We start from the raw sequence: 57,671 nt of genomic DNA, 5'->3' as shown, positions 1-57,671 counted from the left end.
TAACGTGAATTACATGACCCAGACATTAAGCTTTGATCTTGTGGCAGAAAATGACGCTAAAACTCTTTCTTCGGTTAAAACTAAAATAAAAAAACTAGAACCTGATATCATCCCTCTTATAAAAGCTACAGGTCAGGAAGTTGGAGAAGACAGGAGTCTCCAGTCAGAAAAATCGGGTCAGAAACAGAATCACAAAAGACCAGAAAATTGGGGAATTAATTTAACCATCGGTCGCTTAATCCTTGCCGTTTCAGTGCTTTTACTGGCAAGTTTTGCCCCCATTACCCCTTCCCTTTCCTTTGGTTTGTTTGTCGTCGCTTACCTTGTGGCCGGTTATGATGTGATTTGGCGAGCAGTTCGAAATATCTTTAATGGCCAAGTCTTTGATGAAAACTTTTTGATGACGATTGCGACACTTGCTGCCTTCTATGTGCAAGAATATCCCGAAGCAGTAGCCGTTATGCTTTTCTATCAAGTGGGCGAAGTTTTTCAAGATGTGGCCGTAAACAAATCACGTCGCTCTATCGCAGACTTGATGGATATTCGTCCGGATTACGCCAATATAAAGTTAGCCGATGGCAGTACACGCCAAGTTTCACCAGAATCGATTAAAGTCGGCGATACCATTCTCGTACGTCCAGGCGAAAAAGTGCCCTTAGACGGGAAAGTGGTCGTCGGTTCTTCCGCTATGGATACGTCTGCTTTAACCGGTGAGTCAATGCCCCGAAGTGTTAAAGAAGGTGACGACGTTTTAAGTGGTTTTATCAACAAAATCGGCTTGCTAGAAGTCGTGGTTGAAAAGCCCTTCTCAGAGTCAACCGTGACAAAAATTCTCGAGCTGGTTGAGAATGCAAGCAGTCGTAAAGCACCAACCGAACAATTCATTACAAAGTTTGCTCGTTATTATACGCCGATTGTGGTCATTTTAGCGGTCTTATTAGCTGTTCTTTTACCCTTGACTATTCCTGGAATGACGTTTAACGATGGTGTTTACCGGGCAGCTATTTTCCTTGTTATTTCATGTCCTTGTGCCTTAGTTGTTTCAATTCCTGTCAGTTTCTTTGGTGGAATTGGTGCTTCTTCACGTAAAGGTATCTTAGTGAAAGGCGGCAACTTCTTAGAAGGCTTAAACGATGTTAAATATGTCATTATGGATAAGACGGGAACCTTAACCAAAGGGGAATTTGAAATAACCGATATTCAATCGACACCAGAATTCAATAATGAAGAACTCTTAGAACTAGCCGCTTATGCGGAAACCCATTCTTCACACCCGATTGCGGTTTCTATCAAAGAACATTACGGGAAAGAGATTGATGAACGACGAATTGATGAATACAATGATCTCTCAGGCCATGGTGTTCAAGCGGTTGTTGATGGCAAAGAGATATTAGCCGGAAATGCTAAATTAATGGCTAAATATGGTATTCCTTTTAAAGAAGTAGAAGAAGTCGGAACGGTTGTCTATTTAGCGATTGAGGGAGCCTATGCTGGTTACCTTCTAATTGCCGATACGATTAAAGAGGACGCTGCAGAAGGTATAGCCTTAATGAAAGAAAAAGGCGTCGAACATATCATTATGCTTACGGGCGATTCAAAAGCGGTCGCTGAGGCTGTTGGAAGTAAATTAGGCATCGATGAAATCCACTCGGAACTTCTTCCACAAGACAAAGTGGAGAAAATGGAAGAAATTATGGTGCGCAAAAACAAAAAAGAAAAAGTTGCTTTTGTGGGCGACGGGATCAACGATACGCCTGTATTGGCCCGTTCAGATATCGGGATTGCGATGGGTGGCTTAGGCTCAGACGCAGCCATTGAAGCGGCGGATATCGTGATTATGGACGACAAGCCGTCTAAAATTGGAACGGCCATGCAAGTGGCCAAAGATACTCGCCAAATTGTCTGGCAAAATATCATTCTCGCACTAGCCATCAAAGGGGGATTTTTGGTTTTAGGTGCCCTCGGTGTGGCTTCGATGTGGGAAGCTGTTTTTGCAGATGTTGGCGTAACAGTTGTTGCTGTATTGAACGCCATGCGTGTTTTAAAGAAATAACTTATAATACTGTCAAGTGTTAAGTAATAGATAAAACAGTAAATATCAAAGGACGAGAATGTAACTTTCATTACTCTCGTCTTTTTTTGCTTAAAAATAATTAACTAGTGAATCACTAATTCGAACTTTTTTCAAAGTTAAATTATTGTACTAAGCATTTGCTAACAAAGTATTAAATGCAAAAGAGCTTTCGTAAAAGTGTTGGAAAACTCTTCGCTATGCTTAGTAAAACTTAGTTTTAAGCATAAAAAAGCCTCACTCAGGAATAAGTTGTTCCCTAGTGAGGCTTTCATCTTGCTATGGAGTTGAGGGGAGTCGAACCCCTGTCCAGGCACATTGGCACTCAAGTATCTACGTTCATAGTTTTACTACTTGGATTTCGCTAAGCATTAGCCGTAAAACAGGCATCATGCGCCGCTAGTCTGTTAATCTCTTTCTATTCTTACAGACGGAAAGAATAGACGTATCCCACTTATTATAGGACCCGGTGCCGAGCACATGGGCGATGCCGGTCGGATCACGCTAAGCTGTTTTTACGCAGCTAAAGCGTAAGAATTGTTGTTATTGTTTGCAGTTAATTTAACTGTGACGTTGGTACGCAGCCGTCACCTGCGAAACGCAACTCAAGCTCAATCTGTGCCTGTCGAATCCGTAACAACCCCGTTACAGTATAGAGCTGTCTCTCATGCTCTGCAAATAGTATACCATAATCCGGTGTAAAAAGAAAGTCCGTTCGCTTTCTTTTCGTAAGTTGCTACGTGATCAGACCGACTGAACTGCACACTTTATCTGCCTGTTTTAATCTCCAAAACAGCTTCTTTTGCATGAATCAGATCTGTCATTCGGCGGCAATGGGGAGCTTCTATTCCGTACTTTTCGGCTGCCTCCACTACTGCACCGTTCAGATAATCAATTTCTGTCGGACGTCGGTTGAAGAGATCCTGATGCATCGACGGGTAGTGCGATCCCAGACGAGATGCCACTTCTTTAAGGTAGTGAATCATTTCATCTCTGTCGATTTCGATATCATCTTGAGCTTTCGCCACAGCTGCGAATTCGTCAACGATTCCGTTGAGCAGGGAATCGATAGACGGCGATGCAAACAGCTGATCGATCGATGCATCCAGCAGTGCACACAGGGCATTCATCGTGCCGTTGATGCACGCTTTTCTCCAAGTCGTGTACTTGACATTCTTGCTGTATTCTCCGAAAAGGCCGCTGTCCTTGAGTATATTGACTATGACACGTGCCGCTTCTTCCTCTTCAGGATGGCTGTTCTGCAGCTCAACTGGACCATTCCCGTTCAGCTGTGTTTCACCTGGGGCAATAATCCCAGCCGTCCAGACAGTTGTTCCCATTATTATATTTCGTCTGTCGACAAATGCTTCAAGAGTTTTAAGGTGTCCTAATCCATTCAACAGACAGACAATTTTAGTTTTTGTACCGATGAGATGATTGATTTGAGTCATCATCTTCTCCAATCCCATCGCCTTCGTGAATACAAAGATAACATCCATTTCACCTGATACTTCTTCCGGCCTGGCAATAGTCATTGGAAGTGTCCCTTTTACCCCATTTACTGAAACAGTCAGTCCATTATTTCTGATTGCTTCAATGTGGTCTTCCCAATAATCTAGAAGCGTCACGTTTTGTCCATTTTTCTGAAGCATATATCCGAATCCGCATCCAAGCGCCCCCGATCCTGCAATTGCTATATTCATCAATCTTATCCCCTTCTACTAGTTAGCTGCTGTTGACACTCCCACAGCTAAAGCAGTGGGATTCTTAAGTGCTTTGTCGAACGCAGGCCATTTCTGTTTTGTTCAAGCCTTAAGTTTAAGGGTGTGCCATCACCCCTCCCATGGCAGAGCCTATAGCTCCATGGGCACTCATACTGTGACCATATGAGTTAGGTTGTTTGGGCGATATTCAGAGCTCCTACTCTATCCCGATGCCCCCGGTAGCCGCACCCGCACTGATACATTCGGTCGGTTACTTTATTTCTGGCCTTACATGTCGGGCAAGTCTGAGAGGTATACTCTGGATTGACCTTTTTAACAACGATACCGATTTCTCTTGCTTTATATTCAATGAAGTCTGTTAGTTGAGCGAATGTCCAGTTATGCAGAATCGCTGTGTGTTTTCCTCTTTGTCTTGAGGTCCGGCGAATGCCGGAAAGATTCTCCAGATGGATGGTGCCACAGTTCGTGTCTCTCGCAAACCGTACTATGTGTCTGGCAATCTTATGATTAATATCCTGCATGATTCTCGCTTCTTTATCATTGAGTGTCCGAATAGCGTTCAGTTTCTTTTTCTGCCCTAACTCCCGTCTGAGCTTCTTATACTTTCGGCGAATAACTTTGTTTGCTCGTCCGTTTCCGAAGAAAGCTGTTTGACCGCTGGAAGCCACGACACCGACAGCTGGACACAGAATACCTAGATCGATGCCTAAGATGTCTGTTCCTGTCGTCTCAGACGGCAAAACGTGATAAGCAATCTGAGCTATCCAATGGTAGCCTTTTTTGGTGATACGCATCGCTCCCCGTTTTGACTGAGATAACAGGTCAAACTGATCACTTGTTAGCACAGCTTTAATAGCCGTTTTCATTGATTTGCCCTTTTGCATAATAGGAAAAGCGAGATGATTTGGAGTGACCGTATAGTTCTGATTGTTCCATGAGACTGTTCGTTTTTTGAACACACAGTTTCCGTGTTCAGCATATTTGGACTTAGCATACCGGATAAGTTCATTTTTGACTACCGAAGGAATAGACGTCTCAATGTGTCTGGAAGTGACTGTTGGAAAGCGGCCATCTGATACAGCCTTCTGGACAAGCTGGTTGGCGTGATAAATATACTCTTTGGATAGCCGGGTCAATTCAGCTGCTTGTTCTTTAGTCGGCTTTAATTTCACTTTGAGCACTTTAACACAGGACTGCGTCTGTTCTTTTTTCACTCGCTTCACCTCTATCACGAATACAAACGTGTGTTCTTTTTTTGTTAACTTTAGTATATCACTCCGTCAACGGAAAGGCTATAGAAAGGTACACCTATTTTTAAAAGAAAAAGAAGACAAAACAATCAGACATTTATCTCAATTTACGCTCTCATCCCACGATTAAAACCGTGGGCTTTCACGCTTGATAGTTCTGTAATGAAAACCGGGAGCAGTCCTGTACCAGTTTCCAGTGCCTGAATCGGCCCAACTAGCCCTGCAATACCGAAGCCCGCTGTCTGCGGAGCCCCTTGGATGTTAAATACATACACACTCATACTGGACAATATTGCATTTAATATAACCGGAATCAGTAGCTTCGGATGTCTGACAAGATTCGGCATCATCATTTTCATGGCACCGAGCAAGATAGCCAGTGTCGTTCCTTTCTGGTTGACTTCTTTAGATCCGATGACCAGAACAGCTGTACAAGCGGTCACTCCTATAGCTGCAGCTCCTGCTCCTAGGCCGCTGATCCCGATGGCTATGGCTATGGCAACCGTTGAGACAGGTGAAATAATCAGGATGGAAAAGGCTATGGCAATCAATATAGTCATCAGGAGTGGTTGAAGAATCGTAAAGCTGTTAAGTATATGTCCAATCATTGAGGTAGCTGATGATACATAAGGGAGCATCAGCAGTCCAACAGTACCCGCTCCGACTCCTACTATGATCGGCAGGAGAATAAGAGTCATTGATCCTAAACGGTCATTCAGTTTCCTAGTCAGGTAAACAGCAAAGCCCGCAGTCAGCATAATATTTACCAGATCTCCTATCCCTATAAGCGTGATGCCGGCTTCAGATACACTGTAAGCCCCCGATCCGAGAAAAGTGGCGGCTCCCACAATGACGCTTTGAATCGCATTCAGTTTAAACTGGTTGGCTACCAGAACGCCAATCATTGCTGCTGTAAGGAACTGCATCGTGCCTACTACAGCAGAAAGGGAGCTGAAAATAGATCTGTATGGTGTAAGAGCTTCAAAGATACCGTTTAGTATGGCATCAGGAATCAGTCCAATGACAATTCCGCTCGCTGTCCCCGTCAGTACTTTGTTGCTGAAAGTCTTGAATGTTTCCTTTTCCATTGTATCCATCAAATCTCCCCTTTTTCTTGAGTTGATGAACAGTATAGCATCTTTCATTAGATTTTCAATTGTTTTTCATGAAAATTTGATGATAAACTCGTAACGGATGTATCTACAAAAAATCCTCTTTGTCACAAGCCTGTTATAGCAGGTCTGCAACAAAGAGGAAAATGGCCTCACTTTGATCTTTGATTATTCGGCTTCGTCCCTGAAATGAGAGACATCGTTGTATTTTTCAAGATGATACAGTCCGTCTTCATATCTGGCGACAGACACACTAGCATTAAGTAATGATTTTGGTCGTTTGAGATCCGGAATGAGATTCTGCAGGATATACCGGATCGTTCCACCGTGTGCAACTAAAAGAATGGTTTCTCCTGAATCACGGTGCTTGTCGATCAGTTTGATCAGTCCCTGCTCAACACGTGACCAGAACATCATGAAGTCTTCCGCATGCTTTTCCGGATCAACCGCCCGGAAGGCATTCATCCGTTCAGGTACGTCTGTATTTCTGAACATTTCTTTTGATGTGTCGTATCCCAGATAATCTCTAACTTTATCATAAGCATCTGATCCGTACATGCCTTCCATCGACCCGAAGAAGACTTCTCGGAATTCCGGCATCTGAACCATATCCATTTTATCTACCTGCCCATTCTCTTCCAGAATGATGGAAGCTGTTTCCTGGGTCCGGGACAGATCACTTGTGTAGACTGCATCAAACGTGACATCTTTCAGACCACGTCCACATCGTCTGACATCCTCTTTTCCGTGGTCGGTCAACGGTGTGTTGCTCCATCCCTGCATGCGTCCATAATAATTGAAGTACGTTTCGCCATGTCGGACAAAATAAATTGTTACCCCTTTTTCAGCCATACTAGCTCCTCGCTTTCTTTTTCTCTCTCTATCTATTCTAACAGAGGTCTTTAGGATAATCGACAGCTAGCCCTGCTTTTCCACGTAGACGCCACGGTTTATCTAAATCAAGAAAAGCATCAGAGCAACCGGGTTTCCGATCTGTTCCGATGCTTTAATCTTAAATCAGTAGTTATCTTTAATTGCCCGTCTCATCTGACGGTCCTGTTCACGTCGCTTGATGGTCTCACGTTTATCATACTGTTTCTTCCCTTTGGCCAGGCCGATCAGTACTTTGGCAAAACCGTTCTTGATGTAGACTTTAAGCGGAACCAGTGTGTTCCCGCCCTGTTTGACTTCTCCATACAGACTGTCGATCTGCTTTTTCTTCATCAGCAGTTTACGTGGACGGACCGGATCGTGATTAAACTGATTCCCCTGTTCAAATGGTGCAATGTGGACATTATACAGCCAGATTTCACCATCTCTAATACTGGCATAGCCGTCTTTCAAGTTGATCCGGCCGGCACGGATGGACTTGATTTCCGTCCCTTTAAGCACAATGCCAGCTTCGATCGTTTCGAGAATCGTATACTCGTAACGGGCTTTTCTATTCTGGGCAATTAACTTGCCTTCTCCTTTGGGCATGTAAATCCCCCTCTATCATTTCCGTTTTTTTCCAGGCTTCTTGGTCTTTCTTCTTCCTTTGAAACGACCTTTGCCTTTATCTTTATCGTTCTTGCCTCTGTCTTCTTTTGAGCCACGACGAGGACCTTTTCCTTTTTTAGAACTGTCCTTTTTCTTGCGCCGTCTCGTTCTTCGAGGTTCATCAGGTTTCTTCGATTCATCTTCTTCAAGCTGAAAATCGATCTGATAATTATCTGTGTCGGCTCCGATGACTTTCACCTTGACAGCTTCCCCGATTCGGTACACTTTTCCGGTACGGGTACCAATCATGAGCATATCCCGTTCGTTGAATTCATAGTAGTCATCGTTCATGTTCGAGATGTGAACCAGTCCTTCGACCGAATTGGCCAGCTGGACAAACATCCCGAAATTAGTCACAGAAGTAACGACGCCTTCAAAGGTTTCGCCCATCTTGCTCTGCATGTATTCCGCTTTTTTCAGTTCATCTGTTTCACGTTCTGCATCTACTGCCCGTCTTTCAGTAACAGAACTGTGCTCAGCGATTTCCGGCAGCATTTCCTGCCAGCGTTTCTTCGCCTTTCCTGATTTATCCACTTCCGTATAGTAATGAATCAGACGGTGCAGGATCAGGTCAGGGTAACGTCTGATCGGTGAGGTAAAGTGCGAATAGTAGTCCGCAGCCAGACCATAGTGGCCAATCGGCTCCACATCATACTTAGCCTGCTGCATGGATCTCAGGAGCAGCATGCTGATGACGCCTTCTTCCGGCTTGCCTTTTACCTTGTCCAGAACATCCTGAAGCAGTTTTGGACTGATGTTTTCTTTCGTTGCTTTGACGTTGATTCCAAAGCTGGAAACGAATTCGATGAAACGCTGCATTTTTCCTTCGTCAGGGCGATCATGAACACGGTACAGGATAGGCAGATGCTGTTTGGCATAATGTTCAGATACCGTTTCATTTGCAGACAGCATGAACGATTCGATTAGGCGTTCACCGACACCACGTTCTCTAAGCAGGATATCGACTGGCATCCCCTGAGGGTCGACTTCGATTTTTGCTTCGCGTGTATCAAAGTCGATAGATCCTCTCTGTTCTCTTCTTTTTTCAAGAATGTTATGCAAGTCTTCCATCTGTTCAAGCATATCGACAATTTCAGAGTACTCTTCTCTACGCTGAGCATCCTTGTCCATAAGGATTTCATTTACCGCAGTGTAAGTCATGCGGTAATGAGAGTTGATGATACTTGGTGAGATCGTATAATCTACTACAGCTCCGTTTCTGTCGATTTCCATCTCACAGCTCAAGGTCAGACGATCGACATTCGGGTGCAGCGAGCAGATTCCATTTGAAAGACGCTGTGGCAGCATAGGAATGACACGATCGGTCAGATACACACTGGTACCTCGTTCAAAGGCTTCCCTGTCCATCGGGCTGCCTTCTGTGACGTAATGGCTGACATCTGCAATATGGACGCCCAGATAGTAATTGCCATTGTCCAGTTTCTTCACTTGGATCGCATCATCCAAGTCTTTCGCATCTGCTCCATCAATCGTAATGATCATTTCATCACGGAGGTCTTTTCTTCCTTCGGTGTCTTCTTCAGAAATCGTATCGGGTACGGATTCTGCTTCTTCAAGCACATCTTCTGGGAATTCTGATGGGATATTATACTTATGCACAATTGTCAGGATTTCAATACCCGGCTCATCTTTATGTCCGATAGTATTGGTGACAATCCCCTTCAGATCAGATCCTCCGGCAGTATCGGCATACTCGGTCAGTTCAACTTGAACAATGCTTCCCTCGACCGGGCGAATCCCTTTTGCTTCAATCTTGACTAGAACACTCGGCAGTTTCTGATTGTGAGGGGTAATGAAGCCATACAGGCCTAATTCTTTCACTTCGTCATCCGTATAAGGCTGGAATTCACCAAAGACGACGGTGGTCCCCCGTTCAATAATTTCAACGACTTTACCAGCTGGCCCTTTATCTTTCCACGGCATCGCTTCCTGAGTCACTTCTACTTTGACCAGATCGCCATTCAATGCAGAATTCGTTTCGGTTGGTGGAATAAAGATATCTGACTCGTATTCTTCAATCGTGACGAATCCGAATCCTCTATCGTTTCCACTGAAGCGTCCCTGCATAGCAGAAGAAGCCTGTTTCAGTTTGAATTTTCCGCTTGCAAGCAGGACGATTTTTTCTTCTCTTTCCAGTTCAGCAATAGCTTGGACCAGTTCCTTGAATGCATTGGATCCTGAACGACCCAGCCCTTCACTGATTTCATTGACTTCAACTGACTGGCCGTCCTGGTCATTCATAAATGTCAGGATCTGTTTCTTCAGTTCTTTTCTTGCTAATTCCTTGTCTTTTTCAGAACTCATTTAATCACTCCATTCTAAGGAAGACAGATAAGTCAGTACATCGATCTGTACTTCTTTTCCGATCTTTCCTGTTGTCAGTACATGCGGCGCGTCTTCATAAAAATGAAAATCGACATCCGCATTGACCAGGGCATCTTTAAATTTGACTGCAGACTGATCATTGATCATTTCGTCTTGTCCACCCTGTGCTATAAATAGTTTTTTGTTGAGCTGGTCATACTCTTTTTCCATATCAGCCACATGTGCATGGACCCCATCAAGTATGGCCTGCACTTTAACTTCAGCTGAAGTTTTCAATCCCGCAATTTCTTCTTTCGAATAGCCCGCCTGTTCTTTCATATTTTTATACCAGACCATGAAGTGCTCAGGCACGTTTGTATCATATTCAGATACAACCGGAGAAGCAAACGTCCCACCGCCTATGACGTCCTCGTTAAGCAGGAGATCAGTCGCTACGATTCCACCCAGAGACAAGCCCATGACTGCCACCTCGTCGTAGCCTTTGTCCTTAAGAAAGGCCAGCGCATCCTTCCCGTCCTGAACCCAGTCCTTGATCGAATAGTCAAACAAGTCGTCGGGATCATTAGTCCCGTGACCTGAAAATACTGGAGCATAGACGGTGTAGTCTGCCCGCTCCAGCGCACGTCCCAGACTCAGCATGTCTTTCGGGTTACTAGTGAACGCATGAAAGAGCAGAACTGCTCGTTTTCCACTTTCGTAAAATAATGATTTATCTTTCATAATATCCTCCTTAAGTCTCTTCTTCATTCTACCCTAATTTGGCACATTTTTGTACCAAAACACAATAAGATAAGCTTTAGAGGCAATAAAAAAGCACTCCTTCTAACCCGTATCCAATAAGCAGAGTGCTTACTGAGAAAACAGTTAACAGGAGTACTTAAGATTCACATTCATTTCAACTTAAAAGAATCGTGTCAATAAGAAGGACAGCACGAAGAATAAAATCAGACTGACGACTGTTGTCTTAATCAGTACTGCTTCGAATCCTCTGGCTTTTTGTTTACCGAATAATTGACTTGCTCCGCCCATGAAGGCATTGGATGCACTTTGAGTTTTTGTCGGTTGCATGGCAATAACAATGATAATGAATACAGATAAGATAAGCATAGCCGTTAACAGAATTTCATACATGAGTATAGACCTCCTTCTTACAAATCTCCTATTTTATAATATAACACACCCCGCTCACGTTTTCCAGTCCCTATTATGTCAGATCAGCATGCTTCAGCTGACTCATGGCCGTGAATTAGTGACGTTCGTTCTATAGATGCAGTGTCTATCACATGTATAAGACGCTGAAGGGCTAAGCCCTCCAGCGTCTTTTTTTGATCTGATTATTTGTCAGCTAAGTTGTAGAAAGCGTCAATACCTTCGTAAACAGCCAGGTCGCCTAACTGATCTTCGATTCTTAGTAGCTGGTTGTATTTTGCAATACGGTCAGTACGTGAAAGTGAACCAGTTTTGATTTGTCCAGCATTAAGTGCTACTGAGATGTCAGAAATTGTTGCATCTTCAGTTTCACCAGAACGGTGAGAGATAACAGCAGTGTATCCAGCTTTTTTAGCCATTTCGATCGCATTGAATGTTTCAGTCAATGTACCGATTTGGTTAACTTTGATCAGGATAGAGTTTCCAACACCGTTGTCGATTCCACGTTTAAGAATTTCAGTGTTAGTTACGAACAGGTCGTCTCCAACTAGTTGAACTTTGTCGCCTAGACGCTCAGTCAATAGTTTGAATCCGTCCCAGTCATTTTCATCCATACCATCTTCGATTGAGATGATTGGGTATTTGTTTACTAATTCTTCAAGGTAGTCTACTTGTTCTTCAGCGTTACGTTTCGCACCGTTTTCGCCTTCGAATTTAGCATAGTTGTAAACACCGTCTTCGTAGAATTCAGAAGCTGCACAGTCGAATCCTAGGAATACGTCTTTACCAGGCTCAAGTCCAACTTTCTTGATCGCTTCAAGAATTGTTTCTACTCCGTCTTCAGTTCCTTCGAACTTAGGAGCGAATCCACCTTCGTCACCAACAGATGTTTCAAGACCACGGTCTTTAAGGATCGCTTTAAGTGCGTGGAAGATTTCTGCTCCCCAACGTAAAGCTTCTTTGAATGTTGGTGCGCCAACTGGTAGGACCATGAACTCCTGGAATGCGATAGGTGCGTCAGAGTGAGATCCACCGTTAACGATGTTCATCATTGGAGTTGGCAATACTTTAGTGTTTGTTCCTCCAAGGTAACGATATAGTGGAAGGTCAAGGTAGTCTGCAGCAGCACGTGCAACAGCGATAGATACGCCTAAGATTGCGTTAGCTCCCAGTTTACCTTTGTTTGGAGTACCGTCAAGTTCGATCAACGCTTTGTCGATTCCCATCTGGTCACGTACGTCCATACCTATGATTGCGTCAGCGATCGTTTCGTTTACGTTGTCAACTGCTTTAGTCACACCTTTACCAAGGTAACGGTCTTTGTCTCCGTCACGTAGTTCAACGGCTTCGTGCTCACCAGTTGAAGCTCCTGAAGGAACCATACCGCGGCCGAATGCGCCTGATTCTGTAATGACTTCTACTTCGATTGTTGGGTTACCACGTGAATCAAGAACTTCGCGTGCAATAACGTCTGTAATAAATGGCATTTATTTTCTCTCCTTTAATTTTCCTCTTCCATTTCCTGGAAAAGGGTTGGTTAATTTATTTTAAATGTCCTAATAAAAGAACAGGTTAAAATCAGCAAGTTATTTCTGGATCAGGCTTTCGCCAGTCATTTCTTCCGGTTTATCAATACCTAAAAGATCAAGCATCGTTGGAGCCACGTCAGCTAGTTTACCGTCGCCTCTTAAAGTGACACCTTTTTTCGTCACGATGACTGGAACAGGGACTGTCGTGTGCGCTGTGTGCGGATTACCTTCAGGAGTCAGTTCAGTATCTGCATTCCCGTGGTCCGCAAAGATGATTGCTGTTCCGCCTTTTTCAAGGATAAGATCAACTACTCGGCCGAGGTTCTCATCTACAGCTTCGATTGCTTCAATCGTTTTATCCAGCATACCTGAGTGTCCAACCATATCCGGGTTGGCATAGTTCAGGATGATGGCATCATGCTTGTCGTTCTTGATATCTTCAACCAGTGCATCAGTGACTTCATAAGCACTCATTTCAGGTTTTAAGTCATACGTTTCCACCTGAGGTGATGGAATCAGGATACGTTTTTCTCCTGGGAACTCATCATTTGTTCCGCCATTCATGAAGAATGTCACGTGTGGGTATTTTTCCGTTTCAGCAATACGCAGCTGATTCAATCCATTATCAGACAATACTTGTCCGATCACGTTTTTCAGGAATACAGGCGGGAACATGATGTCCGCTGCCATATCAGAAGTATACTGAGTAAAGGTCACGAATTTGATGTTTGACGGCACGTTTCCACGATCGAATTCATCAAAGTCCGGTTCTGTAATCGCACGGGACAATTGTATCGCACGGTCAGGTCGGAAATTGAAGAATAGAATCGCATCATTATCGTTTACTGTCGCAACAGGTTTGCCATCCTTTTCAATCACGATCGGTTCAATGAATTCGTCCATTGTGTCGTTCGCATAACTGGCTTTTACGGCTTCTACCGGATCAGTCGCTTTCACACCTTCTCCGTGGAAGATCGCGTCATACGCACGTTTTACGCGTGGCCAGCGGGTATCTCTGTCCATCGCATAGAAACGACCAGAAATTGTTGCGATTTCACCGACACCTAGATCGTTAACGATAGTCTGAAGCTCGTCGATGAAGCGGGCAGCAGAATCTGGAGCGACGTCACGTCCATCCGTAAATGCATGAATGTAAACCTTGTCGACACCTTTCTTCTTAGCTGCTTCAACCAGAGCAGTCAGGTGCCGCTGGTGACTGTGAACGCCTCCGTCCGATACTAGACCGAACAGATGCAGCGCAGAATCGTTATCTTTTACATGATTGATCGCACCGTTGAAGGCTTCATTCGTTTCGAATTCACCGTCTTCAATCGCCTTGTCGATACGTGTGATGCTTTGGTAGACCACACGTCCGGCTCCGATATTGGTATGCCCAACTTCTGAGTTCCCCATCTGACCTTCCGGCAGCCCGACAGCAAGCCCTGAAGCCTGCATCGTGTTGTGCGGATACTCATTCCAGTAACGGTCGAAGTTTGGTTTCTCAGCTTGTGCTACGGCATTACCGTACTCTTCTTCTCTCCATCCGAATCCATCAAGGATAATGATGGCTACAGGTGCTTTGCTCATTTTATTCAGCCGCCTCCAGTAATTGCAGGAACGAATCTGCTTCCAGGCTTGCTCCGCCGACTAATGCACCATCGATATCCGGTTGTGCCATCAGTTCTTTGATGTTGGCAGGTTTAACTGATCCACCATATTGGATACGGACAGCATCTGCAACATCTTGTGAATACAAGTCAGCTACTGTACGACGAACAACTGAAATCGTATCGTTAGCATCTTCGGCTGTTGCCGTTTTACCCGTTCCGATAGCCCAGATTGGCTCATAAGCAATAACTAGATTGCTTACCTGATCAGCGCTTAATCCTTTAAGAGCAGCTTCTACTTGACCGGAAACCAGGTCGTTAGTCTGTCCTGCTTCTTTTTGCTCAAGTGTTTCACCCACACAGATGATTGGAACCATGTTGTGGTTGATCACTGCATGTGCTTTCTTGTTGATGTCTTCATCTGTTTCATGGAACAGTTCACGACGTTCAGAGTGACCGATGATCACATAAGCCGCTCCGATATCTTCAAGCGCTTTAGGGCTGATTTCACCAGTAAATGCGCCTTCGTCTTCAAAGTGACAGTTCTGTGCAGCAATTTTAAGATCAGTATCCACTGTTAGATCGATCAGGCTTTGAAGAAATAGACTCGGCGCGCCTATTACAGCGTCCACTTTGTCAGTTGAAGGGATGTTTCCTTTAACAGCATCGATGAACGTTGCCGCTTCAGTCGATGTCTTGTTCATTTTCCAGTTACCAGCGATAATTGGTTTACGCATTCTATCGTCCTTCTTTCCTATTGTGTAGTCCAGGGAAGTGTTCCTTACCTTTTGAATTACTCACCGTGAATGACCAGATCAGTTACTATACTCATCTGGTCAAACCGGCTTGTCTTGCTTTTATTAGATTATTTGTCTGAAATAGCTGCAATTCCTGGAAGTTCTTTACCTTCAAGATATTCCAGTGATGCTCCGCCACCTGTTGAGATGTGACTGAAGTCTTCTTCAAACCCAAGCTGCTGAGCAGCAGTCGCAGAGTCTCCGCCACCGATGATTGTTGTAGCATCTTCAAGTTTTGCCAGTGCTTCACAGACCTTGATTGTTCCTTGAGCGAAGTTGCTCATTTCGAATACACCCATTGGTCCGTTCCATACAACTGTTTTCGCATCTTTTAATTCATTTTCAAACAGTTCAACTGTTTTCGGTCCGATATCCAGACCCATCTTGCCTTCAGGAATGTTTTCTCCAACTGTTTCAGTTTCAACATCATTAGAGAATTCTGCAGCTACGATAGAATCAACAGGGAGGACAAGTTTATCTCCAGCTTTGTCGATCAGTTCTTTAGCTAAAGATACTTTATCTTCCTCAACTAATGAATTACCGATGTCATGACCTAAAGCTTTATAGAATGTATAAGTCATTCCCCCACCGACAAGAACTTTGTCAGCTTTAGCGATAAGGTTTTCGATAACGCCGATTTTATCTGAAACTTTAGCTCCACCTAAAATAGCAACGAATGGGCGCTTAGGCTCATCAACTGCTCCACCGATGAAGTTAATTTCTTTTTCGACCAGGAATCCGGCAGCTGATTCAAGGTTTGAAGCGATACCTACGTTTGATGCGTGAGCACGGTGAGCCGTACCAAATGCATCGTTTACGTAAACATCGCCGAGACCTGCCCAGTATTTACCTAATTCAGGATCGTTTTTGCTTTCTTTCTTACCGTCAACATCTTCAAAACGTGTGTTTTCAAACATCAGTACGTCACCGTCAGTTAGTTCAGCTACTGCGTTTTCAAGCTCTTCTCCACGAGTCTGAGCCACAAACTTCACATCTTTTCCGAGTAACTCACCTAGACGCTCTGCTACAGGTTTCATTGATAGACCCGCTTTGTCTTCTTCGGTCTTCACGCGCCCCAAGTGAGAAAAGACGATTACTTTTCCGCCTTGTTCAAGAATGTACTCCAGGGTTGGCAGTGCTGCCTGGATACGGTTGTCGTTTGAAATTTTTCCGTCCTTCATCGGTACGTTAAAATCAGCACGGACCAGTACTTTCTTGCCACTTAATTCTAAATCTTTAACTGTCTTCTTTGCCATGTGTAAAGTCCTACCTTTCTGTATGGAAAACTAACCCCGTTGACTCTGTTCCCTTTATTTCACAAAAAAAGGGGGAAGCGCGATCCCCTTTATTCGGTTTGAACAGTCCAATTTTTTGCTTGCGCATCAATCGTTGTGTCCTCCTAAATAATAGAGTATTAGCTCCCCCGCTTATTTATTACTTTACAATAGAGTTGTTTCTTTATTTAGATATTCGCTGAATATTAAAGGCTAGCGAAGTATTCTAAAGTAGCAACCATGTTTCCAGTGAATCCGTACTCGTTGTCATACCAAGCTACAGTCTTAACAAGTTGTCCGTCTTCGCTTTCCATGATTTTAGTTTGAGTTGCATCGAAGATTGATCCAGCAGGAACACCGATCACGTCAGAAGAAACGATTTCGTCTTCAGTGTAGATGTAAGCACTTGATGATGCTTTTTCCATTGCTGAGTTGATGTCTTCAACTGTAACGTCTTTTTTCAGTACAGAATAAAGTTCAACCATTGAACCAGTTACTGTTGGTACACGTACAGCAGTTCCGTCAATTAATCCGTTAACTTCTGGAATTACTTTACCAACTGCTTTAGCAGCTCCTGTTGAAGCTGGGATAGCATTTTGTGCACCTGCACGGTTTTTACGTCCGCCTGGTGAATCTTGTAGTTTTTGAGTTGAAGTGTAAGCGTGGATTGTGCTCATTAGTCCACGGCTGATTCCAAATTCACTGTTCAGTACGTTAACCATTGGTGCTAAGCAGTTTGTTGTACATGAAGCAGCAGATACGATTTGATCGTCAGAATTCAGTGTTTCGTGGTTTACACCGTAAACGATAGTTTTCAGATCACCTTTAGCTGGTGCAGAAATTAATACACGTTTAGCTCCAGCATCAACGTGTGCTTGAGAAGCTTCTTTAGATACGTAGAAACCAGTACATTCAAGTACAATATCGATTCCAAGGTCTGCCCATGGTAATTTAGCAGCATCTTTTTCTGCTAAAACTTTGATGTCTCTTCCGCCTACTACTAAAGAATCACCTTTAGCTTCAACGTCATGCGGGAAACGGCCTTGAGCTGTATCGTATTTTAGTAGATAAGCCAGGTCTTCGTTATCTGTCAAGTCGTTGATTGCGACTACTTCTAAATCTGTATCCATTTCTAACATACGACGAAGAGCTAAACGACCAATACGACCAAAACCATTAATTGCAACTTTTACTGACATAACTTGATTTCCTCCTTAGGAAATAAATATATTTTTATTTTAAAGGGTCTCCCCCATTTAAAATCTCATTAGCGGCTGCCTCATCCGTCACTAACCATGTGTGAGGAGGGACAGTTTTCATGTGAGCCTTAATTGCCTTCGCTTTTTCACGACCTCCGGCAACTGCGACCACATGAGGAATACTTGGTAATTTCGAGGACTGGAGTCCAATGCGGGACAACTTATAGACAATGTCACCTTCTTGATCGATGAATTCTCCAAACGCTTCAGCTACTGCTCCTTTATCGATGAGCTCTCTGAGCGTGTCTTCATCCATTCCTCTTCTCTGAGCCATTTCAAGAGCATTGCCGATGCTGTAGATAACCAGCGAGGCATTTTCCAGAATTTCCAGAGTTTCTTTGATTTCAGGTTCTTTCATCAGCAGCGAATAAGTTTCCATACGCACGTGTTCCGGTGCATATAAAGCTCTGCTCCTGCCACCGGTCTTTCTTGCCATATTTTCAGCAATGGCATTTGCCTGAATATCAACGGATTCACCCAGACCTCCGCGAGCCGGTACAAATAACAGATCCCTGTGCAGTCCGATTTGCTGACTCATGACTTCCGCCACTTCTAGCATCGTCGTGCCGCCCATAACTGCCACTGTACTCTGCCCTTCTGGTAAAAGAAAGTCGAGCACTTCAATTGAAGCTCTTGCCATGTCAATCAGACTGGATTCATCCTTGTCTGAATTGCCTATGACGATCGTGCAATGTTGGATGCCTAATGCATTAGCCAACCGTGTTTCCTTTTCTTGTGACTGAACGTGCTGCCCCATCAGTTCATCCAGCTGATAAAACACTGTGATGCCTGTCGGTGTGCATTCCATGCCCTGAGTAGATGTCTTGATCAGTCCCTGATTTCTCAGGACCTCGACTTCTTTACGCAGAACTCTCTCAGTAAAACCGAGCCGATCTGCCAAGGCACGTCTTCCGATGGGTGCTGATTTCTGAATATGGCTCAAAATATAGTAACGCCTCTTCAATACATGAAGCGTTCCGGGTGCTACTTTTTCAATAACTGACAGCATATTAAAACGGCACCTTCCCCGACACTATATTCGACCTGTTTACAGCAAGACAGCTAGTCTATCTTTCTTCGCCACGTACAAATACAGTGTAACAAGAAGCGGGGCAGATTTCAACCCATTAAATGAAATCGACGGGACAATTTACGTCCTATCAATATTCATTCGGTTCCCTGTCTTCATCTCTTTTCAGTTTAGATTCTATAATGCTTTTCAGTTCTTCTTCCGTAATATGCTCATCAAAAATATAATCTTCAATGAATACAGTTGGTACCAGCGTTACATTAGCCTTTTCTGCTTCTTCTACGACTGCCTTGGAGTGTGCCGAATTGTTTCGCTTCTCTGCTCCACGTTTAGACTTGGCATACTCCGCCACCTCTTCTTCGCCTAATCCGCCCCAGTCCTGCAGGTTTTCAAAATAATATTCAATATCTTTTCTAGCAGTCTCTTCATCTTCATAATTTATATGTGCATGAAGAACGTTGCCTTTCCTCAATCCGGGTTTTTCCTTGTCAAAAAGCTTGATGACTCGTTCGACTTTCCCGTCTTCCACATACTCATCAAGGACTGGTGTACCTTTTTCCCACCACTCTTTACAGTACGGACACTTGAGATTGAGAAACTCCACAACTTTAATGGGAGCTTCTCTGCTTCCTAAATGGAGCCCGCCATCGGTCGTTACAGAATCAGCATTTATTTTGCTTGTATCCATTCACTCACTCCCTTCAGATTTTCCCTACTCTCTACAGTATACTCTTGTGAAAAAGTCTTGGCTAGTCATAAGCATTGCACGAAAACCCTTGTTAAATCACTGTAAAACAGCTACCGGATTAGTGTTAGTTTAACTCTCTGTTTGTGTATGAATCAAAAAAAGACTCCGAACGATCTGTTCAGAGTCTTCTAATCGTTATTTGTTTGTAAGGTCAGCAGAGCTGTCCATGATCTCGTCTACTAGTCCGTATTCTTTAGCCTCATCGGCTGTCATGAAGAAATCACGGTCAGTGTCACGTTCAATAACTTCCATATCCTGACCAGTACGCTCAACCAGGATTTTGTTCAAGCGGTCACGCGTTCTCAAGATGTGTTTAGCAGCAATTTCAATTTCAGTTGCCTGACCTTGAGCTCCACCTAATGGCTGGTGAATCATGACTTCAGCATTTGGTAAAGCAAATCGTTTCCCTTTTTCACCGGCAGCCAGCAGGAAGCTTCCCATTGATGCAGCCAGTCCGATAGCGATCGTCTGAACGTCTGCTTTAATGAAGTTCATTGTATCGTAGATGGCAAGTCCCGCAGTTACACTTCCACCTGGAGAGTTAATGTACAGGTAGATATCTTTTTCAGGATCCTGAGCATCCAAAAACAAAAGCTGAGCAATAACAGAGTTTGCCACCTGATCGTCAATGCCTCCACCAAGCATGATGATGCGGTCTTTCAACAGACGTGAATAAATGTCATACGCACGTTCACCACGTGGTGACTGTTCAATAACTGTAGGTACTAAATTCATGTAACTTCCTCCTATAATTCAATTCTCAATTAGTGTAGCATACTTCATTACTATAATGAATCTAAAAAGATTATACACCAAAGGTCAGGGAAGGTCAAACGATGAGTTTGTGTGAACTATTTAATTTAAATATAAAAAGTACCCACTCTCTTTAGAACGGGTACTTGATCATACTTTTATAGACTTTCTTTATTCCGCACTGATCAGTTCAAGTGGTGCGCCGATTTCTTCATCGATCGTACCGCCTGAGAAGTAGTCGTAGACCGTGTCTACAGCAATCGTTCCCATTTCATAAGGTTGCTGTGCAATAGTTGCGTCCAGTCGACCGGCTTCGATTTCTGCCAGCGCATCATCGTTTCCATCGAATCCGACGACAATGACATCAGTCATACCGGCTGCTTCCAGTGCTTCTAACGCACCTAGAGCCATTTCATCGTTTTGAGCAAAAACGGCTTCGATATCTGAATAGGACTGGATAATATTTTCCATTACAGTCAGACCTTCAGATCTGTTGAAGTTTGCTGACTGGCTTTCCACAACATTTAGTCTATCATTTGCTACATTCATGAATCCTTCTCCACGCTCGTTTGTTGCAGATGCGCCAGGGACACCTTCCAGCTGAACAACATCAGCATCTTCTCCAACGAGATCTATAATGAATTCAGCTGCCATTTCGCCACCTTCAACGTTATCTGAAGCGATGAAGGTCAGGACATCTCCGCCTTCACTGGAACGGTCGATTGTGATCACTGGAATCCCAGCGGAGTTAGCTGACTCAATGGCTGGTGTAATCGCATCAGAGTCTACCGGGTTGATCAGTAAAATATCTACGCCTTGCTGAATGAGGTCGTCTATGCCATTGATCTGAGTTGCTGTATCATCTTGTGCGTCTACAGAACGGACAGTTGATCCGTTCTCTTCAGCTGCTTCAACCACGCCCCGCTGCAGATCTCCGAAGAAAGGATTGTTCAAGGTTGAGATAGACAGACCGATCGTAATGTCTTCAGCCGCCAGTTCTTCCACTTCCCCGTCGTCTCCTGACTGATCTCCTTCAAGCGTTGCTGCTCCGCATGCACTTAGTGCCAGAACTGCTGATAGTGAGAGTAATCCGATATATTTTTTCATTGTAATTCCTCCATTTTGTGTTTTCTTATTTTTTTCTATCCAATAATACCGCAATGATGATGACGACTCCTCGAACCACTTGCTGGTAGAAACTTGAAACCCCAAGCAAGTTCAGTCCGTTGTTCAATGTTCCGATAATCAGTGCACCAATCAGTGTACCGACGATCCGTCCTTTACCGCCTGCGAGACTTGTTCCGCCAATAACGACTGCCGCAATAGCATCCAGTTCATAGGCCGTTCCTGCCGTTGGTTGTGCTGAATTCAGACGTGAAGTCAGAATCAGTCCAGCCAAGGCTGACATCATACCTGAAATCGCATAGACCATAGTTTTCACACGATCTGATTTGATCCCGGCAATGTAAGCCGCCTGCTCGTTTCCTCCGATAGCAAATGTCTTACGTCCGAATGTCATCTTGTGAAGGATGACAAACAGAATAATGAAAGCAGCTGTTGTAATGATCACCGGGAAAGGAATACCGAACAGATAGCCTCTTCCAAAGAACTGGAAGGCAAATCCGCCGCCGAACCCAGTAATCGGGTTTCCTTCTGTGTAAACGAGAGTCAGGCCTCTGTATATAGTCATTGTTGCCAGCGTTCCAATAAATGGGGCCACATTCCCTTTAGTAATGAGCAGCCCATTAATCATACCCAGGAAAGCTCCGATAAGCAGTCCAGATACTATGGCAAGAACTGGCGGGACACCGATGGCTATGATCCCGGCTGTCAGTGCACTGGACAAAGCCAAGGTCGACCCAACCGACAAGTCGATCCCTCCAGTGATAATGACAAATGTCATACCAAAGGCAATTAGAGCATTGACCGATACCTGTCTGAGTAGGTTCAGCAGGTTTGCCGGCCTGATAAAGTTGACATTCAGTACCGTCACGATAAGCATAAGCACGATCAGTGCAATCAGCGGACCCAGTTTCCTGTACAATTCACTTCGTCTTTCCTTTTTTCTAGTTACTGCTGCATTTTTAGTTTCCATTATTCTCCTCCTGTAGCCAGAGTCATGATGCGTTCTTCAGATAAATCCTCACGCTTCAGTTCTCCTGAAATAGTTCCTTCGTGGACGACCAGTACACGATTGCTGACGCCGATCACTTCCGGCAGGTCGCTTGAAACCATAATAATTCCGACACCGCGTTCCGCAAGTTCTTTCATTAAATTATAGATTTCACGCTTGGCTCCGACGTCTACGCCTCTAGTCGGCTCATCAAGTATCAGTACACGTGAACCGGCTCCGATCCATTTAGCCAGAACTACTTTCTGCTGATTCCCTCCGGAAAGGGCGCCGACCGGCAGTTCCATATGAGCAGTCTTGACGGTCAGTCTCTTGATCAGCAGATCGACAAATTCTTCCTCTTCCTTGTCATTGATCCAGCCTCCTTTTGAGAATTCTTCGAAGGCAGTCATGCTGATATTATCTCTTACAGAAAAATCAAGAATCAGTCCTTCAGACTTTCTGTCTTCGGTCAGAAAGCCAATCCCTCTTTTAACGGCATCATTCGGTGTGCTGATATCGATTTTTTCACCATCAAGATAAATATCTCCACTGTCAATTTTGTCTATCCCAAAGATCCCTCGCATGATTTCTGTCCGCCCGGCACCCATCAGTCCGGAAAAGCCAAGTATTTCTCCAGAATGTAAGGTAAAGGAGATGTCCTCATAATCAGGGAGGTGAGTCAAGTTGCGCACTTCAAGTACCGCTTCTCCTTGAGCATTATCCATTTCAGGATAATAGTCTTCCAGATCCCGTCCAACCATGTGTCTGACAATCTCGTCATAGCTGGTGTCCTTTGTATCTTTCGTACTAATGGACACCCCGTCTCTCATGACCGTTACGCGATCACTTATTTCAAAAATTTCTTCCATCCGGTGCGAAATGTAAACCAGAGACACGTCCTTCTTCTGAAGCTGTCTGATGATCTTGAACAGAGTACGAATCTCTCTGTCAGTCAATGCCGCTGTCGGTTCATCCATAATGATCACTTCTGCATCGTTCAAAAGTGTCTTGGCGATTTCAACCAGCTGCTGCTGTCCGACACTCAAAGTTTTCATCGTTCGGTCAAAAGAAATATCGATTCCAAGTTCACCAAAAACCGACTTCGCTTTCTTTTCCATTTCTTTTGTCTGGACCCAGCCTAGTTTATTCTTAATTTCTTTCCCCATAAACATGTTCTCAAGTACAGTCATATCCGGCCAGGTGATCATTTCCTGATGGATAAAACTCACACCATTTTCTTCCGCTTCTTTCGGATTGGCGTATAATCTTTCTTCATCATTTATAAGGACTTTTCCACTATCTTTTTTGTGCAGACCTGTCAGAATGTTCATAAGGGTCGATTTTCCTGCACCATTTTCTCCCATCAAGGCATGAACCTCTCCTGAATGAAGGCTGAAGTCGACCCCTCTAAGCACCTTATTTTCACCGAACGATTTTGTGATCCCTTTCATTTCAACATGCACAATAATTCCCTCCTAAAAAAGTACGCCTGCCTGTAAAATCACATTTGCGTACGGGGTGATTTCTCCTGTCCTGATAATCGCTTTGGCCTTGGCTGACCGCTTCTTGAACGCTTCGTGTGTCAGATAAGAAGTCCCGGCTCCTTCCTTCTCCATCCTACTTATGATTTGCTCGTGGACCGCCTGGTTCTTTTCCCTTATTTCTTCAGCAAGTATAATGTGTTCAACTTTCATATCGTTTACGACTGCATCCATCACATCCATAAATCCGGGTGTGCCCATCGTCAATGCGAGGTCGATTTTTCTGACCCCCTCCGGTATCGGCAGGCCGCAGTCCGCAATGATTAGTTCATCCGTGTGTCCTAAATCAGCCAGCACTTTACTTATTTCGCTATTTAAGATCCCATTTTTTTTCAAAATCCTCATGCTCCTTCATCTGTTCTAATGTTGGTGCTCCTGTCTGAGCGCCCGCTTTCTGAATCGACAGACCAGCTGCTATATTGCCGAATCGGATGCTGTCATGAAGATTCAGGCCGGATGCATATGCAAAGGCAAATGCACCATTGAAAGTATCCCCTGCTCCTGTGGTATCTACAACCTGTTCTACTTTTATCGATGGAATGCGTTGAATCCCCTGTCCATCATGATAAACAGCTCCACTGCTACCCAAGGTAACAATCAGTTTATTCGGATACTTTGCGAGCACAGTTTCAATATCTTCCCCCGGAAACAGGAATGAACATTCGGTTTCGTTAGGGGTCAGGAACGTGACCTGGTCAATAAGTGACGAATGTAGTTCCCGGGCCGGGGCAGGATTCAGAAGCAAAGGAATTCCTATCTCGTTGCATCGTCTAATCAAATGTTCGACGGTATCGACTGGCGTTTCGTTCTGAACCAGTACCAGATCACTGTTCTGGAAGACTTTTTCTTCTTCAATGACTCGGTCGAGCATCTCTGGCATATAGGCCCCGTTTGCACCTGGAACATATATGATTGAATTATCTCCATCAACAAGCGTGATGAACGCTGACCCAGAGGAATGTGTAACCCGTTCCACATTGTTTACATTTATGCCATTTTCTTCAAGGTTCTTAAGTAATTCGCTTCCGAATGTGTCTCTACCAACTGCTCCCAGCATAGTCGTTTCAGCACCTAAGCGGGCACTTGCCACAGCCTGATTGGCACCTTTCCCGCCAAAGCTGGTACTGAACGCTTTTCCCTCTACTGTCTCTCCCATGACCGGACGTTTCTCTGTCTCTACTACAAAATCAGTTGATATACTACCTATTACTGTTATCTTTGCCATACGATCTATCTCCTTCTATCTTAATGAATCTCTTCTGATCAGCTCAGGCTTCAATTTCACTTTCTTATCGATGATTACTTTTTTCTCAATCAGATTGACGAGCATTTCAGCTCCTTTAAAACCCACTTCATATGCCGGCTGAGCTATGGTGGTCAGCCCGGGATACATTAGTCTGCTGAAAAGCATGTCATCATAACCGATGATCTGAATATCTTCCGGTATCCTGTATTTTCGTTTGATTGCTTCTTTCATCACTGCCAGAGCATACACGTCATTACTCGCAATGACACTGTCGAATGACTTGAATGTATCAAAAAGCCTCTGAGCTGTTTCCTCTGCTCTGTCCACTTGAAAGGTTTCAGTTTCAAAAACTCTGTAACTTGCCCCTGCAGCGTTTAGAACTGACAAAGCCCCTGACAGACGGTCATTCGCTCCTGAAACATGCCTTGGACCCGCCATGACGATGATATTCTGTCCTCTCGACTCGAGGATAGCCTGACCAGCGAGCTTTCCGCCAAGTCGGTCATCCGTTGAAATAGAATAGTTCTCTTCTTCCAAAGCTCTGTCAAGAAGGACATAAGGAACACGGTCATTATTCTTTCTTTTTCCTGATGCAGCGGAGAGGACTCCGCTGATGTTATATTGAGAGAAAAATTTTACATACATGTCTTCTTTATCTGCATTGTCTTCCACATTTCCTAATATGACCATGTAGCCGTTCTGCTGAGCATAATCTTCTACACCTTTAGCCAGCAGTGGAAAATACGGGTTAGAGATGTCGGGCAATAGCAGACCGATCATCTTGGAGCTTTTCTGATAAAGTGAGCGCGCCACTTCGTTAGGATAGTACCCCAGTACTTTGATCGCTTCTTCCACTTTTCTTCTCGATTCCTTACCCACGTATCCGCTGTCATTTAATGTACGCGAGACAGTTGCGACGGAAACGCCGGCATATTCTGCTACTTGTTTGATCGTTACCATTTTCTCACCCTCAATCTGTAACCGATTACACATTTAGTTTACCATCTCATTTTTTATTGTCAATAGAAAACGCTTTTCTTTTTTTATTTTTCTCTTTACTGATCCATTTAGTGCATTGTTTAGCTAACATTAAGGGTATTTTTGTTTCACTATATGATCAGATGATTCCACAAAAACTCAGGCAGTCTGTTATACTTGAACACATATCATACTTAGGAGGACTAATATTGCGCTTTTTACAAGGATTTTCATTAAGAAGAACGAAAATCAGCGATCAGATTCTGATGTGGCTGGTCTCACCTATTATTTTCCCTTTCATTACCTCCATTTTGTTCGGTCTTATATTTGGTTTAATGAACGCTCATCTGTCACAGGAGGAACTGCTTCAGTCATTCGTGCAGCTGGAAGGGGTCATGACCTTCATTGCTTTTGCAGGAGGTCTCGTCCTGTCGGTCATCATTATTTATGCGAAGAAAATCCCACTGATGAACAGAAAACGCCTGACCCGAAATGAATGGACAATCCTTCCTGGTCTGACTGGTGAAGACTGGAAGTTTCTTGCCTGGTATGTACCGGTCGGATACGTTCTGTTCAATATAGGCGGCTCAGTCCTTGAGTACATAGTCGGTGACGGACAGCTCGTCAATCAGGAAGCGATTGAAGCAATGGCAACTGATACACCGATATGGATGCTGTTCATCACTATAGTGATCGCCGCTCCACTGGTTGAGGAATGGCTCTTTCGAGGAATCATCTTTTTCCGCAAAGAACACAATGACGTCAGCTGGCTGACTCTGATCATTACATCTGTATTGTTCGGACTTGTCCATGTCCCTACATCAATAGTGGCAGTATATACTTATGTCGGCATGGGTCTGCTGTTCGGCTATGCAGCCAAGCGGACCCGTTCAGTTGAAGCCGCTATTTTCTTCCACTTTATCAATAACTTTATCGGCTTTCTTGTCCTGATCTCACTTTAGAATAAATACAGGTCTTAGGACATGTTAAAAGACAGCTCTTCTCTAGGGGGAGCTGTCTTTTTTTATCTAATCCTGTTCTCCCTGGACCTTCTTCTTGCTTGCTTCATAGGCCTGAATGGCGAGTTCTCTGCTTCGCTTATGGTTGACAATCGGCTCAGGATAATCTTCCCCAATTGTGATCCCATATTTTTTCTGTTCTTCTTTTGTAAGTGTTGAGGGCTCGTGTATTTTTTTCGTATCGATGGTTTTCAGTTCCGGGACGTACAGGCGGATAAAATCTCCCTTCTTATCAAAGCGTTCGGACTGAGTCGTGGGGTTGAAAATTCTGAAGTAAGGCACCCCGTCTGTTCCTGTTGATGCAGCCCACTGCCATCCTCCGATGTTACTGCAGGGGTCATAATCCACCAGATGGGTCTGGAAGTATTTCTCTCCCCAGCGCCAGTCAATCAGCAGGTCTTTTGTCAGAAATGAAGCGGTAATCATTCTCAGCCGATTATGCATCCATCCTTTCTGCTTGAGCTGACGCATAGCCGCATCCACGATTGGAAACCCTGTTCTGCCTTCTTTCCATTTTTCGAAATTTTCTTCATTGTTGTCCCACTCTACCCTGCTGAAGTTTTCATCCACTTCTTTTTCTTTCTGATCAGGGTAGGCATAGTAGACCATGTTGTAGAAATCACGCCAGGCCAGTTCCTGAATAAAGGTTTCTTTTCCTTTTGAGTCAGGCGCTGCCTTTATTTTTGAATAGACTGTACGTGCCGATATTTCTCCAGCCCTTAAATGGTGAGACATTCGACTCGTGCCATCCTTCAAGGGATAATCTCGTGCTTCCTTATACTCACTCAGTTTCTCTTCGATGAAGTCGTCAAGTTTCTGGTGAGCGGCTTTGTTTCCCTGCTCCAGCTCTTCAACCTTGGACTGACTATTTATCTTGACTTGTTCATTGAAAAATTTGTAGAACCGCTCGTGATGATCATTAAATTCAGATGATGAAACCAGTTTATCTTTCTGAAAATCAACGGTCACCGGATCAGGCTTCCGCTTTTCTTTCCATTGCCTGAAGTAAGGAGTAAACACTTTGTACAAGGTATCAGACTTTGTTTTTATTTCAGTAGCATAATGGATATGGTGGTCAAAGAATCCATGTGCATTGATGTCGTGTTCTTTGAAAAACTGGGCCATCTTCTTATCTCTCTGAAGTCCATAACCTTTTTCGTCTCTGTTAATAAACACATCTGACCACTCAGGGAACGTCTCTTTCAGCTCCTGAAAACAGTCTTCAATGTCACCAAACAGAATATGTAACTTTCCACCTTGCTCTTTAATTGATGCCTCAAGTATCTTTACACTATTAAAAAAGCTGACTTGATTCGTTGCGCCGTCCTCCAGGAACTGTTCTGGATTGACATGAAAAAGCAGGATCAGCTGATCCGATTCTTCAAAGGCGTGTTTCAGTGCTGTATTGTCTTCCAGTCGTAAATCTCTTCTAAACCACATAACTGAGGTCATCTCTACCCCTCCTGTAAAATTCAAATTGTTATTTATTAGTTTAACATAGTCTATTGTCAGTTCTCTTCTTGTATGTACTGTACACAAAAAAAATAGTAATTGAATCTATATCATCTATATTAATTTACTCCATAATATTATTAATATATGGTGTTTTATACTTATAAGGAGGAAACACTATCAATAACTTAATCAGAAAATCTTTAGACAAGTTGAAGCAGGCATCAAATCTTGACAAGTTCATCATAGTAGCGGCTCTATTAATCTTACTAATTGCTTATCCAATGTCCTTTGTTCATTCAGTTGATGATGATATCCTCTCAAGGCTATTCTTTGTTGGTATTCTAGCTCTAATATTTGGTCTGGTCGGTATACTATTTGATGTATTCGTTCCTGACACCTACAAAACTGACAAGCATGATGACAAGGAATCAATCAACGCAAAACTAAAAGCAAACAGTAAAACAGCTGACTTCTACCGGGTAGGTCTAGTGGTTGTCTTGATGATCGCCTATGTTTTAGATTTATAATCAGGTCTATATACACTGAATTTTTATCACTCTATTCTTTTGGACCAGTTATTTCAGAAAACACTCGTAAATAAAAATGGTGAGTCTGTCTATCTGACTCACCATTTTTGTTATTGTTGTTTGTTAAAAATCACTTCTCTGCTAAGAGCATAATCAGTTTTGTTATTCCTCTTTAAGATTTGGATCCATCATCATTAAAGCAGGCTGACAATCAAGATGAGCACCGCCTGATGAAGCGGGTAAAACCAGTAGAAAAAATATTTTGGCAGCCTAGGCAGTTTGATACCTTTGTCCATGAACATAAAGGGAAGAGAGATTAGAGACAAGGTCTGGATACTTATCCCAAAGAGAAACTGGACGGCCACTGAACCTGCTATTCCCTGGAGAAGATCCTTTTCCTTCATCCAATATATGGCCCATCCAAACAAAAAGCCATAAACACTGTACTCCGCAATAAAACTCAGGAGCATAAATAATGGAAAATAACGTCTATATTTTAGAGAAAGCGAGAACAGGCCTAAAAGAAACAGTACATTGATCGTGTTAGGCGTAACAAGCATGGACAGCACTCCCAGCCCAAAGAGGCGAGTGATGTACTTTTTGTAGTCTGAGGTTCGTTCAGTGCCTTCTATAGTACTATAGAGAAAGCACGGAAACGCAATCCGACCGATCATTCGCATCCACAGCAGTCCTGGGAATAGAAAGTACCCCACATGATCGATGGTCATGGTCAGAATCCCGATCCATTTGACCATATTCAGTTTTTCGTCGAATGTTCTGGACATTCAGCTCACACCTTACTCATTAGTTTTATCCATTATACTCTTAGTCAGTAAAAAACACAGTACAGATAAGCTGTTTCCCTAACTTATCCGCACTGTGCGACTGATTATTTGAGTGTCTGAATTCTTTCTTTGATTATATCCCTTGTCTCACGGAATGTACTTAAAATTTCCTCTTCTGTTCCAGTGGCTTGTGCCGGGTCTTCCAGATCCCAATGCTCGTGAGCCACGCCGGAAGGAATTGTCGGACATTTATCTCGAGCGTCACCGCATAATGTAATGATCAAGTCAGCTTCATTAAAATAATTCTGATCGATCAGGTCCGAAGTCTGACCAGTAATGTCAATCCCATCTTCTTCCATTACTTTGACCGCTCTCGGGTTAAGGCCATGCGTTTCGATTCCTGCGCTCCTTATTTCAAATTGATCAGGATCCAATAGCTTTCTGCCGTAACCTTCCGCCATCTGACTGCGACAGGAATTACCTGTGCAGAGAAAATAGATTTTGTTCATTAGTTTTTCCTCCTTGTTCATTCTATCCTTTTTGATTCTTAAAAATAGTCATGAAGTTCAGGTACACCTTCAGGAAGACTATCCTGAAGCGCTTGCGCTGTCTCTTTTGAACTGATCAGTGAGCCTTCAAACTGCAGGTCAGTCGCTTTCTTAAATTGCATGAACAGCTGCGTCCAAGTATGGATGCTGGCTTTCAGGTAGCGGGACTTTTCTTCTGGCTGTTCTGCAGAACTGACTTGAACATTACCATCCGACATAGAAAGCTTGAACAGTCCAGCATTCCACTCTGCTGTATCATCAGTGACTTCAAGCCAGAACTCCTGGTTTTCTGTCTGTCTGAAGGGAAACTGTTTCAGGAAACTTTCCATATCTACTATACGAGCCATCATAGATGACACCATTTTAGGATTTAAGTCTGCTTCGCGAAACAGGTGTGTCAGGCGCTGATCTGAACGGGCAGTATACTCAAATGCATTGAAGCCAGCGGCATGCGCCCCGATATATTCCCATAGTGCTTTTTCTGCTCTACCTGTCAGCGCGTGCAGTTCGTTAATTTTAAAGTTTCCCTGATTTTCACCTGAAAATTCGTATGACAGGTATCCTTTTGGCGCACCAGTTTCATCCCGATAAAGCGCCAGTTTTCTCTTCTCCGAATTCATGATTCGATTTTCCCAGACCCAATCATCTCTTTTTACTGGACCAACAGCACCTTTCATTTTCTGGTCATAAATGTCTTTGACTGCTTCTTTCTGTTCTTCCCATAAGACACGCTCGACGGGTATTTCCGGCGCCTTGAACGAGCCAAATGCATCGGGCGAGATGTCGTACTGCCGTTTTTCAAAGGCTACTTCATAGCCAAACTTGCGGTAGAAGTGATAGGAAAACGGGGACAAGTAAGACAGTACCACTCCCTGTTCCTTCATCTCTTTTAAAGCTCTTTCCATCAGTTGACGGACGGATCCTTTCCCTCTTACTTCTGGATAACTGGTTACATTCCCTATTCCACCCATTTTCAGTATGGTGCCGAGATAATAGACTTCAAACGGAAAAACAATTAAAGCGCTGGTCAGCTGATCATCAGAGAACGACCCTAAGGTCTGTCCATAGGCGAGCTCATTGAAAAGTCTTTCCTTACTGTCTTCTGTTTCTTCAAAATGAAAAGCATAAACATTTAACTGATAAGCGTCTTCAAAATACTTTTGGGTCAGTTCCCTAATCTCAGTCATGATTTAGTCTCCTTTAATTTCTTTGCTGGTCTTACTACATCTCTATTATAGACGGTCTTTAAGCCGATAGACAAAAAAGAGCCCTTCAGTAAAAAAACGAAGGGTTCTTTTCCTCAAAACATCATTACTTAGTCGTTACTTAAGTCTTCTCCATTTGATGCAATCACCTTTTTGTACCAGTTGAAGGATTTCTTAGGTGTGCGTTCAAGCGTTCCGTTTCCTTCGTTATCACGGTCAACATAGATAAAGCCGTAACGTTTTTTCATCTCACCTGTTCCGGCACTAACCAGATCGATACAGCCCCATGAGGTATAGCCCATCAAGTCTACTCCGTCGAGTTCAACGGCATCTTTCATTGCGTCGATATGTGCTGCAAGATAGTCGATGCGGTAGTCATCTGCCACGTAGCCATTTTCGTCCGGCTCGTCGATGGCTCCCAGTCCATTTTCAACGATGAATAATGGCTTTTGATAACGGTCGTAAATATCGTTCATTGTTATGCGCAGCCCAAGTGGGTCGATCTGCCATCCCCATTCGCTGGCTTCAAGATAGGGGTTCTTAACTGAAGCAAAGATATTTCCAGCAGTTTTCTCGTTTACCTTTGGATCGCCTGATGCAACGCGGGATGAATAATAAGAGAATGAAATGAAGTCAACGGTATGTTCTTTAAGAAGAGCCTTGTCCTCTTCAGTCATTTCAATCTCGATGCCTTCGCGTTCCAGTTCTTTCAGTGCGTATGCAGGGTATTCTCCACGCGACTGAACATCGATGAAGAAGTAGTTCTCATGATCAGCTTCCTGAGCGGCACGGACGTCTCTAGGATGAGGCGTGTTAGGGTAGTATTTCCCTGCGGCCAGCATACATCCGACCTGGTTTTCCGGATCCACTTCATGAGCAATCTTAGTCGCCAGTGCACTTGCAACCAGTTCATGGTGAGCAGCCTGGTATTTCACTTGTTTCTGATTTTCGCCTTCTTCAAATGCCAGCCCCGCACCCATGAATGGTGCATGCAGAATCATGTTGATTTCGTTGAATGTCAGCCAGTACTTGACCAGGCCTTTATAACGCGTGAACAGCGTACGTGTCAGGTTTTCGTAGAAATCAATCATTTTACGGTTGCGCCATCCACCATACTCTTTAATTAAATGCATCGGGCAGTCGAAGTGAGTAATCGTTACTAGAGGTTCGATGCCATGCTTGTGGCATTCTTTAAATAAGTCTTCGTAGAATTTTAGGCCTTCTTCGTTAGGCTCTTTTTCATCACCTTTAGGAAAAATACGTGTCCAGGCAATAGACAGACGGTATGTCTTGAATCCCATTTCTCCGAACAATGCGATATCTTCTTTGAAGCGATTATAATGATCGATGGCTTCTTTTGCCGGATAGAAATGATCCTCATCAAAATCAAAGTGCTTCATCTGACCTGTAATGATAGCCGGACGGTCTTCTCCGATTGGTACGACATCGACGTTAGCCAGTCCTCGTCCATCTTGATCGTATCCACCTTCAAGCTGGTTGGCTGCAGTAGCTCCGCCCCATAAAAAATCTTTTCTAAATCCCATATTTATTCCTCCTGTTGTCTGTTTTCTAACTATTTACTTTTTCAGTTTAAAGCGTGTAATCCATTACATACAAGCGAATTCTGACAAAAATGTGAGGAATGCGTAATCCTGTAGCTAGGCTGTCATTATTATGGTAAAGTGTCAAGGATGTAGGTTTTTAGAGAAAAGAGGAACACATATGACTCATTATGATGTACTAGTCGTCGGTGGCGGCACGAGCGGCATGATGGCTGCCATTTCAGCCGCGGAACATGGAGCGACTGTCGGACTGGTCGAAAAGAACAAGTTCGTCGGCCGTAAGCTTCTGGTAACTGGAAATGGCCGCTGTAACGTCACTAACAATAGAGATAAAGAAGAAATCATTACGCATATACCTGGGAACGGACGCTTTCTTTACAGTGCGTTTTATCAGTATGACAACTACGATATCATGGACTTTTTCCAGTCTCGCGGGATCAAGCTGAAGGAAGAAGATCACGGACGGATGTTTCCTATTACGGACAAGTCCCGGACGATCGTCAATGCCCTGACTCAGATCATGGAAGAATCAAAAGTTGATGTGCATACCAATGCACCTGTTGAAACAGTGCTGTATAGAGACGGGGCTGTCAACGGAGTAAAACTTATGGATGGACGTGTTCTTTATGCCCATTCGGTTATTCTGTCAACTGGCGGACGTGCCATGCCTAAAACTGGGTCGACTGGTGACGGCTACAAATGGGCAAAAAAAGCCGGACACACGATCAAGGAATTGTATCCGACCGAAGTGCCGATCACGTCTGAAGAACCGTTCATTCAGGACCGCACACTTCAGGGAATTTCTCTAAGAGATGTAGACTTAAAAGTCATCAATAAAAAAGGAAAACAGGCTATCTCCCACCGAATGGATATGATCTTCACTCACTTCGGCATCTCCGGTCCAGCTGTTCTGCGCTGTTCGATGTTTGTTCTGCAGACGATGAAGCGCGATAAGACTGATCATGCTGTCATGAGTCTGGACAGTCTGCCGGATGAGACACCTGGATCGCTTAAGCAGACCATTGAACGCCTGATGAAAAAAGAAGGCGAAAAGAGCATGAAGAATACAATGAAGCAGTTCGGACCAGAACGCTACATCTTGTTTGGGCTGGAACAGGCTGGGATCGACAGCGAACGTGCCTTCAAGACATTGACGCCTAAAGAAATCGATGCGCTCATCACCTTCCTGAAAGATTTCCGTTTCAATGTGCATGGCTCTCTTCCGATTGAAAAAGCGTTTGTGACAGGTGGCGGTGTTCACACGAAAGAAGTGAATCCAAAGACACTGGAAAGCAAGCTGATGCAGAATCTGTATTTCACTGGTGAAATACTGGACTACAATGGCTACACTGGCGGCTACAACATTACTGGTGCCTTTATCACGGGCAGACTGGCCGGTATGCATGCAGCTCAGACCGCTTTGAGTATGAAGACAGCCGACTAATTTGAGAAATCATGTCGCATAGGCTTTAGTTTTTACAGCCTGCGGCCGCTGAAGTATACGTTGGGCACACTAAAATGCAGTTCAGAACCTTAGTCGGGTCCTGAACTGCATTCTTTTTTTCCTCAGTAAAGTTCAACCGGAATTTTGCATGCTGAATTAGAGTCTATTGCTTCGATAATGCAGTTCAGCGCATCCTTTCACTCTGAACTACAGTCACACCGCTTTACACATTTCTAATCTACAATTTCCAGCTGCTCTTTCAGCATGGCGAGCTGTTTTTTCACTGCTGACGGAGCCGGTCCGCCTTCAATGTCGCGTATATTCACACAGGTGGACAAGTCGATGACAGAGTATATATCCTGCTCGAATAGTTCATGATAGGATTGATAGGTCTCGAGCGGAAGATCTTTCAGAGTGAGGTCTTCTTCGATACAATACTTCACGAGCCCACCGATCACTCCGTATGCTTCTCTGAACGGCAGTCCCTTTTTGGTCAGGTAGTCCGCACAATCTGTCGCATTGATGAAGCCTTTAGATGCTGCATCACGCATGCGGTCAACATTGGCACTCATTGTATCCACCATTGGAATCATGGCTGACAAGGCGAGTTTAACTGTGCTGATGCTGTCGAATAAGGCTTCCTTGTCTTCCTGCATATCCTTGTTATAGGCGAGCGGGATGCCTTTCATCATGGTCAGAAGGGTCTGAAGATTTCCATAGGTGCGCCCCGTTTTCCCGCGGACCAGTTCGGCCACATCAGGGTTTTTCTTCTGCGGCATAATGGATGATCCTGTTGCAAAGGCATCATCCAGTTCGACGAATTTAAACTCTTGTGAGCACCATAAAATAATTTCTTCTGAGAGTCTGGACAAGTGCATCATGACCATGCTCAAGGTATAAGCCATGTCTAAAACAAAATCCCTGTCTGAAACACCATCCAGGCTGTTGGCCGTAACCGTCTTGAACCCAAGCTGATCCGCAACAAACTGCCTGTCGAATGGATAGGTGGTTCCGGCCAGTGCGCCATTACCCAGTGGCATGCTGTCTGTGTGATTCGCCACTTCTTCAAGACGCTTGATGTCTCTCAGTATCATCTGTGCATAGGCCAGTAGATGATGGGCAAAGGTGACTGGCTGTGCAATCTGAAGATGGGTATACCCCGGCATGATCGTTTCAGTATGCTTGTCTGCCTGACTGATGAGCACGGATTCGAAAGCCTCTAACTGATCGATGATCTCTGCTGCCTGCTTTTTGACATATAGTCTCAGATCCAATGCGACCTGGTCATTCCGGCTTCGTCCCGTATGGAGCTTCTTACCTGCGTCTCCTATCCGACTGGTGAGTTCCGCTTCGATAAACATATGAATATCTTCTGCTTTCGGGTCGAACTGAAGGGCACCGTTGTTTATATCCATCAGAATACCTTCCAGTCCCTCCAGAATGCTTGATACATCCTCTTCTGAAATAATGTTCTGTTTACCCAGCATTTTTGCATGAGCCATACTGCCTTTAATGTCTTCTTCATAAAGAACATAGTCGAAACTGATTGATGAATTGAATACATCCACTTCCTCGGCACTTTGAACACTGAAACGTCCCTGCCAGATTTTATTCTGATCAGCTGACATAAGATGCAACCCCCATCAGATGAAGGAGAACGGCTTTCTGTACGTGCAGTCTGTTCTCTGCCTCTTCAAAAATTTCTGCGGCATGTTCGTTGAATACTTCTGTCGTGATTTCTTCCTCTTTATGAGCAGGCAGACAGTGCTGCACCATAACATCCGACTTCGCTACAGACAACAAGTCTGAATTGAGCTGGTAGAGATCTTGAAATATCTGCTTTCTCTGTTCCGCTTCTTCTTCATCTCCCATGCTAGCCCAGACGTCAGTAAAGACGACATCTGCATTTTTGACTGCTTCATATGGATTCTCAGTCAGTAGAAACCCTGGATGGTCTTTATAGGCGTCAAGTATATGCTGATCAGGCTGGTATCCTTGAGGAGATGCAACAGAAACAGATGCCCCGGCAAGCAGCGCTCCCACAATCAGTGAGTTGGCCATATTGTTCCCGTCTCCAACAAAGGCAAATTTGAGTCCCTCAAGCTGGCCCTTGAATTCCTGAATAGTCATCAAATCAGCCAGAATCTGACACGGATGATACAGATCCGTCAGGCCGTTTATAATTGGAATGGAGCCGTGCTCTGCCAGTGCTTCGACATCGCTCTGGTCATAAGTACGGATCATGATCGCATCAAGGTAACGAGAAAGAACTTTTGCTGTATCTTCTATCGATTCCCCTCTGCCCATCTGAAGATCCTGAGCACTCAAATACAAGGGCTTGCCGCCGAGCTGGCTCATCCCTACTTCGAAAGATACACGCGTACGCGTTGATGCTTTCTGAAAAATCATCCCTAAGGTCTTTCCTTTTAGATAGGGGGTCTCTTCCCCAGCTTTCAGTTTTTTCTTCAAGTCGTGGCCCGTCTCAAGAATCGCAAGCAGCTCATCTTTTGACAGATCCGATAATTTCAGTAAATGATTCATGTGATGGCCTCCTTTTCTTGAACAGTGAGTATATGCTTTAAACAGGCGACGGCTTCATCAATTTCTGATCTGGTTACAATCAGTGGCGGCAGAAGACGAAGCTTGTCCTTAGCGGTCAGACACATGATGCCTGCCTCTTTAGCTTTCAGCATGACATCCTTGGCTGATTGACTTTTCAGACTGATCCCAAGCATCAACCCAAGTCCTGAAACATCAGCCACTTCTTCGATGGCTTCAAGCTGCGCTTTGAGATACTGGCCTTTTGACTTGACCTGATCCAGAAACTCCTCGGTCAGGGTATCTATAACTATGTTTGCACCGGCTGTTGCGACCGGATTGCCGCCAAATGTAGATCCATGGTCTCCAGCTTTCAGTGTGCCTGCGACTTTTTCTCCAAACAATACTGCACCGATCGGCAGACCATTCCCCAGACCTTTTGCACTGGTCACGATATCCGGTTGAAGCCCCAGCTGTTCATAAGCAAATAAAGTGCCTGTTCTTCCGATCCCCGTCTGTACCTCATCGACGATAAGCAGGATATCTTTTTCCTGACACACTTTGGACACTGCTTCAGTAAATTCCGGGTCGAGAGGAACGACGCCTCCTTCTCCCTGAATCGCTTCGATCATGATGGCACAGACAGTATCGTCTGCTTTGTCTAGAAGCTGTTTAGGCTCATCGGCATCGATAAAATCAAACCCTTCAGTGAACGGATCAAAATATTTATGAAAGACATCCTGACCTGTGGCAGATAGGGTCGTCACTGTCCGTCCATGGAAAGAATTTTTCAGCGTAAGTATCTTATGTTTTTCTTTATTGGTTTCGTGCCCGTATTTTCTGGCTGTTTTAATGGCCACTTCATTTGATTCCGCACCAGAATTGACGAAAAGCACATGCTGCATGCCGGTCTTATGGCACAGTTTACCTGCAAGTTCGGCGGCAGGCTTCGTATAGTACAAGTTTGAAATGTGCTGAAGCTGACTCAGCTGATTCTGAGTGGCTTCGACCCATTTCTTATGGTTATAGCCAAGCGAATTGACGCCTATCCCGGCTGTAAAGTCCAGATAGGTTTGTCCATTTTCATCAGTCAGCGTACAGCCTTCTGCTTTCTGAATGACCACATCCAGACGACTGTATGTTGGTGTGATGTAGTCGTTCGTCATCTCGATCGTATTCATGTCAGGCTCCTTTCAGCTTCTTTTTCTTCTTTGTAAAACAAGGTGCCGATGCCGCTGTTCGTCAGAAATTCAACGATCAGAGCATGCGGGATTCGTCCATCCAGAATAACTGCCTGCTTGACGTGGTTTTCAACCGCATCCTTGCAGCAGCTGGCTTTCGGTATCATGCCCCCACTGATCACATTATTCTGATATAAAGTTTCTACATTATTGATTTCTATCTGAGATATAAGTGTCGACGGATCCGATGCATCTTCCAGGACTCCGGGTACATCTGACATCAGAACAAAGTTATCAGCATTAAGTGCTTTAGCAATTCCCCCGGCCATTTCATCAGCGTTGATATTACAGCTGTTGCCATCTTCATCCATGCCTATACAAGATATAACTGGAATGTACCCTGCGCTGACCAGATCTTCAATGACTTCTGTATTGACTTGACTGATTTCTCCAACAGCTCCCAGTTCTTCAGGGTTTTTCAGGGTCGCCTGAACTAGGCCGCCGTCTACTCCGCTTATTCCCATAGCTTTGCCGCCTAATGACTGGATCATGCGGGTAAGATCTTTATTGATCTTGCCGGCAAGGACCATCTGTACGATTTCCATCGTTTCCAGATTCGTCTGTCTCAGCCCATTGACGAAGGTACTGGTCACATCAGCCTTATCCAGCCAGTAATTGATGTCAGGTCCGCCTCCATGCACAATGACCACATTCATCCCGACTTTTGCCAGAAGCATGGCATCACTCAGAACGCTCTTTTTCAGTGACTCGTCCATCATTGCCGAACCGCCGTACTTGATGACGACCATTTTCTTGTCGTAACGCTGAATATGAGGCAGGGCATTTGTCAGAACCTCCGCCATATCAAATGAATTCATAGGTACTCCTTCTATCTTTATTTGCTGACTGACCTGTTTTTTCTGATTAACTACTTAAAAAATCAGGATCTGTAGGCACTGTTGATGGTGACATAGTCATGAGTCAGATCGCATCCCCATGCCGTCGCTTTGCTTTTTCCTTCATATAGGTAGATATCGATGAACAGTTTTTCTGTACCTAAAATGTCGTAGGCTTTATCTTCGTCGAACGGCAGGATCGCTCCTTCTTCACAGACACAGACACTTTTATAGGATTCATCACGCAGGTAAATATCGATCTGTTCATAAGCCAGTTCAGCCCCGCTGTAACCCAGTGCACAGAGGAGTCGACCGACATTCGCATCTCTTCCGTATACAGCAGCTTTTACTAAGTTGCTGCTGATAATCTGCTTGGCTAAAAGTTTTGCCTGCTGCTCATTTCCGGCGTCCAGAACGTTACACGTAATCAGTGTTCCGGCCCCTTCACCGTCATCTGCAATAGCTACCGCCAAGTCTTTACAGACAGTGTGTAACGCCTGCTTGAACACGTGATAGTCCGGATCTGTGTCAGAATCGATCGGCTTATTCCCTGCCTGGCCATTTGCCAGCACGGTGACCATATCGTTTGTGGAGGTATCGCCGTCCACACTGATCATATTGAAGGTCTCTGATACGACGTCTTTCAGCACCTGGTTTAAGTAATCAGGTTCTATCGCTGCATCAGTCGTGATAAAGCCCAGCATGGTCGCCATATTAGGATGAATCATGCCGCTTCCTTTAGAAATCCCTCCCAGGTGAACCGGCTTTCCATCCAGTTCAAAGGCTACCGTACTCTCCTTGATTCCAGTATCTGTCGTTAAAATGGCTTCAGCTGCATCATTCCCTGTCTCATCCTGCAGCTGATCGACTAGATCTGACATGCCTGAAACAAAGGGGTCGATCGACAGCGGCTGTCCTATGACGCCAGTTGAAGCCACCAGGACATCCGTTTCAGAAATATTGAGTGCCTCAGCTACAAGTGCACAAGTCTGACTGGCAATCTCCAGACCATTTGCATTGCAGGTGTTAGCATTCCCGCTGTTGCAGATAAGGGCTTGAGCGGTCCCATTCAGACTGTGCAGTTTGGTAATTTCGAGCGGAGCGCCTTTTACCTTGTTCTGTGTATAGACACTGGCTGTCGCTGCTGGTGTCTGACTGTAAATCAGTGCCAGGTCCTTTCTTTTTTTCTTGAATCCGGCATGAATCCCTGAAGCCGAGAACCCTTTGGCTGCACAGACATTCCCACTGATCTGTTTCAGCTGTTTATCCTGTTTTTCTTTAATACTCGTTTTCATTATCATCACCTCAAAACGACGGGGCTACCATCGCAAGTCCTTCGGTTTCATTAAATCCCATCATAATGTTCATATTCTGTACGGCTTGTCCGGCCGCTCCTTTTTGCATATTATCTATGACACTGACAATAATCAGCCGTTGTGTCCGTTCATCGACTGTCAGTCCAATGTGGCACTGATTGGAATGCGTGACATGACTGATATCCGGCAGCGTCCCATAATCAAGTACAGTGACGAACGGATCGTTCGCGTACCATTTTTTATAGAGATTGTGTATGTGTTCAGAATCTGACCCACTTTTAAGGTCCGCATAGATTGTAGAGAGTATACCGCGGTTGACCGGGAGCAGATGCGGAACGAATGATACTTTTACATTATCCGCACCCATCTGACCTAACTTTTCCTCAATTTCAGGCGTGTGCCGATGTGTGCCGGCTTTGTATGCCTTAAATGCTTCATTTTTGTTGGCAAAATGCGTGACAGCTGATAAGCTTTTACCTGCTCCCGTCACACCAGACTTGGCGTCAATAATCAGCCTGTCCGTATTAATCAGCTGCTCCGATACTGCCGGGTAAAGTCCCAGCAGAATACTCGTGGGGTAACACCCTGGATTAGCTACCAGTGACGTCTGGCTGATGGCCTCTTTGTTCATTTCCGGCAGGCCATAAACCGCCTGCCCGTGAAGCTCTGGGTAGCTGATTGCTGTCTCGTACCAGTCTTCATATACTTTCAAGTCGTTCAGTCTGAAGTCCGCCCCGGCATCAATGACTTTCTTTCCTTCATCTATGCACTGTTTTACCATGTTTTCGCTTTTTCCATGAGGGAGGCAGATGAATACCACATCAGACTTGCTGATCACTTCCTGATTTGATTCAAACTGAGCATCATACTGGCCTTTAAAGGACGGATAAAGCGTCGAGAACGCTGCACCCTGATTGTTTTCAGATGAGATACCTGATATGTCTACACCCTCATGTTTCATCAGTATCCCAATCAGTTCCGATCCGACATACCCACTCGCTCCGATGACTCCGACTTGTACCATACTCATAAATGGATTCCTGACTGAATCGGAGCTGCCGTTTCATTTGCTACTTTTCCAAAAGTCATTTTCTGTTTCATTTCAGCCTGAATCACACTGGATAAACCGTACAAGTTGATGAATCCTTCAGCATCTCCCTGGTTATAGACATCATCTTCGTCAAATGTAGCAAAAGCCTCAGAATACAGACTGTATGGAGATTCCACGCTTGAAACAATCATGTTGCCTTTATAGACTTTCAGTTTCACTGTTCCTGATACTGTCTTCTGCGTTTCATCCACGAATGCATCCAGCGCCTGTTTCAACGGAGTGAAGTACTGGCCATTGTAAATCAGTTTGGCGTAAGTCTGAGCAATCTCCTGCTTGTGCTGCAGTGTTTCTTTATCCAGAGTAATCATTTCCAGCTGCTCATGGGCAAAGTATAGGAGCGTTCCGCCTGGTGTTTCGTAGACGCCCCTGCTCTTCATACCGACCAGTCTGTTCTCGATCATATCCAGAATACCTATTGCATGCTCGCCGCCGATGGTATTAAGAGTCTTTATGAGACTGACGCCGTCCATTTCCTGTCCATCAACAGCAACTGGGATGCCTTCTTCAAAAGTGATACTGACATAGCCTGCTTCGTCCGGTGCCTGTTCCGGCGAGACACTCATTTCCAGTATGTCGTCGTATTTCGGCTCGTTCATTGGATTTTCAAGGTCCAGTCCTTCGTGCGATAAATGCCACAGGTTCTTATCTTTGGAGTAATTGGTTTCTCTGGATATTTTCAAAGGAATCTGATGTTTTTCCGCGTAGTCTATAGCTTCCTCACGTGAAGTAATGTCCCAGCTTCTCCAAGGTGCAATGATATCCAGTTCCGGAGCCAGTGCCTTAATGCCCATTTCAAAACGGACCTGGTCATTCCCTTTCCCGGTACATCCGTGACAGATCGCATCGGCCCCTTCCTGCTTGGCTATGTCCACCAGTGCTTTCGAAATGATCGGACGTGCCGTTGCTGTTCCTAACAGGTATTTATTCTCGTAAATCGCTCCTGCTTTCAGCGTCGGAAAAATTGAATCATAGACAAACGACTCTTCGATTTCTGCCAGATAGAATTTTGATGCCCCCGTTTTAAGTGCCTTTTCTTCTAATCCGATCAGCTCATCTTCCTGACCGACATTTGCTGTGACTGCAATGATTTCACTTCCGTAATGTTCTTTGAGCCAATGAATGATGACTGATGTATCAAGTCCTCCAGAATATGCCAGTACAATTTTGTCATATGTTTTGTTAGTCATTTTGCATTCTCCTTTTTCTCATTTCTTTTAATTTGTTTAATTTTAGGTATAAAAAAAACGCCACTGTGTCTTTACACAGAGACGATTGCATCGCGGTACCACTCTATTTGCAGATTCAGTTGAAGCAAGGGCTTCTTCAGTCTAAACTTTAATGCCTTGCTCGAAAGGATGAATTCTTTCTTTATCTGCCAACTCTTTGCATTAACGCTGCACACGGCACTTCTTTACAGGTAAATTAATTTCAATATGCTGACAATCCGCTCGGACCGATTCATTCGGCCTAACTTGACTGCATACCTGCTTAGAAGGCATCTCACAAGCTCGTTTCGATGACCGGTCATGTCAGCCTTCCACTCTATGCTGACTCGCTGGGATGAGGGGGATCATCTACTTTCTTGATTTCTGATGTTAAAAAGAAGTGTACAACATGTTTCGGTCGCTGTCAACAGATAATATTAAATAAATTGTATATTTTATGGATTAATTGCACTTTATGGCTATTTATGGCTATTTGTATACATTTTATATTCGTTTTAAGTATATCTCTTTATACGAGACTGCCCGGTTCCGGTCGGGTCGGACATTTCAAATTCTGTCTGAGAATTAAAAAAAGCCAGAGCGGTGAATTACGCCCTGGCTTTTAACTAGCTCAACCTGATTGTCAGGCTGGCTATCTATCTAACTATTTTTCAGCTGACCAGTCAGTTCAATAATGCGGTCGACTGATTCGTCGAGATAATTGATCGTATCTTTCAGTGGTTTATCTGTAGTGATATCGACTCCAGCAACGAGCGGCGCTTCAGCAGGAACTTTCTGTCCACCTAATGCCAGGAATTCCAGCCAGCCATCTACAGACTCTTCCCCGCTCTTGATCTTTAGGAATGCCTGTGTTGCGATAGTGAGTCCAGCTGAATAAGTGTACGGATAAAGACCCATGTAGTAGTGGATCTGACGCATCCAGGTCAGTTCAGCACCTGGTTCCAGCTCAACCGCGTCGCCCCAGAACTGTTCCAGAATATCACGCTTAATTTCGCTCAGCTTGTTCGCATCGAAACTTTTACCGGCATCGATCAGACGATACACTTCACGCTGATAAGCCGCTTCAAGCAGATGCGTGACAAAGTTATGGAAATACGTACGTGAAATCATCTTGGACAGAACTGATCGTTCCATGCGTGGGTCGTCAGTCTTGTTTTTCAGATAATCTGTCAGCAGCAGCTCATTGAATGTCGAGGGTCCCTCAATCAGATAAAGTGACGGACGTGCGCTTGTCAGTGGATTGTTCTCATTGGACAGAACACCCTGACCAGCGTGTCCCAGTTCGTGGAACAACGTGTAGGCATCAGTCAGCTGACCTGTCCATGTGACCATTACATACGGGTGCTTGCCATACGTTGTTGAACAGAATGCACCGGAACGCTTCCCGATATTCTGAGCAAAGTCCACCCAGCGTTCTGGATACGAACGCAGAATCATATCGACATAGTCCTGACCCAATGGTGCCAGTGCATCCTTGACCAGACCTTTTGATTCATCGATAGTCACAGGCAGCGTATATTCCGGATCAAGATCGACTTTCAGGTCAGCATAAGTCATCTTATCCAGCCCGTGAACTTCTTTCAGATGTGTAATGAACTTGCGCATGACTGGAGCGAAATCAGTCATGATCGTATCGATCTGTCGGTGATACAGATCCTGATCGACTTCCTGACTTTCCAGCAGGTAGTCAAAGATCGAGTCATAGCCGCGCATCACTGACAAGGTTTTTTCCTTCTGCAGATGTGTATAGTACGCAGTCGCTACAACATTCTTGTAGCTGCCGAGGACCTGGTTGAACTTGTCATAGGCTGCTCGACGGATTTCTGGATTTTCGTGATACATATACACTTCTTCATATAGGACGAAGCTTAATGGGTATTCTTTTCCGTCCACTTCAAATGTCCCGTAGTCTGCATCATTTGAACGCGCCTGTTCAAAGATCTCAGATGGTGCATTAAATACAGGTGAAAGCTGGGCAAGGGCTTCTTCCACTTTCGGATCCAGTTTAGCACGCTTGGATTTCTTGATTTTACGGATGAACGTCTCGTAAGCTGCATCTTTTTCAACTAAAGCGTTCAATGTTGATTCGTCCAGATCTTCAAGCTGTGACTGGAAGAAACTCAAGCGGGCACTAACGCCAGCAAGAATATTCGAGACTCGACGCGTAACCTGCTGGGCCTCCCCATCGGAAATATCTACAGAGACTGGCAGGTGCCCGTACTGACCCAGATGTGAGGCAGTGGCCATTAACCCTTCGTATTCCTTGATCGCCTCAACGACTGTGTCCGCATCATCCAGTTTGCCATCATACTTAGATGCAAATGCAGCGACATCTTCAGGCAGCTGTTCTGCCGTCTGGTTAAACTCTTCTTCTGTTGCAAAAATAGCAGACAGGTCCCACTTCAACTCTTCTGCTACTTCAGATCGTTTAAGTAATTGTTCTGACATGTGTGTGATCTCCCCTTCGTAATAAAGAAAAGTTAATAGAAGCAATGTGACAAAGTGTCATGTTTTGTTTAAAAAATGAACACTTGATTAAAGTGTCATCACATTTTCTATTCACTTTCTTATTTTATTATAGCACCTTTTTTAATATTTAAAAGAAAAAATCTCGTTGCTGAAGGACTTATTTAGATTAGAAAGAGACCGAAACGGGTTCGGTCTCTACGTTAAATCAGTTCATTTTCACTTTTTGAATGCATTGCATAGTCCTAACTGATTAGTCATAAGGATACGTTTGTTGACTATTCATTCGTGGATGCTTATAGACGGTGAGGTTATCGCCCACTCAACTAGCTTATTGCATCTGAGTGGGCGAAAATCCAGGTTTTAATGACTACTCAGCTTGCTTTCCCTTCTGGGTGGTCAAATATTCAGGTATTAATGACTACTCAGCTTCGTTTTCCTTCTCAGTGGGCACTAATTCCACAAATAATGCCCACTCAACCGGCGTTTCTGCCTGAGTGGGCATTAATGGATATATTTACTCGTACTTTTACTAATTTTCGTCGGATTGTCTTACAAAATCTGACTGAGAAACAGCTTGGTCCGCTCATGTTTCGGATGATCAAAGAACGCTTCTGGTTCGGCCATTTCGACAATTTCTCCTTTATCGAATAGAACTAGGCGGTCAGCTACCTGACGGGCAAATCCCATCTCGTGTGTGACCACGATCATGGTCATGCCGGACTCTGCAAGATTACGCATGACGTCCAGCACTTCATTGACCATCTCCGGATCCAAAGCCGATGTCGGTTCGTCGAACAGCATGATCTTTGGCTGCATCGCCAGGGCTCTGGCTATGGCCACCCTCTGCTGCTGTCCACCAGAGAGCTGACCGGGGAACTTATCGGCCTGCTCCGGAATACCGACCCTTTCAAGCAGATTGCGAGCAATCTCTTCAGCCTTTCCTTTCTTCCACTTTCTTACCCATATCGGGGCCAGCGAAACATTCTTCAGAATCGTCATATGTGGAAATAGATTGAACTGCTGGAAAACCATGCCTGTTTCCTTGCGAATCTCTTCTACGTGTTTCAGATCATCGGTCAGTTCGATCCCGTCGATTTCAATCGATCCACTCTGAAATTCTTCCAGTGCATTCAGCGTCCGTATAAAGGTCGACTTACCAGAACCGGACGGCCCCAGAACAACGATGACTTCTCCCTGCCTGACAGTCAGATCGACGTCCTTGATGACGTGGAGATCGCCATACCATTTGTTCAGTTTCTCTACTTTGATGATGACTGGGCTGTCCTCAGTGACTGTTCCCAGTTTTTCTGTTCCAGCTGTTTCTTCCATTGCTATCCCTCTTTTCTCTGTTTTAATGTGTCCTCACCTTTTGATCAGGTCTTTATCTGCTGCCTTTTGACAAGCTGCGTTCTAGATATCGGCTGACATAAGCCATCAGATAACAGAAAATGAAGTAGAATGCAGCAACGAATACGTATAGCTCCAGATACCTGCCTAAATATTCCGGGTTATTTGAAATTCGTCTGGCTGTCCCTAAGAAATCAGCGAGTCCGATAATGGCCACCAGTGAAGTATCCTTTAAAATCGTAATGAACAAGCCTACCATTGCGGGAATGACAGCTTTCAGAGCCTGCGGCAGGATAATGAAGAAGGTCGTTTTCACCTTATTCAGTCCAAGTGCCTGGGCAGCTTCGAACTGTCCTGACGGAATCGACTGCAGTCCCCCGCGGACATCCTCTGCAAGATAAGCCGCTGCAAAGAACACATAAGCGATCATGGCCCGAGTCACATTATCGAGTCCTGTCTGTCCACCTAAAAATAGAGGGATCAAGAGCTGCCCGATAAACAGAACCATGATAAGCGGGATACCCCGTACCAGTTCAATGTAAGCAATACAGACATATTTCACTGCCGGGAGACTGCTTCGACGACCGAGCGCCAGCAGGATCCCCAGAGGAAAACAGCCAATGATCGCTACTGATGCCAGAATGACTGTCAAAAGCCATCCTCCCCAGTATCGGCTTAAGACGGGATCAAGCAGGCCACCGAAACCCATGATGAGCCCGATCGTTAGTGGGAAGTACAGACCCCAGAGAACCAGCACAGGTATTTTAAGCCTGTCAATTTTACCACCCAGAACATATCCTCCTGCGATCAGTCCGATACATGCCGCTAAGTTTAAGGATGTATTAAGTGTCGTCCACGGAACAGCCGCAAAAGCCAGATAGACCGCTCCGAAAGTGAAAGCCACAGCTTTTCCAGCGCCCCGCCACAAGCCCCAGGTCAACCCGATCATAAGCGAGGCGTAATATAAGCCGAACCATAGTCGCCATAATTCATCTAGCGGATACTGGCCGATCATCAGAAGCCTGAGGTGGATATAGACGACATCCCAGCTGTTTTCCAGAACAAAGCTGACGACCTGATACAGAACAAAGACAGTAAACAGACCGGTCAGCACGGTCAGCACAGTATTTTTCTTATTGCCGAATAAATTTTTCCTTAACGCCTGTCCAAACGGCTCATTTTTCTGCCTGTCGAGATGAGGGGAATCTGTCACCTCCAGACTGTTTGTCGGCTCACCTTTGTAATGAAGGTTATCATTGATCATCCTGCACCCCTACCTTTCGACCAACTGGAATTTTTTATTGAAGATATTCATAAATAGTGAAGTCGTCAGGCTGAAAAACAGATACACTGCAATCATAATAACGATCACTTCCAGCGTGCGTCCTGACTGGTTGATGACTGTATTCCCTACGCCGACAATTTCCTGATACCCGACAGCCATCGCCAGGGATGAATTCTTGATCAGATTAAGGTACTGACTGGTCATCTGCGGAATGATGATCCGGATAGCCTGAGGAAAGATAACCAGTCTCATGGCTGTGGCGGATCTGAATCCTAGAGCTTTTGTGGCTTCAACTTGTCCTTTTGGCACGGCCTGAACGCCTCCACGGACAATTTCAGCAATATAGGTTGAGGTGAAAATAGTCAGAGCCACCAATACTGATAGAAAAGGTGTGGATAGCGACAGGCCACCTGTTACGGCTGCTCCTGTATGTGCAGGAATCGTCAGCTGAAATGGACCTTCACCTGTTACAAGATAAGCTGCTCCGCATAACAGGATGAACGTACCGATTGCTGATAGGAAAGGGTGAGTATTCTTTCCTTCCTCCACTTCTCTCTTCATCTGCCACTTGTATACCCAGATAGCTGCCCCTATGACTACCAGGAGCAGCAGCGCCCATAATGCACTGCCTTCATGAAGAGTTGCCCATGGGATCACGGCTCCACGATTAGAAAGGTAGAAAGGGCCTATACTTAAAGCCTCCTGGATTCTTGGGAGGGGAAGAAACACAGCAAAGTTCAGAACAAATATCTGAAGCAGCAGTGGTGTATTCCTGAATATATCAATATAAACAGAAGCTACCTTGCTCAGCAGCCAGTTATCTGACATTTTTGCAATCCCGACCAGTACCCCTATAATCGTTGCCAGAATAATACCGAAAAAGGACACTCTCAACGTACTGACGATTCCTACCATTATGGCTCTTACATAAGGATCGCTCGTACTGTATTCGATCATGGCTTCATTAATATTGAATCCGGCTCTTGCATTTAAAAAATCAAACCCGAATGACATACCGATTCGCCTCAGACCCGTCATTGTATTCTGAATCAGAATCCAAAGCAGCAGACCAATGATGGCAAGGAAGATGATCTGCAGGATAACTGGTACGAACTTTCTGCTTCTCCAAATCGGTGTTTTTTTATTTTCTTCTTTTGGTGGCATGTTTTTCACTCCTTTGGCCTCAAGTCCTGCCGACCGCTCTCCTGTTATCATTTGAAAGAGGCCCGCTATTATGCAGGTCAGCAGGCCTCTTGTCTGTCTCATCTCTTTTTACTTTTCTGTACTTTCTTATTCATCTCATACCTGCAGTAGTGATTTATCTGAACGGCATGGAGTAGTGCAGTCCACCGTCCTGATACAATGCGTTCATGCCTCGAGGCAAATCAAATTGTGTATCCGGTCCAAGATGTCGATCATAGATTTCTCCATAGTTTCCTACCTGCAAAATAGCCTGATAGGCAAAATCACTTTCCAGTCCCAGATAGCCGCCTAAATCGTCTTCTACGCCTAGGAGACGTCTGATGTCTGGGTCGTCACTGTCCAGAAAATCATCTACATTATCCTGTGTAATTCCGAATTCCTCAGCCTGTATCAGTGCGAATACGATCCAGCTGACGACATCATTCCACTGATCGTCTCCGTGCAGTACTGCTGGAGCCAGTGGTTCTTTTGACAACGTGTCTTCCAGGATGACATGTGCATCCGGATCATCCAGTACAGCAAAGGCTGATACAAGTCCTGAGCGGTCAGTTGTCCATGCATCAACAGAGCCTGATTCATATGCAGCAATAAGGGCATCTCGATCATCAAAAGTCTGTGTCTCGTAGCTGACTCCCAGAGCTTCCATCTGATCCGCAAGATTCAGTTCTGTTGTGGTGCCCGTCTCGACCCCAATGATCATCCCTTCCAGATCCTCCAATGAAGAGACACCAGAATCAGCTCCGACCATCATTCCCTGCCCGTCATAGAACGTTACCGGAGCAAAGTCCAGTCCGACTTCCGTATCCCGGCTCGCAGTCCACGTCGTGTTTCTCAGAAGGACGTCTACTTCTCCCGTCTGAACAGCTGTAAATCTTTCTTGAGCTGAAAGTGGGCGATAATTAACCGCCTCAGCATCACCGAGCACGCCTGCAGCAATCGCTTTGGCAAAATCGATATCAAATCCTGTATAGTTCCCATCGCTATCGACGTACCCAAAACCAGGCAGCTGATCATTTACACCGGCATTCAGTTCTCCACGGTCCAGAACAGCTGAGAGTGTTTCACCGGAAGTGGCTGCTGCATTATCCCCATCCACGCCTTCTGCTTCATCAGTTCCTCCTGCACAAGCTGTCAGGGTCAATAGAGCAGCTGCACTCAGTAAATATTTGCTATAATTCTTCATCTGGTATTCCTCCTAATCTCAAATAGTGTTCAGTAAGAAAAGTATGATGATTCCAGTCTTTTAACTTTATTGGCTGGAATATGGTTCATTTCCTGGCATTACATATTACTGAGATTATTATATAGTGTGATAAATCTAAATGGAATCATTAAATTAGAAATTACTCATTATTTATTAACCTAAAACTAACCTGATACCGGTTCTTAAAAAACTAACGTCAAATAAAATGTGCATTGTCTACGCTTTCACACTTGTGACAAGCTTGTCACATTTACTAACTTCAATCATAATATGTCGACAAGTTATATTTATGATTTCTTCTAACTGTCCCATGAGCCACTTCTAAAACACAAAAACACCCCACGATTAGAATGACTCTCATCGTGGGGTGTTCGGTTCATTTATTCTTTTCAGTCATTGTTCCCTGATCAGTAGCCCGATTCGTAGCTGACTACATTTCTCGGCAAGTCCTCTCCCTTAAGGTAAGCGTCCAGGTTCTCTTCAAATACTGGGAACAGACTCTCATCATAATCGTCAAGCGTACCTGATATATGTGGGGTCAGCAGGATATCTTTCCGTTTATAAATCGGGTGTTCTTCCGGCAGCGGCTCCTGATGAACGACATCCAGAGCAGCATATTCCAGATAGCCTTTATCCAATGCCTCCAGCAGATCATCTGTGACTACAGTCTGACCGCGTCCGACATTGATGAAGATGGCTGTTTTCTTCATTTCTTTAAACAGTTCGAGATCGAATAAGTCCTTCGTCTGATCCGTCAGAGGTAAAATGTTGACAACTACATCAGCCAGTGGTAAAGCTTTTTTCAGATCATCCTGAGTGACCTGTTCATCCATATACTCAACATTTTTTCCGCTGCGGTTGACTCCGATCGTGTGCATTCCGAATGCTTTGGCCAGTTTCCCGGTCTGCTTACCAATTTCTCCGGCACCGACGATCAGCATCGTCTTCTGATTCATTTCACGTGCCTTATCGACCTGGTCCCATTTTGACTGATTCTGCATAAGAATAGAATGGCCGATACCTCTTGTGTAACTCAGCAGCATCCCCATAATGGATTCTGCGATTGCATATTTATGTATGCCGCTCGCATTGGTCAGTACGATGCCTTTATCTTTCAGTTTTTCCAGATCCATATAATCCACACCTGCAGATTCAAGCTGGATCCATTTGGTATTCAATTCATCACTGTCCAGAAGGCGGGCCCCTTCTTCCTTGTTCCATCCATAAACGATCTCGATATCTGAAACAGATGAGACCTCATCAAGCGAAGACGCCACTGTGTAGTCTTCTGTCCTCTCCTTGAGTGCCTCCAGCTGCTTTTCTTTAAATGGTCTTAGACTAAGTATCACTTTTGTCACATCACTCACTCCCTCTCTGATAGTGTATAGATTCCTTTACGAAAACTCAACTATCAGTGATTATGGCAGAGAGGAATACTGTCCGGTAACCGTATCGAGTTTCTGAAGCTCATTAGTAGAGACATTGAACCGGTAGATGCCGATCATATTGGACCATGCGACCCCATCTTGTTCGACAGGCTCTCTGACTTCAATATTGACCCAGTCCTGTTCTGCCTGATTGACAAAATAAATATACTTTTCAAAGGCTAGATTTTCATGAAGCATCAGCTGATCGAATGCATAATTTTCTGCCTCCTCTTTTGTCCATTCATGCTCAGCCTCGTCAGACTCTTCCTCAGCCTCTGCTTTTTGAGCGAACCAGACATCCAGCTCCTCATCGGATGCTTCTTCCATCGATTGCCCGGTTGCATTGAAGTAGTCGTCAGAATACAAGGCAGACTGACGTTCTTCCTTATATCTGGACTCTTCAGTTTGGGCTTCAGCAACTTCTGCTGCTTTCTGTGCCTGGATTTCTTTGATTTCTTCAAGAAGCCCTTCAGCTTCTTCCCTTAATTCAGGATACTCCTCCAAATCATTCTCCAAGAGAAGACTCAATGTGCCCGCTGCTGCATCCAGCTGGTCAGCTTCATATTCTCGTATAGACTGATCAAGAAGGCTCTGGTAGTGCTCCAGGAACTCATCTGCTTCTTCTTCGGGTTCTTCTACGGACACTGCTCCATCATTTTCGGCATCTTCCGCAGGCTCTTCGATAGTCACTGCCACTTCTTCCTCTTCAGCGGCTTCATTCTGCTGACAGGCACTTAGTCCCAGTCCCATTACTGCTACAGCTAATATCCAATATCTTTTGCTCATGTCTGTTTCCTCCTCTAATCTTCGATAGTGTGGTAAGCGGCGTAGACCTCACGTTTTTTAATTTCTCGCAGGACAGCCACTTCCTTGATTGCCTCTTTACTTGAATAATTATGTTCTTCCATCACAGCCTCGACATGCTCTTTCAGGCTTAATGATTCCCAGCTTGCAGCCTCTTCTTCCTGAGGCGCACTGTTTCCTTCTGCAATCAGCACGAATTCTCCTCTGATCTGTTCGTTCTGAAGCCACTTCAGGACCTCATCTGTGTTTCCGCGTACGAATTCTTCAAAACGCTTGGTCACTTCTCTTGCCAGAACGAGCTGGCGTTCCTGACCAAATACAGCCACCATTTGTTCGACCACTTGTTTGATCCGATGTGGAGACTCGTAAAAGACCAGTGTGTCGCTTCGTCTGTTCAATTCTTTGAGTGTCGACACAAGCTCTTTTTTCTTTCTGGGCAGAAAACCAAAAAAGTAAAAAGGTTGTGGGCTGATACCTGAAGCAATCAGTGCAGTCAGGGCCGCATTGGGACCAGGCAATGGAATAACAGAGATGCCCTGTCTAATTGCTTCCTTTACTAATTCGACTCCCGGATCACTGATTGACGGCATTCCCGCATCACTCACCTGCGCTACCGACTGGCCACTAAGCATTTTCTCAATCAGCTGAGGCGTCCGCTCATTAATATTGTGCTCATGATAACTGATCTGAGCTGTATCAATTGCGAAATGATTCAGCAGTTTCTGGGTATTTCGTGTATCTTCCGAAGCAATCACATCAACTTCCTTAAGTGTGCGAATCGCACGGAAAGTCATGTCCTCAAGATTACCGATAGGGGTCGGCACTAAGTACAATCGACCCGTATCCTGATCTTCAAAGCTTTTCTGACTAATTTTCATGTAACTGCCTCACCTCTTTCACTACAAATTTTTTCTGTTCTTTGTATGGTCTGCTGACCCCATTGATGGCCAGATACTCGTCTTTCTGTCTGCGTGCAAGCTTCTTGAAGGCGGCCTCCGCTTTTGTTGCCTCGCTTCTCGTTCCGTGTGCTTCAGCATAAATCATCTTCAGCGGGCGTCTTTGTTTGGGACGGGTATATTTTGCGCCGATACCTTCATTGTGTTCATTCAGCCGGCGGGCCAAATCTGTCGTGTATCCGCCGTAAAGCGTCCCATCCTTGCAATGGAGGACATAAAAATAGCTGGCTTTATTGTCTTTGTTATCGTTAGTCCTGCTCATTGCCGTAAATCATCCTTCTCACTTCTGGAAAATAGTTTCCTTCTTCGTCAAATACATATAATGGGGGAAGGATCTTCAATCCGTCTTCTTTGCCTTGTTTAATCCCCTCGATCAGCAGCATATTCGCTTCCCGGTCCGGTTTCGGATAAACGAAACGAATTCTCTTCGGTGCCAGATTTACTTCTCTCATCGCATCTAGAATGTCGAAGAACCGTTCCGGCCGGTGTACAAAATAGGCTTTCCCTTTTGTTTTTAGCAGACCAGATGTAGCTTTCATCAGCTCTTTCACAGTCAGATGCAGCTCATGTCTCGCTATGGCCAGGTGTTCGTTCGGATTCTTCCGGCTGCTGTCTGACACAGTGAAATAAGGCGGATTACAGGTGATGATATCTATGGAATCCTTTTTAATGTACTCATGCACCTCATTGACATCGGCGTGTATGATGTCTATCTGTTCTGTTAATCCATTCATTTCCACGCTTCGTCCGGCCATATCCGCCAGTCTCTCCTGGATTTCTACGGCCTTAATGCGACTTCTCGTCTGTCCGCTGAGCATAAGCGCAACAGCTCCATTTCCAGAACAGAGATCAACTATCTCTGCCCGGTCATGCCCGGGCACTTTAGCAAAATGACCCAAAAGGACAGCATCCAGGGAAAATGAAAAGACAGACGGGCTTTGAATGATGTCCAGACCAAACTGCATCAGCTGATCGATCCGTTCATCTCCTTTTAGTTCAGTACTCACTGCATTCTTCCTTTATCATTTGATTAGTATCAGTATACCAAATATTTACCCTGTGCTTCATTTCTTTTTTAAAAGATAGGATCCTCTTTCTTTTATTCGACTAACTCATCCGGATCCTGAGGAATATGTTACTCTTCTCCATTCATCCTGTCGTGAAAGCCTACATTGACTTTCAGTTCCCTGAATTTAGGATCATTGTATTCTGTCTTCCAGGTGTCGTATCGGTTCCTGTACATGTTTCCTGACTCCTTCTGCCGGAAGAGATCGCAGATAGCTATCGCCTGTTCACAGTATTCCCTGCCTTTGTCCGGGTCACCTTTCTTGAATGCCAGGAGTCCCTTGTTGAAAGTAAAATCAATATGCGGTGTCAGCGCATCGATATTTTCTGAATACTCCGTGTCGAACAAAGTGATGGTTTCTTCAGCATACTCGATGTGTCCATAAAACAAAAACGTAGAGAAATTGTTCGATAAAATCGTATGAAGAAGCCTGGCTGCTGCTGGTACAGTTAAGTACTTTCTGCTCCTTTTAAGTGCCGTATGCATGAGAAAATGTGTGGTTTCAACTTCGAACACAAATCCGAAGAGGGCGTAGAGCCTCAACTCCATTTCTCCCCAGTCGTCTACCTGCATCAGATAGTTCAATACAGGCTGTGCAGTGTTTTGTTCCTTACTGTCATACAGATTCAGAATGCTATCGATGAAATAGATCAGAAACTGTCCCCAACTGTATAATGCCGGGTTCTCAGCCTCTAGTTCCGATTTGAGCTGTTTAAGTTTAACCTGATCCCTCTTACTGACATAAGCTTCTATCCGGTCAAAGGTCTTAAGTATCGCGCGGTCCTTTTTCTGCCCCATGAAATAATAGAACTCTTCAGTAGTTGTATTCAGGTTATCTAAAATCTCATAGAACAGATTAACGGGAATCACAGATTTCCCGTTTTCAAATCGTGACAGCTGTGAAATAGATAATGTATCACCAGCAGCTTCTTTCAAGGTCATGCTTTTGCTTTTTCTTATCTCTCTTATCGTGACTCCAAACATAATTCATCACCTTCTTTTTGCAGATGTGCAACTTTTTATACAGGCTCAGTGTACGCCTTTTATACTTAAAGCACAATAGAAAAAGAAAGGATGATTAACCATGTCAACCTACATTAAACGCTTCTGGAAAGATAATCTGTTTGTCGGATTACTTCTTCTTGGAAGCGCCTTGTCCCAGACCATTGCCAGCATATTGAACGCTTCTGCACTGAATGCCCTCATTGCACTCGATTTACGTTCCTTCCTGATTGCAGCAGGTCAAATGTTCACATCTTTTTTGTTTCTCCTGTTTTTCACTTATCTGCATATCGTCAAGACCAGTCAGACCAAACAGAAAATGCTGACGGCGATCCGGGAAGACATTACTTCGAAAATCGAGTCAACAAGCTACAGTCATTTTCACGATAGACAAGTCGGCACCTATGCTTCCTGGCTAAGTAATGATATGAGTATGATTGAAACTCAGTCATTTGACGGCTTTTATTCAGTCCTGACTGGCATCATAGCGAGTGTCACTTCCATCACCGCTCTCTTTTTCTTTCACTGGAGTCTGGTTGTCTGGAGCTTAGCAGCTGCCGGACTGACTCTGCTTCTTCCTCGTCTCTATCAGAAGAAAATGGCAGCTTCTACTTTGCATACCACTCAGGAAAACGAACGCTTTTTAGGAAAATCAACTGAAGTCTTAGGTGGGTATGATACCCTGTTCTCATTAAGCCTGCTTAGAAAACTGACGACAGACATAAAAAAAGCCTCTATCGCATTGGCAGAAGCCAGAAATGATCAGGCTCGTGTCATTGGTAGAGTCGCTATCCTTGGGGCCTTCGGTAATGTCTTCGGTCAAATGTCAGTACTGATTCTGACCGGCCTTCTGGCTTTTCGTGCACTGATCTCGATCGGATCGATAGCCACCACCGGAAGCCTGGCAGGAACCATTTTCAATACGGTCGGCAACATCAGTCAGCAGGTTGCTGCAATTCGTTCCACACAACCTATTTTTGATAAATTTGACAGCATACTTGCAACCGATGAAACTGATAAAACAACCCTTTTGGAACTGACCGACGGCTTCAAAATCAGAGATGCCGGCTATTCCTTCGGAGACAAGCGTATATTCAGCGGCATCGACTTCACCTTTGATCTGGGCAGAAAATATGCCGTGGTTGGTTCCAGCGGAAGCGGCAAGTCCACCTTGCTTAATATTCTGAACGGAAAACTTACTGACTACCATGGCTCCATCGCTCTTTCCAGAAGAGAACTGAAGACTGTTTCAGGTAAAGCACTTCGCAGCCACATCCTCTATGTCGACCAGATGCCTTATCTGTTCAATGAATCGATCCTCTACAATATTACATTAGGAGAGCACTTCACAGAAGCAGAAATCAGCCAGGCTCTCATTGACAGCGACCTGGATACATTTGTCAGTCAGCTTCCTGACGGGCTGGAGACAGCTGTAGGAGAAGGCGGTCGGTCCCTTTCCGGAGGACAGCGGCAACGAATCGCACTAGCCAGAGGACTGATTCGAGGGAAAACCTGCATCCTTATCGATGAAGGCACATCAAGTCTGGATGAAGAAAGTGCACTTAAAATCGAAGAAAGTCTACTGAGCAATCCGGATCTGACTGTCATTATGATTACACACCATCTGAGACAAGCGATTAAAGGACGGCTCGATGGTATTCTTTCTCTATCGTGAAAGGTCATCCGTTTGTAGAATTGACAAAAGAGGTTGGGACAAAAAGTCCTAGCTAACCAATAAACAGAAGAAAACCGAGTAGAAATGTACACCCGTACAAACCTACTCGGTTTTCTTTGTCTCAAATGCCCATTAGCCTCGTCTCTTGTTGTATTTTCTTAGATTGTTTGCCATAAATATCAGGTTCGTTTCATTTTCCACTTTCGATTGTCCACGAACTGAAAATCGAGTGAAACCTAAATTAGCCTTCACCTGTCCGAAAGTTGGCTCGACATCGATTTTTCGCTGCCTGTATAATGTAGCCCCTTCTTCAGTTGAAAGCTGTTCTTTAATTTTTAGTTTTTGCTCTTCATA

General features: G+C 44.5%; 51 protein-coding genes and 1 other RNA gene (1 of these 52 running past the window's edge). 5 read left to right on the top strand and 47 right to left on the bottom strand.

Translation table 11 applies throughout. The annotated features are described in order from the left end of the window. Positions 1 to 2,053: the 3' portion of a heavy metal translocating P-type ATPase gene (locus tag BMX79_RS09760; protein WP_246117682.1), read on the top strand. Its footprint begins 143 nt before the window's first position; only the last 2,053 of its 2,196 coding nucleotides appear in the window; its start codon lies off the left edge, out of view; its stop codon occupies positions 2,051 to 2,053. 297 nt (positions 2,054 to 2,350) lie between these two features. Here the strand turns inward: BMX79_RS09760 and ssrA are convergent. The 23 genes from ssrA to BMX79_RS09645 form a co-directional block, all read right to left on the bottom strand. After that, positions 2,351 to 2,715, bottom strand: a transfer-messenger RNA (tmRNA) gene (gene ssrA, locus BMX79_RS09755). A 123-nt stretch (positions 2,716 to 2,838) separates the two neighbouring features. After that, positions 2,839 to 3,774 (bottom strand): 2-dehydropantoate 2-reductase, encoded by a 936-nt coding sequence (locus BMX79_RS09750; RefSeq protein WP_091482149.1) that lies wholly within the window; start codon positions 3,772 to 3,774, stop codon positions 2,839 to 2,841. Positions 3,775 to 3,962: 188 nt separating this feature from the next. Next, positions 3,963 to 5,009 (bottom strand): RNA-guided endonuclease InsQ/TnpB family protein, encoded by a 1,047-nt coding sequence (locus BMX79_RS09745; protein WP_218025380.1) that lies wholly within the window; start codon positions 5,007 to 5,009, stop codon positions 3,963 to 3,965. 143 nt (positions 5,010 to 5,152) lie between these two features. Beyond that, the gene (locus tag BMX79_RS09740) at positions 5,153 to 6,142 is read right to left on the bottom strand and encodes a PTS sugar transporter subunit IIC (RefSeq protein WP_091482147.1); all 990 of its coding nucleotides are present in this window, start codon (positions 6,140 to 6,142) and stop codon (positions 5,153 to 5,155) included. A gap of 183 nt (positions 6,143 to 6,325) precedes the next feature. Beyond that, positions 6,326 to 7,009 (bottom strand): histidine phosphatase family protein, encoded by a 684-nt coding sequence (locus BMX79_RS09735; RefSeq protein ID WP_091482145.1) that lies wholly within the window; start codon positions 7,007 to 7,009, stop codon positions 6,326 to 6,328. Positions 7,010 to 7,174: 165 nt separating this feature from the next. Further along, a complete protein-coding gene (gene smpB, locus BMX79_RS09730; RefSeq protein WP_091268352.1) occupies positions 7,175 to 7,636 on the bottom strand; it encodes an SsrA-binding protein SmpB in 462 nt (153 codons plus the stop codon). Between the two features lie 15 nt (positions 7,637 to 7,651). Continuing rightward, positions 7,652 to 10,021, bottom strand: coding sequence for a ribonuclease R (gene rnr / locus BMX79_RS09725; protein WP_091482143.1), 2,370 nt, complete (start codon positions 10,019 to 10,021; stop codon positions 7,652 to 7,654). Continuing rightward, positions 10,022 to 10,762 (bottom strand): alpha/beta hydrolase, encoded by a 741-nt coding sequence (locus BMX79_RS09720; RefSeq protein ID WP_170231022.1) that lies wholly within the window; start codon positions 10,760 to 10,762, stop codon positions 10,022 to 10,024. A gap of 180 nt (positions 10,763 to 10,942) precedes the next feature. Further along, positions 10,943 to 11,173, bottom strand: a complete 231-nt coding sequence (gene secG / locus BMX79_RS09715) for a preprotein translocase subunit SecG (RefSeq protein WP_091268346.1) — start codon at positions 11,171 to 11,173, stop codon at positions 10,943 to 10,945. A gap of 203 nt (positions 11,174 to 11,376) precedes the next feature. Next, positions 11,377 to 12,678, bottom strand: a complete 1,302-nt coding sequence (gene eno / locus BMX79_RS09710) for a phosphopyruvate hydratase (RefSeq protein ID WP_091482138.1) — start codon at positions 12,676 to 12,678, stop codon at positions 11,377 to 11,379. A 99-nt stretch (positions 12,679 to 12,777) separates the two neighbouring features. After that, on the bottom strand, positions 12,778 to 14,307 hold the full coding sequence (gpmI, locus tag BMX79_RS09705) for a 2,3-bisphosphoglycerate-independent phosphoglycerate mutase (protein WP_091482136.1): 1,530 nt from the start codon (positions 14,305 to 14,307) through the stop codon (positions 12,778 to 12,780). 1 nt (position 14,308) lies between these two features. Beyond that, a complete protein-coding gene (gene tpiA / locus BMX79_RS09700) occupies positions 14,309 to 15,064 on the bottom strand; it encodes a triose-phosphate isomerase (protein WP_091482134.1) in 756 nt (251 codons plus the stop codon). 128 nt (positions 15,065 to 15,192) lie between these two features. After that, positions 15,193 to 16,380: a phosphoglycerate kinase gene (locus tag BMX79_RS09695; RefSeq protein ID WP_091482131.1), complete on the bottom strand. Its 1,188-nt coding sequence runs from the start codon at positions 16,378 to 16,380 to the stop codon at positions 15,193 to 15,195. Between the two features lie 224 nt (positions 16,381 to 16,604). Beyond that, positions 16,605 to 17,597, bottom strand: coding sequence for a type I glyceraldehyde-3-phosphate dehydrogenase (gene gap, locus BMX79_RS09690; protein WP_091482128.1), 993 nt, complete (start codon positions 17,595 to 17,597; stop codon positions 16,605 to 16,607). A gap of 34 nt (positions 17,598 to 17,631) precedes the next feature. Continuing rightward, positions 17,632 to 18,666 carry a sugar-binding transcriptional regulator gene (locus BMX79_RS09685; protein WP_091482125.1) on the bottom strand — a complete coding sequence of 345 codons (1,035 nt, stop codon included), beginning with the start codon at positions 18,664 to 18,666 and terminating at the stop codon, positions 17,632 to 17,634. Positions 18,667 to 18,817: 151 nt separating this feature from the next. Further along, the gene (locus tag BMX79_RS09680) at positions 18,818 to 19,375 is read right to left on the bottom strand and encodes a thioredoxin domain-containing protein (protein WP_091482123.1); all 558 of its coding nucleotides are present in this window, start codon (positions 19,373 to 19,375) and stop codon (positions 18,818 to 18,820) included. Between the two features lie 195 nt (positions 19,376 to 19,570). Beyond that, positions 19,571 to 20,170: an ATP-dependent Clp endopeptidase proteolytic subunit ClpP gene (gene clpP, locus BMX79_RS09675; RefSeq protein WP_091482120.1), complete on the bottom strand. Its 600-nt coding sequence runs from the start codon at positions 20,168 to 20,170 to the stop codon at positions 19,571 to 19,573. 189 nt (positions 20,171 to 20,359) lie between these two features. Further along, complete coding sequence (locus BMX79_RS09670) at positions 20,360 to 21,295, bottom strand: D-ribose ABC transporter substrate-binding protein (protein ID WP_091482118.1); 936 nt, start codon at positions 21,293 to 21,295, stop codon at positions 20,360 to 20,362. 25 nt (positions 21,296 to 21,320) lie between these two features. Further along, positions 21,321 to 22,283 (bottom strand): ABC transporter permease subunit, encoded by a 963-nt coding sequence (locus BMX79_RS09665; protein WP_091482116.1) that lies wholly within the window; start codon positions 22,281 to 22,283, stop codon positions 21,321 to 21,323. Continuing rightward, positions 22,283 to 23,764, bottom strand: a complete 1,482-nt coding sequence (locus BMX79_RS09660) for a sugar ABC transporter ATP-binding protein (protein WP_091482113.1) — start codon at positions 23,762 to 23,764, stop codon at positions 22,283 to 22,285. Before BMX79_RS09660 ends, BMX79_RS09665 begins: the two co-directional genes overlap by 1 nt. Before the next feature lie 12 nt (positions 23,765 to 23,776). Then, positions 23,777 to 24,187, bottom strand: coding sequence for a D-ribose pyranase (rbsD, locus tag BMX79_RS09655; RefSeq protein WP_371862078.1), 411 nt, complete (start codon positions 24,185 to 24,187; stop codon positions 23,777 to 23,779). Then, positions 24,153 to 25,067, bottom strand: a complete 915-nt coding sequence (gene rbsK, locus BMX79_RS09650; RefSeq protein WP_091482108.1) for a ribokinase — start codon at positions 25,065 to 25,067, stop codon at positions 24,153 to 24,155. Before rbsK ends, rbsD begins: the two co-directional genes overlap by 35 nt. 15 nt (positions 25,068 to 25,082) lie before the next feature. After that, positions 25,083 to 26,048 carry a LacI family DNA-binding transcriptional regulator gene (locus BMX79_RS09645; protein WP_091482106.1) on the bottom strand — a complete coding sequence of 322 codons (966 nt, stop codon included), beginning with the start codon at positions 26,046 to 26,048 and terminating at the stop codon, positions 25,083 to 25,085. 227 nt (positions 26,049 to 26,275) lie between these two features. Here BMX79_RS09645 and BMX79_RS09640 point away from each other — a divergent pair, with 227 nt between their 5' ends. Beyond that, entirely contained in the window at positions 26,276 to 27,028 is a 753-nt protein-coding gene (locus BMX79_RS09640; protein WP_170231021.1) for a CPBP family intramembrane glutamic endopeptidase, read from the top strand. A gap of 66 nt (positions 27,029 to 27,094) precedes the next feature. Here BMX79_RS09640 and BMX79_RS09635 read toward each other — a convergent pair whose 3' ends face one another. Next, the gene (locus BMX79_RS09635) at positions 27,095 to 28,537 is read right to left on the bottom strand and encodes a cryptochrome/photolyase family protein (RefSeq protein ID WP_091482102.1); all 1,443 of its coding nucleotides are present in this window, start codon (positions 28,535 to 28,537) and stop codon (positions 27,095 to 27,097) included. A 212-nt stretch (positions 28,538 to 28,749) separates the two neighbouring features. Between BMX79_RS09635 and BMX79_RS09630 the strand changes: the two genes are divergently transcribed. Further along, positions 28,750 to 29,067 carry a hypothetical protein gene (locus BMX79_RS09630; protein ID WP_091482099.1) on the top strand — a complete coding sequence of 106 codons (318 nt, stop codon included), beginning with the start codon at positions 28,750 to 28,752 and terminating at the stop codon, positions 29,065 to 29,067. Between the two features lie 194 nt (positions 29,068 to 29,261). Here the strand turns inward: BMX79_RS09630 and BMX79_RS09625 are convergent, their stop codons facing one another. The 4 genes from BMX79_RS09625 to BMX79_RS09610 form a co-directional block, all read right to left on the bottom strand. Further along, a complete protein-coding gene (locus BMX79_RS09625; RefSeq protein ID WP_091482098.1) occupies positions 29,262 to 29,852 on the bottom strand; it encodes a TraX family protein in 591 nt (196 codons plus the stop codon). Positions 29,853 to 29,956: 104 nt separating this feature from the next. Continuing rightward, positions 29,957 to 30,361, bottom strand: coding sequence for an arsenate reductase (thioredoxin) (arsC, locus tag BMX79_RS09620; RefSeq protein WP_091482095.1), 405 nt, complete (start codon positions 30,359 to 30,361; stop codon positions 29,957 to 29,959). A gap of 38 nt (positions 30,362 to 30,399) precedes the next feature. Beyond that, positions 30,400 to 31,587, bottom strand: coding sequence for a GNAT family N-acetyltransferase (locus tag BMX79_RS09615; protein WP_091482092.1), 1,188 nt, complete (start codon positions 31,585 to 31,587; stop codon positions 30,400 to 30,402). 128 nt (positions 31,588 to 31,715) lie between these two features. Then, a complete protein-coding gene (locus BMX79_RS09610) occupies positions 31,716 to 33,149 on the bottom strand; it encodes a 6-phospho-beta-glucosidase (protein ID WP_091482090.1) in 1,434 nt (477 codons plus the stop codon). Positions 33,150 to 33,327: 178 nt separating this feature from the next. On the opposite strand from BMX79_RS09610, the gene BMX79_RS09605 reads away from it, so the two are divergent. After that, positions 33,328 to 34,611: a BaiN/RdsA family NAD(P)/FAD-dependent oxidoreductase gene (locus BMX79_RS09605; RefSeq protein WP_091482087.1), complete on the top strand. Its 1,284-nt coding sequence runs from the start codon at positions 33,328 to 33,330 to the stop codon at positions 34,609 to 34,611. Positions 34,612 to 34,844: 233 nt separating this feature from the next. Here BMX79_RS09605 and argH read toward each other — a convergent pair whose 3' ends face one another. From argH to BMX79_RS09515, 18 genes are all read right to left on the bottom strand, one after another. Continuing rightward, positions 34,845 to 36,239 (bottom strand): argininosuccinate lyase, encoded by a 1,395-nt coding sequence (argH, locus tag BMX79_RS09600; RefSeq protein WP_091482083.1) that lies wholly within the window; start codon positions 36,237 to 36,239, stop codon positions 34,845 to 34,847. Beyond that, positions 36,229 to 37,152, bottom strand: a complete 924-nt coding sequence (gene argF / locus BMX79_RS09595; protein WP_091482081.1) for an ornithine carbamoyltransferase — start codon at positions 37,150 to 37,152, stop codon at positions 36,229 to 36,231. The genes argH and argF overlap by 11 nt, the downstream gene beginning before the upstream one ends. Then, the gene (locus BMX79_RS09590; RefSeq protein WP_091482078.1) at positions 37,149 to 38,330 is read right to left on the bottom strand and encodes an aspartate aminotransferase family protein; all 1,182 of its coding nucleotides are present in this window, start codon (positions 38,328 to 38,330) and stop codon (positions 37,149 to 37,151) included. Before BMX79_RS09590 ends, argF begins: the two co-directional genes overlap by 4 nt. Continuing rightward, complete coding sequence (argB, locus tag BMX79_RS09585) at positions 38,327 to 39,208, bottom strand: acetylglutamate kinase (protein WP_091482076.1); 882 nt, start codon at positions 39,206 to 39,208, stop codon at positions 38,327 to 38,329. The genes BMX79_RS09590 and argB overlap by 4 nt, the downstream gene beginning before the upstream one ends. Positions 39,209 to 39,270: 62 nt before the next feature. Beyond that, the gene (argJ, locus tag BMX79_RS09580; protein ID WP_091482063.1) at positions 39,271 to 40,521 is read right to left on the bottom strand and encodes a bifunctional glutamate N-acetyltransferase/amino-acid acetyltransferase ArgJ; all 1,251 of its coding nucleotides are present in this window, start codon (positions 40,519 to 40,521) and stop codon (positions 39,271 to 39,273) included. Between the two features lie 10 nt (positions 40,522 to 40,531). Next, positions 40,532 to 41,572: an N-acetyl-gamma-glutamyl-phosphate reductase gene (argC, locus tag BMX79_RS09575; protein WP_218025379.1), complete on the bottom strand. Its 1,041-nt coding sequence runs from the start codon at positions 41,570 to 41,572 to the stop codon at positions 40,532 to 40,534. Next, the gene (locus tag BMX79_RS09570) at positions 41,569 to 42,840 is read right to left on the bottom strand and encodes an argininosuccinate synthase (protein ID WP_091482060.1); all 1,272 of its coding nucleotides are present in this window, start codon (positions 42,838 to 42,840) and stop codon (positions 41,569 to 41,571) included. The genes argC and BMX79_RS09570 overlap by 4 nt, the downstream gene beginning before the upstream one ends. A 678-nt stretch (positions 42,841 to 43,518) precedes the next feature. Next, complete coding sequence (gene pepF, locus BMX79_RS09565; protein ID WP_091482058.1) at positions 43,519 to 45,327, bottom strand: oligoendopeptidase F; 1,809 nt, start codon at positions 45,325 to 45,327, stop codon at positions 43,519 to 43,521. A gap of 570 nt (positions 45,328 to 45,897) precedes the next feature. After that, a complete protein-coding gene (locus BMX79_RS09560; protein WP_091482055.1) occupies positions 45,898 to 46,677 on the bottom strand; it encodes an amino acid ABC transporter ATP-binding protein in 780 nt (259 codons plus the stop codon). Between the two features lie 52 nt (positions 46,678 to 46,729). Continuing rightward, entirely contained in the window at positions 46,730 to 47,959 is a 1,230-nt protein-coding gene (locus BMX79_RS09555; RefSeq protein ID WP_091482052.1) for an amino acid ABC transporter permease, read from the bottom strand. Positions 47,960 to 47,968: 9 nt separating this feature from the next. Then, entirely contained in the window at positions 47,969 to 49,144 is a 1,176-nt protein-coding gene (locus BMX79_RS09550) for an amino acid ABC transporter permease (RefSeq protein WP_091482049.1), read from the bottom strand. Positions 49,145 to 49,298: 154 nt separating this feature from the next. Then, positions 49,299 to 50,366 carry an amino acid ABC transporter substrate-binding protein gene (locus tag BMX79_RS09545; protein WP_091482045.1) on the bottom strand — a complete coding sequence of 356 codons (1,068 nt, stop codon included), beginning with the start codon at positions 50,364 to 50,366 and terminating at the stop codon, positions 49,299 to 49,301. Between the two features lie 428 nt (positions 50,367 to 50,794). Next, the gene (locus tag BMX79_RS09540; protein WP_143059434.1) at positions 50,795 to 51,745 is read right to left on the bottom strand and encodes an NAD(P)-dependent oxidoreductase; all 951 of its coding nucleotides are present in this window, start codon (positions 51,743 to 51,745) and stop codon (positions 50,795 to 50,797) included. 60 nt (positions 51,746 to 51,805) lie between these two features. Next, positions 51,806 to 52,600, bottom strand: coding sequence for a hypothetical protein (locus BMX79_RS09535; RefSeq protein WP_091482040.1), 795 nt, complete (start codon positions 52,598 to 52,600; stop codon positions 51,806 to 51,808). A gap of 14 nt (positions 52,601 to 52,614) precedes the next feature. Beyond that, complete coding sequence (rsmI, locus tag BMX79_RS09530) at positions 52,615 to 53,496, bottom strand: 16S rRNA (cytidine(1402)-2'-O)-methyltransferase (RefSeq protein WP_091482038.1); 882 nt, start codon at positions 53,494 to 53,496, stop codon at positions 52,615 to 52,617. Beyond that, entirely contained in the window at positions 53,486 to 53,836 is a 351-nt protein-coding gene (locus BMX79_RS09525) for a GIY-YIG nuclease family protein (protein WP_091482035.1), read from the bottom strand. Before BMX79_RS09525 ends, rsmI begins: the two co-directional genes overlap by 11 nt. After that, on the bottom strand, positions 53,823 to 54,581 hold the full coding sequence (locus tag BMX79_RS09520) for a tRNA1(Val) (adenine(37)-N6)-methyltransferase (protein WP_246117679.1): 759 nt from the start codon (positions 54,579 to 54,581) through the stop codon (positions 53,823 to 53,825). Before BMX79_RS09520 ends, BMX79_RS09525 begins: the two co-directional genes overlap by 14 nt. Positions 54,582 to 54,709: 128 nt before the next feature. Then, a complete protein-coding gene (locus tag BMX79_RS09515) occupies positions 54,710 to 55,624 on the bottom strand; it encodes an Rgg/GadR/MutR family transcriptional regulator (RefSeq protein ID WP_091482032.1) in 915 nt (304 codons plus the stop codon). Positions 55,625 to 55,724: 100 nt separating this feature from the next. On the opposite strand from BMX79_RS09515, the gene BMX79_RS09510 reads away from it, so the two are divergent. Continuing rightward, positions 55,725 to 57,317 carry an ATP-binding cassette domain-containing protein gene (locus tag BMX79_RS09510; protein WP_091482030.1) on the top strand — a complete coding sequence of 531 codons (1,593 nt, stop codon included), beginning with the start codon at positions 55,725 to 55,727 and terminating at the stop codon, positions 57,315 to 57,317. Between the two features lie 132 nt (positions 57,318 to 57,449). On the opposite strand, the gene BMX79_RS09505 is transcribed toward BMX79_RS09510, so the two are convergent. Further along, a partial coding sequence (locus BMX79_RS09505) for a transposase (RefSeq protein WP_143059433.1) occupies positions 57,450 to 57,671 on the bottom strand: 222 nt, incomplete at its 5' end.

The organism is Alkalibacterium pelagium (genome assembly GCF_900109325.1).
Lineage (GTDB): Bacteria > Bacillota > Bacilli > Lactobacillales > Carnobacteriaceae_A > Alkalibacterium > Alkalibacterium pelagium.
This window is presented reverse-complemented; position numbering and strand designations above follow the sequence as displayed.

What these genes read in the sequence shown, in the direction of transcription:
- BMX79_RS09525 (WP_091482035.1), bottom strand. Translation starts at nt 53,836, where the DNA reads ATGAGCAGGACTAACGATAACAAAGACAATAAAGCCAGCTATTTTTAT.
- gap (WP_091482128.1), bottom strand. Translation starts at nt 17,597, where the DNA reads ATGTCAGTAAAAGTTGCAATTAATGGTTTTGGTCGTATTGGTCGTTTA.
- eno (WP_091482138.1), bottom strand. Translation starts at nt 12,678, where the DNA reads ATGCCATTTATTACAGACGTTATTGCACGCGAAGTTCTTGATTCACGT.
- pepF (WP_091482058.1), bottom strand. Translation starts at nt 45,327, where the DNA reads ATGTCAGAACAATTACTTAAACGATCTGAAGTAGCAGAAGAGTTGAAG.
- secG (WP_091268346.1), bottom strand. Translation starts at nt 11,173, where the DNA reads ATGTATGAAATTCTGTTAACGGCTATGCTTATCTTATCTGTATTCATT.
- tpiA (WP_091482134.1), bottom strand. Translation starts at nt 15,064, where the DNA reads ATGCGTAAACCAATTATCGCTGGTAACTGGAAAATGAACAAGACATCG.
- argF (WP_091482081.1), bottom strand. Translation starts at nt 37,152, where the DNA reads ATGAATCATTTACTGAAATTATCGGATCTGTCAAAAGATGAGCTGCTT.
- rsmI (WP_091482038.1), bottom strand. Translation starts at nt 53,496, where the DNA reads ATGAAAATTAGTCAGAAAAGCTTTGAAGATCAGGATACGGGTCGATTG.
- BMX79_RS09670 (WP_091482118.1), bottom strand. Translation starts at nt 21,295, where the DNA reads ATGAAAAAATATATCGGATTACTCTCACTATCAGCAGTTCTGGCACTA.
- BMX79_RS09515 (WP_091482032.1), bottom strand. Translation starts at nt 55,624, where the DNA reads ATGTTTGGAGTCACGATAAGAGAGATAAGAAAAAGCAAAAGCATGACC.
- BMX79_RS09510 (WP_091482030.1), top strand. Translation starts at nt 55,725, where the DNA reads ATGTCAACCTACATTAAACGCTTCTGGAAAGATAATCTGTTTGTCGGA.
- BMX79_RS09665 (WP_091482116.1), bottom strand. Translation starts at nt 22,283, where the DNA reads ATGGAAACTAAAAATGCAGCAGTAACTAGAAAAAAGGAAAGACGAAGT.
- BMX79_RS09615 (WP_091482092.1), bottom strand. Translation starts at nt 31,587, where the DNA reads ATGACTGAGATTAGGGAACTGACCCAAAAGTATTTTGAAGACGCTTAT.
- rnr (WP_091482143.1), bottom strand. Translation starts at nt 10,021, where the DNA reads ATGAGTTCTGAAAAAGACAAGGAATTAGCAAGAAAAGAACTGAAGAAA.
- clpP (WP_091482120.1), bottom strand. Translation starts at nt 20,170, where the DNA reads ATGAATTTAGTACCTACAGTTATTGAACAGTCACCACGTGGTGAACGT.
- BMX79_RS09560 (WP_091482055.1), bottom strand. Translation starts at nt 46,677, where the DNA reads ATGGAAGAAACAGCTGGAACAGAAAAACTGGGAACAGTCACTGAGGAC.
- rbsD (WP_371862078.1), bottom strand. Translation starts at nt 24,187, where the DNA reads ATGAGGATTTTGAAAAAAAATGGGATCTTAAATAGCGAAATAAGTAAA.
- BMX79_RS09695 (WP_091482131.1), bottom strand. Translation starts at nt 16,380, where the DNA reads ATGGCAAAGAAGACAGTTAAAGATTTAGAATTAAGTGGCAAGAAAGTA.
- BMX79_RS09550 (WP_091482049.1), bottom strand. Translation starts at nt 49,144, where the DNA reads ATGCCACCAAAAGAAGAAAATAAAAAAACACCGATTTGGAGAAGCAGA.
- BMX79_RS09570 (WP_091482060.1), bottom strand. Translation starts at nt 42,840, where the DNA reads ATGACTAACAAAACATATGACAAAATTGTACTGGCATATTCTGGAGGA.
- argH (WP_091482083.1), bottom strand. Translation starts at nt 36,239, where the DNA reads ATGTCAGCTGATCAGAATAAAATCTGGCAGGGACGTTTCAGTGTTCAA.
- BMX79_RS09750 (WP_091482149.1), bottom strand. Translation starts at nt 3,774, where the DNA reads ATGAATATAGCAATTGCAGGATCGGGGGCGCTTGGATGCGGATTCGGA.
- BMX79_RS09610 (WP_091482090.1), bottom strand. Translation starts at nt 33,149, where the DNA reads ATGGGATTTAGAAAAGATTTTTTATGGGGCGGAGCTACTGCAGCCAAC.
- BMX79_RS09590 (WP_091482078.1), bottom strand. Translation starts at nt 38,330, where the DNA reads ATGAATACGATCGAGATGACGAACGACTACATCACACCAACATACAGT.
- BMX79_RS09740 (WP_091482147.1), bottom strand. Translation starts at nt 6,142, where the DNA reads ATGGATACAATGGAAAAGGAAACATTCAAGACTTTCAGCAACAAAGTA.
- argB (WP_091482076.1), bottom strand. Translation starts at nt 39,208, where the DNA reads ATGAATTCATTTGATATGGCGGAGGTTCTGACAAATGCCCTGCCTCAT.
- BMX79_RS09605 (WP_091482087.1), top strand. Translation starts at nt 33,328, where the DNA reads ATGACTCATTATGATGTACTAGTCGTCGGTGGCGGCACGAGCGGCATG.
- BMX79_RS09545 (WP_091482045.1), bottom strand. Translation starts at nt 50,366, where the DNA reads ATGAAGAATTATAGCAAATATTTACTGAGTGCAGCTGCTCTATTGACC.
- BMX79_RS09735 (WP_091482145.1), bottom strand. Translation starts at nt 7,009, where the DNA reads ATGGCTGAAAAAGGGGTAACAATTTATTTTGTCCGACATGGCGAAACG.
- argC (WP_218025379.1), bottom strand. Translation starts at nt 41,572, where the DNA reads ATGAGTATGGTACAAGTCGGAGTCATCGGAGCGAGTGGGTATGTCGGA.
- argJ (WP_091482063.1), bottom strand. Translation starts at nt 40,521, where the DNA reads ATGAAAACGAGTATTAAAGAAAAACAGGATAAACAGCTGAAACAGATC.
- BMX79_RS09625 (WP_091482098.1), bottom strand. Translation starts at nt 29,852, where the DNA reads ATGTCCAGAACATTCGACGAAAAACTGAATATGGTCAAATGGATCGGG.
- gpmI (WP_091482136.1), bottom strand. Translation starts at nt 14,307, where the DNA reads ATGAGCAAAGCACCTGTAGCCATCATTATCCTTGATGGATTCGGATGG.
- BMX79_RS09680 (WP_091482123.1), bottom strand. Translation starts at nt 19,375, where the DNA reads ATGGATACAAGCAAAATAAATGCTGATTCTGTAACGACCGATGGCGGG.
- BMX79_RS09645 (WP_091482106.1), bottom strand. Translation starts at nt 26,048, where the DNA reads ATGGTAACGATCAAACAAGTAGCAGAATATGCCGGCGTTTCCGTCGCA.
- BMX79_RS09535 (WP_091482040.1), bottom strand. Translation starts at nt 52,600, where the DNA reads ATGAGCAAAAGATATTGGATATTAGCTGTAGCAGTAATGGGACTGGGA.
- rbsK (WP_091482108.1), bottom strand. Translation starts at nt 25,067, where the DNA reads ATGGCAAAGATAACAGTAATAGGTAGTATATCAACTGATTTTGTAGTA.
- smpB (WP_091268352.1), bottom strand. Translation starts at nt 7,636, where the DNA reads ATGCCCAAAGGAGAAGGCAAGTTAATTGCCCAGAATAGAAAAGCCCGT.
- BMX79_RS09720 (WP_170231022.1), bottom strand. Translation starts at nt 10,762, where the DNA reads ATGAAAGATAAATCATTATTTTACGAAAGTGGAAAACGAGCAGTTCTG.
- arsC (WP_091482095.1), bottom strand. Translation starts at nt 30,361, where the DNA reads ATGAACAAAATCTATTTTCTCTGCACAGGTAATTCCTGTCGCAGTCAG.
- BMX79_RS09555 (WP_091482052.1), bottom strand. Translation starts at nt 47,959, where the DNA reads ATGATCAATGATAACCTTCATTACAAAGGTGAGCCGACAAACAGTCTG.
- BMX79_RS09635 (WP_091482102.1), bottom strand. Translation starts at nt 28,537, where the DNA reads ATGACCTCAGTTATGTGGTTTAGAAGAGATTTACGACTGGAAGACAAT.
- BMX79_RS09685 (WP_091482125.1), bottom strand. Translation starts at nt 18,666, where the DNA reads ATGCTGTCAGTTATTGAAAAAGTAGCACCCGGAACGCTTCATGTATTG.